This is a genomic window from Streptococcus toyakuensis, from assembly GCF_024346585.1.
Classification (GTDB): Bacteria; Bacillota; Bacilli; order Lactobacillales; family Streptococcaceae; genus Streptococcus; species Streptococcus toyakuensis.
Window position 1 is genome coordinate 57,672 of record NZ_AP024523.1, and the last position, 57,671, is coordinate 115,342.

General features: G+C 40.6%; 53 protein-coding genes and 2 pseudogenes (2 of these 55 cut by a window edge). 43 read left to right on the plus strand and 12 right to left on the minus strand.

The genetic code is table 11. From position 1 onward, the window contains the following. The 15 genes from STYK_RS00295 to purB all read left to right on the plus strand — a co-directional run. On the plus strand, positions 1 to 1,532 hold the 3' end of the coding sequence (locus STYK_RS00295; protein WP_261805018.1) for a phosphoribosylformylglycinamidine synthase. Its footprint begins 2,194 nt before the window's first position; only the last 1,532 of its 3,726 coding nucleotides appear in the window; its start codon lies off the left edge, out of view; it ends in the stop codon at positions 1,530 to 1,532. Between the two features lie 93 nt (positions 1,533 to 1,625). Further along, positions 1,626 to 3,068, plus strand: coding sequence for an amidophosphoribosyltransferase (purF, locus tag STYK_RS00300; protein ID WP_049544726.1), 1,443 nt, complete (start codon positions 1,626 to 1,628; stop codon positions 3,066 to 3,068). Between the two features lie 217 nt (positions 3,069 to 3,285). Next, complete coding sequence (gene purM, locus STYK_RS00305) at positions 3,286 to 4,308, plus strand: phosphoribosylformylglycinamidine cyclo-ligase (protein WP_261805019.1); 1,023 nt, start codon at positions 3,286 to 3,288, stop codon at positions 4,306 to 4,308. Continuing rightward, on the plus strand, positions 4,305 to 4,859 hold the full coding sequence (gene purN, locus STYK_RS00310; RefSeq protein ID WP_060627287.1) for a phosphoribosylglycinamide formyltransferase: 555 nt from the start codon (positions 4,305 to 4,307) through the stop codon (positions 4,857 to 4,859). The genes purM and purN overlap by 4 nt, the downstream gene beginning before the upstream one ends. Positions 4,860 to 4,861: 2 nt before the next feature. Next, the gene (locus STYK_RS00315; RefSeq protein WP_002224354.1) at positions 4,862 to 5,230 is read left to right on the plus strand and encodes a hypothetical protein; all 369 of its coding nucleotides are present in this window, start codon (positions 4,862 to 4,864) and stop codon (positions 5,228 to 5,230) included. A 43-nt stretch (positions 5,231 to 5,273) separates the two neighbouring features. Beyond that, positions 5,274 to 5,789, plus strand: coding sequence for a GNAT family N-acetyltransferase (locus STYK_RS00320; protein ID WP_261805020.1), 516 nt, complete (start codon positions 5,274 to 5,276; stop codon positions 5,787 to 5,789). Then, positions 5,740 to 7,287: a bifunctional phosphoribosylaminoimidazolecarboxamide formyltransferase/IMP cyclohydrolase gene (purH, locus tag STYK_RS00325; protein ID WP_261805021.1), complete on the plus strand. Its 1,548-nt coding sequence runs from the start codon at positions 5,740 to 5,742 to the stop codon at positions 7,285 to 7,287. The genes STYK_RS00320 and purH overlap by 50 nt, the downstream gene beginning before the upstream one ends. A 120-nt stretch (positions 7,288 to 7,407) precedes the next feature. Further along, complete coding sequence (purD, locus tag STYK_RS00330; RefSeq protein ID WP_261805022.1) at positions 7,408 to 8,670, plus strand: phosphoribosylamine--glycine ligase; 1,263 nt, start codon at positions 7,408 to 7,410, stop codon at positions 8,668 to 8,670. Positions 8,671 to 8,864: 194 nt separating this feature from the next. After that, positions 8,865 to 9,353: a 5-(carboxyamino)imidazole ribonucleotide mutase gene (purE, locus tag STYK_RS00335; RefSeq protein ID WP_192851955.1), complete on the plus strand. Its 489-nt coding sequence runs from the start codon at positions 8,865 to 8,867 to the stop codon at positions 9,351 to 9,353. Further along, positions 9,340 to 10,413: a 5-(carboxyamino)imidazole ribonucleotide synthase gene (purK, locus tag STYK_RS00340; protein WP_084923546.1), complete on the plus strand. Its 1,074-nt coding sequence runs from the start codon at positions 9,340 to 9,342 to the stop codon at positions 10,411 to 10,413. The genes purE and purK overlap by 14 nt, the downstream gene beginning before the upstream one ends. A 125-nt stretch (positions 10,414 to 10,538) precedes the next feature. After that, positions 10,539 to 11,453, plus strand: coding sequence for a hypothetical protein (locus STYK_RS00345; RefSeq protein ID WP_084923548.1), 915 nt, complete (start codon positions 10,539 to 10,541; stop codon positions 11,451 to 11,453). A 109-nt stretch (positions 11,454 to 11,562) separates the two neighbouring features. Then, the gene (locus STYK_RS00350; RefSeq protein WP_084923550.1) at positions 11,563 to 11,793 is read left to right on the plus strand and encodes a phosphoribosylaminoimidazole carboxylase; all 231 of its coding nucleotides are present in this window, start codon (positions 11,563 to 11,565) and stop codon (positions 11,791 to 11,793) included. Positions 11,794 to 11,990: 197 nt separating this feature from the next. Continuing rightward, positions 11,991 to 12,689: a hypothetical protein gene (locus tag STYK_RS00355; protein ID WP_084923551.1), complete on the plus strand. Its 699-nt coding sequence runs from the start codon at positions 11,991 to 11,993 to the stop codon at positions 12,687 to 12,689. Between the two features lie 553 nt (positions 12,690 to 13,242). Beyond that, positions 13,243 to 14,319, plus strand: coding sequence for a hypothetical protein (locus STYK_RS00360; protein ID WP_261805023.1), 1,077 nt, complete (start codon positions 13,243 to 13,245; stop codon positions 14,317 to 14,319). Between the two features lie 318 nt (positions 14,320 to 14,637). After that, positions 14,638 to 15,936, plus strand: a complete 1,299-nt coding sequence (gene purB, locus STYK_RS00365) for an adenylosuccinate lyase (RefSeq protein WP_261805024.1) — start codon at positions 14,638 to 14,640, stop codon at positions 15,934 to 15,936. A gap of 87 nt (positions 15,937 to 16,023) precedes the next feature. Here the strand turns inward: purB and STYK_RS00370 are convergent, their stop codons facing one another. Beyond that, a complete protein-coding gene (locus STYK_RS00370) occupies positions 16,024 to 20,010 on the minus strand; it encodes a family 20 glycosylhydrolase (RefSeq protein ID WP_261805025.1) in 3,987 nt (1,328 codons plus the stop codon). 314 nt (positions 20,011 to 20,324) lie between these two features. Next, entirely contained in the window at positions 20,325 to 21,041 is a 717-nt protein-coding gene (locus tag STYK_RS00375) for a GntR family transcriptional regulator (protein ID WP_031237756.1), read from the minus strand. A gap of 319 nt (positions 21,042 to 21,360) precedes the next feature. Here STYK_RS00375 and STYK_RS00380 point away from each other — a divergent pair, with 319 nt between their 5' ends. The 5 genes from STYK_RS00380 to STYK_RS00400 are packed head-to-tail and all read left to right on the plus strand — an operon-like array spanning position 21,361 to position 25,769. Continuing rightward, on the plus strand, positions 21,361 to 23,148 hold the full coding sequence (locus STYK_RS00380) for a glycoside hydrolase family 35 protein (RefSeq protein WP_261805026.1): 1,788 nt from the start codon (positions 21,361 to 21,363) through the stop codon (positions 23,146 to 23,148). Next, the gene (locus STYK_RS00385; RefSeq protein ID WP_084923560.1) at positions 23,145 to 23,621 is read left to right on the plus strand and encodes a PTS sugar transporter subunit IIB; all 477 of its coding nucleotides are present in this window, start codon (positions 23,145 to 23,147) and stop codon (positions 23,619 to 23,621) included. Before STYK_RS00380 ends, STYK_RS00385 begins: the two co-directional genes overlap by 4 nt. 26 nt (positions 23,622 to 23,647) lie before the next feature. Then, complete coding sequence (locus STYK_RS00390; protein WP_000617009.1) at positions 23,648 to 24,553, plus strand: PTS mannose/fructose/sorbose/N-acetylgalactosamine transporter subunit IIC; 906 nt, start codon at positions 23,648 to 23,650, stop codon at positions 24,551 to 24,553. After that, positions 24,540 to 25,361 (plus strand): PTS system mannose/fructose/sorbose family transporter subunit IID, encoded by an 822-nt coding sequence (locus STYK_RS00395; RefSeq protein ID WP_000185294.1) that lies wholly within the window; start codon positions 24,540 to 24,542, stop codon positions 25,359 to 25,361. Before STYK_RS00390 ends, STYK_RS00395 begins: the two co-directional genes overlap by 14 nt. A gap of 3 nt (positions 25,362 to 25,364) precedes the next feature. After that, positions 25,365 to 25,769 carry a PTS sugar transporter subunit IIA gene (locus tag STYK_RS00400; protein WP_080982531.1) on the plus strand — a complete coding sequence of 135 codons (405 nt, stop codon included), beginning with the start codon at positions 25,365 to 25,367 and terminating at the stop codon, positions 25,767 to 25,769. An 18-nt stretch (positions 25,770 to 25,787) separates the two neighbouring features. On the opposite strand, the gene STYK_RS00405 is transcribed toward STYK_RS00400, so the two are convergent. Beyond that, positions 25,788 to 25,958, minus strand: coding sequence for a hypothetical protein (locus tag STYK_RS00405; protein WP_049544561.1), 171 nt, complete (start codon positions 25,956 to 25,958; stop codon positions 25,788 to 25,790). A 108-nt stretch (positions 25,959 to 26,066) separates the two neighbouring features. Here STYK_RS00405 and STYK_RS00410 point away from each other — a divergent pair, with 108 nt between their 5' ends. The 3 genes from STYK_RS00410 (at position 26,067) to STYK_RS00420 (ending at position 29,718) form a co-directional block, all read left to right on the plus strand. Next, positions 26,067 to 27,233 (plus strand): SIS domain-containing protein, encoded by a 1,167-nt coding sequence (locus STYK_RS00410; protein ID WP_261805027.1) that lies wholly within the window; start codon positions 26,067 to 26,069, stop codon positions 27,231 to 27,233. A gap of 116 nt (positions 27,234 to 27,349) precedes the next feature. Then, on the plus strand, positions 27,350 to 28,387 hold the full coding sequence (locus tag STYK_RS00415) for an aldose epimerase family protein (protein WP_261805028.1): 1,038 nt from the start codon (positions 27,350 to 27,352) through the stop codon (positions 28,385 to 28,387). A 143-nt stretch (positions 28,388 to 28,530) separates the two neighbouring features. Then, positions 28,531 to 29,718, plus strand: coding sequence for a CAP domain-containing protein (locus STYK_RS00420; RefSeq protein WP_261805029.1), 1,188 nt, complete (start codon positions 28,531 to 28,533; stop codon positions 29,716 to 29,718). Between the two features lie 257 nt (positions 29,719 to 29,975). Here STYK_RS00420 and STYK_RS00425 read toward each other — a convergent pair whose 3' ends face one another. Then, entirely contained in the window at positions 29,976 to 30,101 is a 126-nt protein-coding gene (locus STYK_RS00425; RefSeq protein ID WP_261805030.1) for a hypothetical protein, read from the minus strand. A gap of 254 nt (positions 30,102 to 30,355) precedes the next feature. Here STYK_RS00425 and STYK_RS10315 point away from each other — a divergent pair, with 254 nt between their 5' ends. After that, complete coding sequence (locus STYK_RS10315) at positions 30,356 to 32,464, plus strand: hypothetical protein (protein ID WP_315972277.1); 2,109 nt, start codon at positions 30,356 to 30,358, stop codon at positions 32,462 to 32,464. 225 nt (positions 32,465 to 32,689) lie between these two features. Here the strand turns inward: STYK_RS10315 and STYK_RS00435 are convergent, their stop codons facing one another. The 3 genes from STYK_RS00435 to STYK_RS00445 form a co-directional block, all read right to left on the minus strand. Continuing rightward, a complete protein-coding gene (locus STYK_RS00435; RefSeq protein ID WP_261805031.1) occupies positions 32,690 to 33,373 on the minus strand; it encodes a DUF4956 domain-containing protein in 684 nt (227 codons plus the stop codon). Then, entirely contained in the window at positions 33,366 to 34,142 is a 777-nt protein-coding gene (locus STYK_RS00440; protein ID WP_261805032.1) for a polyphosphate polymerase domain-containing protein, read from the minus strand. Before STYK_RS00440 ends, STYK_RS00435 begins: the two co-directional genes overlap by 8 nt. Positions 34,143 to 34,249: 107 nt before the next feature. Continuing rightward, a complete protein-coding gene (locus tag STYK_RS00445; RefSeq protein WP_261805033.1) occupies positions 34,250 to 34,447 on the minus strand; it encodes a hypothetical protein in 198 nt (65 codons plus the stop codon). Between the two features lie 165 nt (positions 34,448 to 34,612). On the opposite strand from STYK_RS00445, the gene STYK_RS00450 reads away from it, so the two are divergent. Beyond that, positions 34,613 to 35,863: a carbohydrate-binding domain-containing protein gene (locus STYK_RS00450; protein WP_261805034.1), complete on the plus strand. Its 1,251-nt coding sequence runs from the start codon at positions 34,613 to 34,615 to the stop codon at positions 35,861 to 35,863. Between the two features lie 249 nt (positions 35,864 to 36,112). On the opposite strand, the gene STYK_RS00455 is transcribed toward STYK_RS00450, so the two are convergent. Both STYK_RS00455 and STYK_RS00460 read right to left on the minus strand, forming a co-directional pair. After that, positions 36,113 to 36,346 (minus strand): hypothetical protein, encoded by a 234-nt coding sequence (locus STYK_RS00455; RefSeq protein WP_004262832.1) that lies wholly within the window; start codon positions 36,344 to 36,346, stop codon positions 36,113 to 36,115. Beyond that, positions 36,343 to 36,540 carry a hypothetical protein gene (locus STYK_RS00460; protein WP_261805035.1) on the minus strand — a complete coding sequence of 66 codons (198 nt, stop codon included), beginning with the start codon at positions 36,538 to 36,540 and terminating at the stop codon, positions 36,343 to 36,345. Before STYK_RS00460 ends, STYK_RS00455 begins: the two co-directional genes overlap by 4 nt. Before the next feature lie 420 nt (positions 36,541 to 36,960). On the opposite strand from STYK_RS00460, the gene STYK_RS00465 reads away from it, so the two are divergent. The 6 genes and pseudogenes from STYK_RS00465 to STYK_RS00490 all read left to right on the plus strand — a co-directional run bounded on the left by STYK_RS00465 (position 36,961) and on the right by STYK_RS00490 (position 42,552). Further along, entirely contained in the window at positions 36,961 to 37,677 is a 717-nt protein-coding gene (locus STYK_RS00465) for an ABC transporter ATP-binding protein (RefSeq protein WP_261074068.1), read from the plus strand. A gap of 1 nt (position 37,678) precedes the next feature. Then, positions 37,679 to 38,761 carry an ABC transporter permease gene (locus STYK_RS00470; RefSeq protein WP_261805036.1) on the plus strand — a complete coding sequence of 361 codons (1,083 nt, stop codon included), beginning with the start codon at positions 37,679 to 37,681 and terminating at the stop codon, positions 38,759 to 38,761. Between the two features lie 39 nt (positions 38,762 to 38,800). Beyond that, positions 38,801 to 39,423, plus strand: a pseudogene (locus tag STYK_RS00475) (TetR/AcrR family transcriptional regulator). A 272-nt stretch (positions 39,424 to 39,695) separates the two neighbouring features. After that, complete coding sequence (locus tag STYK_RS00480; protein ID WP_261805037.1) at positions 39,696 to 40,460, plus strand: nucleoside phosphorylase; 765 nt, start codon at positions 39,696 to 39,698, stop codon at positions 40,458 to 40,460. Between the two features lie 33 nt (positions 40,461 to 40,493). Then, positions 40,494 to 41,873, plus strand: coding sequence for a TrkH family potassium uptake protein (locus tag STYK_RS00485; protein ID WP_261805038.1), 1,380 nt, complete (start codon positions 40,494 to 40,496; stop codon positions 41,871 to 41,873). A 13-nt stretch (positions 41,874 to 41,886) separates the two neighbouring features. Then, the gene (locus STYK_RS00490; protein WP_049510874.1) at positions 41,887 to 42,552 is read left to right on the plus strand and encodes a potassium channel family protein; all 666 of its coding nucleotides are present in this window, start codon (positions 41,887 to 41,889) and stop codon (positions 42,550 to 42,552) included. 90 nt (positions 42,553 to 42,642) lie between these two features. Here the strand turns inward: STYK_RS00490 and STYK_RS00495 are convergent, their stop codons facing one another. Beyond that, positions 42,643 to 42,867: a hypothetical protein gene (locus tag STYK_RS00495; protein WP_261805039.1), complete on the minus strand. Its 225-nt coding sequence runs from the start codon at positions 42,865 to 42,867 to the stop codon at positions 42,643 to 42,645. Positions 42,868 to 42,906: 39 nt separating this feature from the next. On the opposite strand from STYK_RS00495, the gene STYK_RS00500 reads away from it, so the two are divergent. From STYK_RS00500 to STYK_RS00515, 4 genes are all read left to right on the plus strand, one after another. Continuing rightward, a complete protein-coding gene (locus STYK_RS00500; RefSeq protein WP_261805040.1) occupies positions 42,907 to 43,923 on the plus strand; it encodes a glycosyltransferase family 2 protein in 1,017 nt (338 codons plus the stop codon). Positions 43,924 to 44,038: 115 nt separating this feature from the next. Beyond that, the gene (locus tag STYK_RS00505; RefSeq protein ID WP_261805041.1) at positions 44,039 to 46,282 is read left to right on the plus strand and encodes a PavB family fibronectin-binding SSURE repeat adhesin; all 2,244 of its coding nucleotides are present in this window, start codon (positions 44,039 to 44,041) and stop codon (positions 46,280 to 46,282) included. A 166-nt stretch (positions 46,283 to 46,448) separates the two neighbouring features. Then, positions 46,449 to 47,147 carry a response regulator transcription factor gene (locus tag STYK_RS00510; RefSeq protein ID WP_261805042.1) on the plus strand — a complete coding sequence of 233 codons (699 nt, stop codon included), beginning with the start codon at positions 46,449 to 46,451 and terminating at the stop codon, positions 47,145 to 47,147. After that, positions 47,144 to 48,208, plus strand: coding sequence for a HAMP domain-containing sensor histidine kinase (locus STYK_RS00515; protein ID WP_261805043.1), 1,065 nt, complete (start codon positions 47,144 to 47,146; stop codon positions 48,206 to 48,208). Before STYK_RS00510 ends, STYK_RS00515 begins: the two co-directional genes overlap by 4 nt. Positions 48,209 to 48,429: 221 nt before the next feature. On the opposite strand, the pseudogene STYK_RS00520 reads toward STYK_RS00515, so the two are convergent. After that, positions 48,430 to 49,597, minus strand: a pseudogene (locus STYK_RS00520) (IS30 family transposase). Positions 49,598 to 49,933: 336 nt separating this feature from the next. On the opposite strand from STYK_RS00520, the gene rpsD reads away from it, so the two are divergent. After that, the gene (gene rpsD / locus STYK_RS00525; protein WP_000092756.1) at positions 49,934 to 50,545 is read left to right on the plus strand and encodes a 30S ribosomal protein S4; all 612 of its coding nucleotides are present in this window, start codon (positions 49,934 to 49,936) and stop codon (positions 50,543 to 50,545) included. A 95-nt stretch (positions 50,546 to 50,640) separates the two neighbouring features. Here the strand turns inward: rpsD and STYK_RS00530 are convergent, their stop codons facing one another. Beyond that, positions 50,641 to 50,991, minus strand: a complete 351-nt coding sequence (locus tag STYK_RS00530) for a tyrosine-type recombinase/integrase (protein WP_390625147.1) — start codon at positions 50,989 to 50,991, stop codon at positions 50,641 to 50,643. Here STYK_RS00530 and STYK_RS00535 point away from each other — a divergent pair. The 7 genes from STYK_RS00535 to STYK_RS00565 all read left to right on the plus strand — a co-directional run. Then, a complete protein-coding gene (locus tag STYK_RS00535; RefSeq protein WP_173214599.1) occupies positions 50,972 to 51,505 on the plus strand; it encodes a Panacea domain-containing protein in 534 nt (177 codons plus the stop codon). The two genes, STYK_RS00530 and STYK_RS00535, sit on opposite strands and share 20 nt — an antisense overlap. Further along, complete coding sequence (locus tag STYK_RS00540) at positions 51,493 to 52,410, plus strand: hypothetical protein (protein ID WP_173214597.1); 918 nt, start codon at positions 51,493 to 51,495, stop codon at positions 52,408 to 52,410. Before STYK_RS00535 ends, STYK_RS00540 begins: the two co-directional genes overlap by 13 nt. A gap of 232 nt (positions 52,411 to 52,642) precedes the next feature. Beyond that, the gene (relB, locus tag STYK_RS00545) at positions 52,643 to 52,930 is read left to right on the plus strand and encodes a type II toxin-antitoxin system RelB/ParD family antitoxin (protein WP_261805044.1); all 288 of its coding nucleotides are present in this window, start codon (positions 52,643 to 52,645) and stop codon (positions 52,928 to 52,930) included. Next, positions 52,920 to 53,267 (plus strand): type II toxin-antitoxin system RelE/ParE family toxin, encoded by a 348-nt coding sequence (locus STYK_RS00550; RefSeq protein ID WP_061439908.1) that lies wholly within the window; start codon positions 52,920 to 52,922, stop codon positions 53,265 to 53,267. Before relB ends, STYK_RS00550 begins: the two co-directional genes overlap by 11 nt. A gap of 817 nt (positions 53,268 to 54,084) precedes the next feature. Continuing rightward, positions 54,085 to 54,891, plus strand: a complete 807-nt coding sequence (locus STYK_RS00555) for a hypothetical protein (RefSeq protein ID WP_261805045.1) — start codon at positions 54,085 to 54,087, stop codon at positions 54,889 to 54,891. 21 nt (positions 54,892 to 54,912) lie between these two features. Then, positions 54,913 to 56,160 (plus strand): toxic anion resistance protein, encoded by a 1,248-nt coding sequence (locus tag STYK_RS00560; protein ID WP_261805046.1) that lies wholly within the window; start codon positions 54,913 to 54,915, stop codon positions 56,158 to 56,160. Between the two features lie 330 nt (positions 56,161 to 56,490). Continuing rightward, positions 56,491 to 57,671: the 5' portion of a type I restriction endonuclease subunit R gene (locus tag STYK_RS00565; RefSeq protein WP_261805047.1), read on the plus strand. It continues 2,182 nt past the right edge of the window; 1,181 of the gene's 3,363 nt are visible here — the first part of the coding sequence; it begins with the start codon at positions 56,491 to 56,493; the stop codon falls past the right edge of the window.

The following is a 57,671-nucleotide window of genomic DNA, read 5'->3' on the forward strand; positions in this document are numbered from 1 at the left end:
GTGCCAACTGGTCTAAGGCTCGCTTCTCTTACCAAGAGTACTTCGAGCGTATGGACAAGCAAGCTGAGCGTTTTGGTCAGCCAGTAGCAGCTCTTCTAGGCTCTATCGAAGCTCAGATTCAGCTTGGCTTGCCATCTATCGGTGGTAAGGACTCTATGTCTGGTACTTTTGAAGAATTGACGGTGCCACCAACCTTGGTTGCTTTTGGAGTGACAACAGCAGATAGCCGTAAGGTGCTCTCTCCAGAATTTAAAGCTGTTGGGGAAAATATCTACTACATTCCAGGCCAAGCACTTTCAGCAGAGATTGATTTTGACTTGACTAAGAAAAATTTTGCTCAGTTTGAAGACATCCAGGCTGGCTACAAAGTGACATCTGCGTCAGCTGTTAAATACGGCGGTGTGCTTGAAAGTTTGGTCCTTGCTACCTTTGGAAATCATATCGGTGCAGAGGTAACCTTGCCTGAACTAGAAATGGCTTTGACAGCACAATTAGGTGGATTTGTCTTTACATCTCCTGAAGAAATTGCTGGAGTAGAGAAAATCGGTCAAACAAGTGCAGACTTTACACTAACTGTCAACGGTGTGAAGCTAGATGGACACAAACTTGACAGTGCCTTCCAAGGAAAACTGGAAGAAGTTTACCCAACAGAATTTGCCCAAGCCAAAGAACTAGCTGAAGTACCAGCTGTGGCATCAGATGTTGTGATTAAAGCAAAAGAAAAGGTTGAAAAACCTGTGGTTTATATCCCAGTCTTCCCGGGCACCAACTCGGAATATGACTCAGCCAAGGCCTTCGAAAAAGAAGGTGCAGAGGTCAACTTGGTGCCATTTGTGACCTTGAATGAAGAGGCTATTGTCAAGTCAGTTGAAACCATGGTTGACAACATCGGCAAGGCTAACATTCTCTTCTTTGCAGGTGGTTTCTCAGCTGCGGACGAGCCAGATGGTTCAGCTAAGTTTATCGTCAACATCCTTCTCAATGAAAAAGTCCGTGTGGCTATTGATAGCTTTATCGCCCGTGGTGGCTTGATTATCGGTATCTGTAATGGATTCCAGGCCTTGGTCAAATCAGGTCTTCTTCCCTACGGGAACTTTGAAGATGCCAAAAGTACGAGCCCAACCCTCTTCTACAATGATGCCAACCAACACGTGGCCAAGATGGTAGAAACTCGCATTGCCAATACCAACTCACCATGGTTAGCTGCGGTGCAAGTGGGCGATATCCACGCTATTCCTGTTTCACACGGTGAAGGGAAATTTGTCGTGACGGCTGAGGAATTTGCGGAACTCCGTGACAATGGACAAATTTTCAGCCAATACGTGGACTTCGAAGGCAAACCAAGTATGGATTCTAAGTACAATCCAAATGGTTCTATCCATGCCATCGAAGGAATTACCAGCAAGAACGGCCAAATCATTGGTAAAATGGGACACTCAGAACGTTATGAAGACGGTCTTTTCCAAAATATCCCAGGAAATAAAGACCAGCACCTGTTTGCGTCGGCGGTTAAATACTTTACTGGAAAATAAGACTTGCAGATGTTTTAATAGATAGTATCAGTAATGTAAAAGTCATGTAGATTTAGCTCTTGGTGCTACACAAATAAAAATTAGGTATATAAAATGACATACGAAGTAAAATCTCTTAATGAAGAATGCGGTGTTTTCGGTATCTGGGGACATCCAGATGCTGCTAAATTGACCTATTTTGGTCTCCATAGTCTTCAGCACCGTGGTCAAGAGGGGGCAGGAATCCTTTCCAATGACCAAGGGAAATTAAAGCGGCATCGCGATATGGGTCTTCTATCAGAAGTCTTCAGAAACCCTGCTAACTTAGATAAATTGACGGGGACTGGTGCGATTGGGCATGTGCGTTACGCGACTGCTGGCGAAGCTTCTGTAGATAATATCCAGCCTTTCCTTTTTCGTTTTCACGATATGCAGTTTGGTTTGGCTCATAATGGAAATCTGACCAATGCAGCCTCTCTCAAGAAAGAACTAGAACAAAGAGGAGCGATTTTCAGCGCGACTTCGGACTCGGAAATCTTGGCCCACCTCATTCGTCGCAGTCATAATCCTAGCCTGATGGGCAAAATCAAGGAGGCGCTCAGTCTAGTTAAAGGTGGCTTTGCCTATATCTTGCTGTTTGAAGATAAGTTAATTGCTGCTCTTGACCCCAATGGTTTCCGTCCGCTTTCTATCGGGAAAATGGCCAACGGAGCAGTGGTTGTTTCATCTGAAACCTGTGCTTTTGAGGTTATTGGTGCTGAATGGATTCGTGATTTGAAGCCAGGTGAGATTGTGATCATTGATGACAAGGGAATCCAGTATGATAGCTATACAGATGATACCCAGTTAGCAATCTGTTCTATGGAGTATATCTATTTTGCTCGCCCTGATTCTAACATTCATGGTGTCAATGTTCATACGGCACGTAAACGTATGGGTGCTCAATTGGCGCGTGAATTCAAGCATGAGGCGGATATCGTGGTCGGTGTGCCCAATTCTTCCCTCAGCGCGGCTATGGGATTTTCTGAAGAGTCCGGGCTACCAAATGAAATGGGCCTCATCAAGAACCAATACACCCAACGTACCTTTATCCAACCGACTCAAGAATTACGGGAGCAAGGGGTGCGGATGAAACTCTCTGCTGTTTCAGGCGTTGTAAAAGGCAAGCGTGTGGTTATGATTGATGACTCTATTGTACGTGGAACAACCTCTCGTCGGATCGTTCAACTCTTGAAAGAAGCGGGTGCGACTGAGGTTCACGTTGCCATTGGTAGTCCAGCGCTAGCTTATCCATGCTTCTACGGGATTGATATCCAGACCCGTCAGGAGCTGATTGCGGCCAATCATACGGTCGAAGAAACTCGTCAAATCATTGGAGCGGACAGTCTGACATACCTTTCTGTTGAAGGTTTGATTGAGTCGATTGGGATTGAAACAGATGCGCCAAATGGCGGTCTCTGTGTCGCTTACTTTGACGGTGACTACCCAACACCTCTCTATGACTATGAAGAAGATTATCGTAGAAGTTTGGAAGAAAAGACCAGTTTTTACAAATAGATGACAGATTTTCCATTAAAAAAAAGTAACAAATAGATGACAAATAAGAATGCTTATGCCCCACGTCTCACTACTGACTAAAAGCTAAAGCATTTGTCAGTAGACGCTTTCTCCTATGGGACCAAAGCTAGAGACCTGACTAGTATTTTTAGATAAAATAATTGTTTATCTAAAAATATGTCGCAGTCTTTCCCAAAAAAAGAAAAGGAAAAATAAAATGGCAAATAAAAATGCGTACGCTCAATCTGGTGTGGATGTTGAAGCGGGTTATGAAGTTGTTGAACGGATTAAAAAGCACGTGGCTCGTACGGAGCGTGCAGGTGTCATGGGAGCTCTGGGTGGCTTTGGTGGTATGTTTGACCTTTCAAAGACTGGGGTTAAAGAACCCGTCTTGATTTCAGGAACTGATGGTGTCGGAACCAAGCTCATGCTGGCTATCAAGTACGACAAGCACGATACCATCGGTCAGGACTGTGTGGCCATGTGTGTCAATGATATCATCGCTACAGGTGCGGAGCCCCTCTATTTCCTTGACTACGTCGCAACTGGCAAGAATGAACCAGCTAAGCTAGAACAAGTAGTCGCTGGTGTGGCAGAAGGTTGTGTAAAGGCAGGTGCCGCCCTCATTGGTGGAGAAACGGCTGAAATGCCTGGTATGTATGGTGCAGATGACTATGACTTGGCTGGTTTTGCAGTCGGTGTGGCTGAAAAATCTCAAATTATTGACGGCTCCAAGGTGGCAGAAGGAGATGTTCTTCTTGGACTTGCTTCAAGTGGGATTCACTCCAATGGTTACTCTCTGGTTCGTCGTGTCTTTGCAGACTACACAGGTGAGGAAGTTTTGCCAGAATTGGAAGGCAAGAAACTCAAGGAAGTTTTGCTTGAGCCGACTCGTATCTATGTCAAGGCTGTTTTGCCACTTATCAAGGAAGGCTTGGTCAACGGTATTGCCCACATCACAGGTGGTGGCTTCATTGAGAATGTCCCTCGTATGTTTGCAGCTGACCTAGCAGCTGAGATTGAAGAAAGCAAGGTACCAGTTTTGCCAATCTTCAAAGCCCTTGAAAAATACGGTGAAATCAAGCATGAAGAAATGTTTGAAATCTTCAATATGGGTGTGGGGCTCATGTTGGCTGTCAGCCCTGAAAATGTAGAGCGTGTCAAAGAATTATTGGATGAACCAGTCTATGAAATTGGTCGCATCGTCAAGAAAGAAAACGAAAGTGTCATCATCAAATGAAAAAAATAGCGGTTTTTGCCTCTGGTAATGGCTCAAATTTTCAGGTGATTGCTGAAGAGTTTCCGGTGGAGTTTGTCTTTTCAGACCATCGTGACGCTTATGTGCTCGAGCGGGCGGACAGGCTCGGCGTTCTGTCCTATGCTTTTGAACTCAAAGAGTTTGAGAGTAAGGCAGACTACGAAGCAGCCCTTGTCGAACTTTTGGAAGAACACCAGATTGACTTGGTTTGCCTAGCAGGCTACATGAAAATCGTTGGGCCAACCTTATTGGCGGCTTATGAAGGTCGGATTATCAACATTCATCCAGCCTACCTGCCAGAGTTTCCAGGAGCTCATGGGATTGAGGATGCTTGGAATGCTGGAGTTGCTGAGAGCGGCGTGACCATTCATTGGGTGGATTCAGGTGTGGATACAGGAAAGATTATCAAACAAGTGCGTGTGCCACGGCTTGAAGGGGATACCCTAGATACTTTCGAGACTCGCATACACGAAACAGAGTACAAACTGTATCCAGAATTGTTGGATATTTTGGGAGTGGAGAGGAAGAAATGATTATGGACCAATACTATATGGAGTTAAAGAATAAGTTATCTAACAGACCAATCCTACTGGATAATACTAATGATTTTCTTTTTGTTTTAGTAAATACAGTGAAAGCTATGATAGAAAATACTGACAAAAGTCAGCTTTCAGAGTTAGATAAAATTTTAGACGGTGTCACAAGTCAAGAATTGAAACTTGCCTATGATTTTTGTCAAGGGAAATTCGGTCAAGCAGGTTTTTCTTATCGTAGGCACCCGAATTATTTTTATTTGTCCAGTTTAATTGCGACTTTTCCAGAATTTGAGTTGTCTAAAGCAGACCGAGATTACCTCAAAGGAATCATAAATTTTGATAACTACCTTTTATATGAGTTAGATTAGTCTTTAATCACCTCAAAACCCTATTTATTCAAAAGGAGAAAAAATGATTGAACTGAAATTAGTAGATGAGAGCAGTTTTCAGGCAGTGCTGGATTTGAAAATATCTGAAGCTGATGAACGAGCACGTTTCGTGGCTCCAAATGTACGCTCTTTAGCTGACGCATGGCTCTACCGTAAAAATGAAGATGTGTTTCCGAGGGCAATCTATTGGGATAAGCAAGTGGTTGGCTTTCTCCTGCTGGAAATAGACGAGGATGAAGCGGAATACTTTATCTGGCGGATAATGATTGGTCAGCAGTACCAAGGAAGAGGTTATGGTCGAAAAGCCTTGGAAGTTCTAATCAAAGAGGCTCAGATGGATAGAGTTTGCAGTCATATTGTTGCAGATTATGTGGTTGGAAATGAAAAAATGAAGTACCTACTGACTAGTCTGGGTTTTCAGGAAACAGGATTTATAGAAGAAAATAACGAAGTCGCTATGCGCTTAGACCTAAAGAAAGAGGAATGGAATGACGAAAAAAGCCTTAATCAGCGTCTCAGACAAAGCGGGCATTGTTGAATTTGCCCAAGACCTTAAAAAACTTGGTTGGGAGATTATCTCGACAGGTGGGACAAAGGTTGCCCTTGACAATGCTGGAGTGGAGACCATTGCGATCGATGATGTGACTGGTTTTCCAGAAATGATGGATGGCCGTGTTAAGACCCTTCATCCAAATATCCACGGTGGACTTTTGGCTCGTCGTGACTTGGATAGTCACTTGGAAGCAGCTAAAGACAATCAAATCGAGCTCATTGACCTTGTTGTGGTCAATCTTTATCCATTTAAGGAGACCATTCTCAAGCCAGACGTAACTTACGCTGATGCGGTGGAGAATATCGATATCGGTGGTCCATCTATGCTTCGCTCAGCAGCGAAGAACCACGCTAGCGTAACAGTTGTGGTGGATCCTGCTGACTACGCTCTTGTTCTGGAAGAGTTGTCAGCAAATGGTGAGACTACTTATGAAATGCGTCAACGTTTGGCAGCCAAAGTTTTCCGTCATACAGCGGCTTATGATGCCTTGATTGCAGAGTATTTCACAGCTCAAGTCGGAGAAAGCAAACCTGAAAAGCTCACTTTGACCTATGACCTCAAACAAGCCATGCGTTACGGTGAGAACCCTCAACAAGACGCGGATTTCTACCAAAAAGCTTTGCCAACAGACTATTCGATTGCTTCAGCGAAACAGCTTAACGGTAAGGAATTGTCATTCAACAATATCCGTGATGCTGACGCTGCCATTCGTATCATCCGTGATTTCAAAGATCGTCCAACCGTTGTGGCTCTCAAACACATGAACCCATGTGGAATCGGTCAGGCTGATGACATCGAGACTGCTTGGGGCTACGCTTATGAGTCTGACCCAGTTTCTATCTTTGGTGGGATTGTCGTTCTTAACCGTGAGGTAGATGCTACGACAGCTGAGAAGATGCATGGTGTATTCCTTGAAATCATCATTGCACCAAGCTATACGGATGAAGCGCTAGCCATTTTGACCAACAAAAAGAAAAACTTGCGTATCCTTGCCTTGCCATTTGATGCTCAAGAGGCTAGCGAAGTGGAAGCAGAATACACAGGTGTAGTTGGTGGACTTCTGGTGCAAAACCAAGATGTGGTCAAGGAAAGCCCAGCCGATTGGCAAGTGGTGACCAAACGCCAACCAACTGAGACAGAAGCGACAGCTCTTGAGTTTGCTTGGAAGGCTATTAAATACGTCAAATCAAACGGAATCATTGTAACCAACGACCACATGACACTGGGTGTTGGTCCAGGTCAGACTAACCGTGTGGCTTCTGTTCGTATTGCCATTGACCAAGCCAAAGACCGCCTTGACGGTGCTGTACTTGCTTCGGATGCCTTCTTCCCATTTGCGGATAATGTGGAAGAAATTGCCAAAGTAGGAATTAAGGCTATCATTCAGCCGGGAGGCTCCGTCCGTGACAAAGAGTCTATCGAAGCTGCTGACAAGTATGGCTTGACCATGGTCTTCACAGGTGTGAGACATTTTAGACATTAAGAAGGTAAAGGGAAGAAAACAGTTTCTTTCCTTTTTCAGCTTAAAATACTAAGTGAAACAAGATTAAAACGAACGTTTGTGGTATAATATTAGTAAATAATTCGCAAAAGAGGTTGAGAAATGAAGCTGTTAGTTGTCGGTTCGGGTGGTCGTGAACATGCGATTGCTAAGAAGTTGCTTGAGTCAAAAGAGGTAGAAAAGGTTTTTGTTGCTCCTGGGAATGATGGGATGACTCTGGATGGTTTGGAATTGGTAAATATCCCTATTTCCGAACATTCTAAATTGATTGACTTCGCAAAGGCTAACGATATTGCTTGGACCTTTATCGGGCCAGATGATGCCCTTGCGACTGGTATCGTGGATGATTTCCATGCAGCTGGTCTCAAAGCCTTTGGTCCGACAAGATTGGCAGCTGAGCTGGAGTGGTCCAAGGATTTTGCTAAGGAAATCATGGTCAAATACGGCGTTCCGACAGCAGCCTATGGGACTTTTTCAGATTTCGAGGAAGCTAAGGCCTATATTGAAAAGCAGGGTGCGCCTATCGTAGTCAAGGCGGATGGCTTGGCGCTTGGGAAGGGTGTTGTCGTTGCTGAGACAGTCGAGCAAGCGGTCGAAGCCACTCATGAGATGCTTTTGGACAATAAATTCGGTGATTCAGGTGCGCGTGTAGTTATCGAGGAATTCCTTGAAGGAGAGGAATTTTCACTCTTTGCCTTTGTCAATGGCGACAAGTTCTATATCATGCCTACAGCGCAAGACCACAAACGTGCCTACGACGGGGACAAGGGCCCTAACACTGGTGGGATGGGTGCCTATGCACCAGTTCCTCACTTGCCACAGAGTGTAGTTGATACAGCGGTTAAGACTATTGTTAAGCCAGTTCTTGAAGGGATGATTCAGGAAGGTCGCCCTTATATGGGTGTCCTTTACGCAGGGCTTATCCTGACGGCAGAAGGTTCTAAAGTCATCGAGTTCAATGCTCGCTTTGGAGATCCTGAAACACAGATTATCTTGCCTCGTCTGACCTCTGATTTTGCGCAAAATATTACTGATATTTTGGAAGGTAAAGAACCAGCCATCACTTGGACGGACAAGGGTGTGACTCTGGGTGTGGTTGTCGCATCCAATGGTTACCCACTAGACTATGAAAAGGGTGTTGCATTGCCGGCAAAAACCGAGGGAGATATCATCACCTACTATGCAGGGGCTAAGTTTGTGGAAAATAGTAGAGCGCTGCTATCAAACGGCGGACGTGTCTATATGCTCGTCACCACAGCAGACACCGTCAAAGAAGCCCAAAACACCATCTACAGCGAACTTAACAAACAAAACACAGAAGGCCTCTTTTACCGAACAGATATCGGAAGTAAGGCGATTAAGTAAAGATATAAGAATAACGCGACGAAGTCGCCAAATACGATAATGGTCACCGTGGTGAAAAGACCAGAACAGTGAATGTTCTGGTCGGGGAAAACTTTGAGACCCTAGGCTCAAAGTTTAGGAATGAAACCGAAGGTTTGCTTCCGTCCCCACCACCTAAGACCATTATCAAAAAGAAGAAAAAAGGAAAAATTATGATTAAACCAATTATTTCCATAATCATGGGCTCAAAATCTGACTGGGCAACCATGCAAAAAACAGCAGAAGTCCTAGACCGCTTTGGTGTAGCCTATGAAAAGAAGGTTGTCTCTGCCCACCGTACACCAGACCTTATGTTCAGACATGCAGAAGAAGCCCGTAGCCGCGGCATCAAGGTTATCATCGCAGGTGCGGGAGGCGCAGCTCATTTGCCAGGAATGGTAGCTGCCAAAACAACCCTTCCAGTCATTGGTGTACCAGTCAAATCACGTGCTCTTAGTGGCGTGGACTCACTCTACTCTATCGTTCAGATGCCGGGTGGGGTGCCTGTTGCGACAATGGCTATCGGTGAAGCAGGTGCGACCAACGCTGCCCTCTTCGCTCTCCGTCTCCTCTCAGTAGAGGATCAGTCTATCGCGACAGCATTGGCAGATTTCGCAGAAGAACAAGGAAAAATCGCAGAGGAGTCGTCAAATGAGCTCATCTAAAACAATCGGAATTATCGGTGGTGGTCAACTGGGTCAGATGATGGCCATTTCTGCTATCTACATGGGGCACAAGGTTATCGCGCTGGATCCTGCGGCGGATTGCCCGGCCTCTCGCGTGGCGGAGATCATCGTGGCTCCTTATAACGATGTGGATGCGCTTCGTCAGTTGGCAGAGCGTTGCGATGTTCTGACTTATGAGTTTGAAAATGTCGATGCTGACGGTCTGGATGCGGTTGTCAAGGATGGGCAACTTCCACAAGGAACAGACCTACTCCGTATTTCTCAAAACCGTATCTTTGAAAAGGACTTTCTCTCAAACAAGGCACAAGTGACAGTTGCACCCTACAAGGTCGTGACTTCAAGCCGAGACTTGGCGGAGATTGACCTGTCCAAAAACTATGTCCTCAAGACTGCGACTGGTGGCTACGATGGGCATGGGCAAAAGGTCATTCGCTCAGAAGCAGACTTGGAAGAAGCCTATGCGTTAGCTGACTCAGCAGCCTGCGTTTTAGAGGAATTTGTCAACTTTGACCTTGAGATTTCTGTCATCGTGTCAGGCAACGGCAAGGAAGTGACAGTTTTCCCAGTTCAGGAAAATATCCACCGCAACAACATCTTGTCTAAGACTATCGTGCCTGCTCGCATTTCAGCAAGTTTAGCTGACAAGGCTAAAGCAATGGCAGTGCGAATCGCAGAACAACTGAATTTGTCTGGAACACTTTGTGTGGAAATGTTTGCGACAGCTGATGATATCATTGTTAACGAAATCGCCCCACGTCCACATAACTCTGGGCACTATTCAATCGAAGCCTGTGACTTCTCCCAGTTTGATACCCATATTCTAGGCGTTCTCGGAGCACCATTACCAGCCATCAAACTACATGCGCCTGCTGTTATGCTCAATGTCCTCGGCCAACACGTCGAGGTCGCTGAAAAATATGTGACAGAAAATCCAAGCGCCCACCTCCACATGTATGGTAAAATAGAAGCGAAGCGCAACCGCAAGATGGGACATGTCACTTTGTTTAGTGATGTGCCGGATGGTGTGGAAGAGTTTTAAAAATAGTTTATTTGAATAATATATAGGATAATTCTAAAAATAGAAAATCAGTAGTTTTTCGAGGCGACTATAGCTATTAATGTATTGTTGATATGCAGGGATTTAGAAAGGATATTTAATGCAGTATGGTTATAATCAAAGATTCAAAATTTAAAAAAGTAGACTTAGATATAGATTTTATTGATGTTGATTTTAGAACAATTGATCCAAAATGTATGTCAGGTTACCAATTGGAAGTCGTTAATGAAGAGATTATAAAAAAGTTTAAATTGTTTATTAGTAATGTTAATTTTAGCGATTCATTTTTTACTTATTATAGAGGCACTCGATTAAAGCATATAAATTCAGATATAAGCTATATTTTAAAACATGGATTAAATAAATTCTTTATTGTTGGGGACAAAGGAGTTGATTTTATTGAAAATAAACTTGAGGATAGTCAAAATCAAATACTCTCAGAACAATTTAATGATGAGGAGTGCTTATTGAATGAAATTAAAACAAAAATAAATATTGATGAGTTCTTTTTACCCTCAGATAAAAAGATGAGGTTGAGGTTATTGCAAGCAATTGTTCATAATTGTGGGAAAGAAACTTTCTATAATTTTAAATCTTATGTTTCCCATTATGTTTCAACTACAGTTGGAACTGGGAATTATAATATTGCAAAAAGCTTTATTGATAACGAAGGTTTTATTATTTTTGGATTTGAAAAAATCGGTAAATATTTTGTTAATTCGAAGGAATTGCAACTACTACTGAATAAGTCAGAAGAACATCAATATATCATTGATGTTGAACAAGAAATTATGATTGAGAATGTTTTGTGGCCTTCAAATATTTTTGGATTATTTTATATACATAATAATAAAAGGATGTTTATCATTAATCCTTGGTTGGTCGTGAAATTGCAACAAAGTGAAACTACGGAGATTGTTGCTAAAGATTCTTTTGATCCTTTTATTTATGTAGATCAAAGAGACTTTGACAACTTTTATAAGGAATTAGGATATGGAGAATATATATTTAGGCCATATTGAGAAATAGATAATCAACTGAACTGATGCTAATTTTATTTTGAAAAAGAAAGGAACATGGTTACTTGTGTTTTCTAAAAAGAAATACAGTATTCGGATTTAATCAATTACTATGATTCAACTTATTGTCAATGCATTTGTTGAAAAAGAGAAGACGGGGGCAGTTGTCGAAGTCTTGTATGCTAGTAGCAATCACGAAAAAGTGAAAGCTAAGTATGAAGAGTTGGTTGCTCAATATCCTGAAAACTATTTAGCTATTTATGATTTGCCGATGGATACTGATTTGAATACACTAGATCACTATCCATCAGTGTGTATTGGGAAAGAGGAGTTTGAAAAGTAATATGAGCTTTAGTGACAAAATCTGTTGATTTTGTACAATAGTTTAAAATAGGTGGTTAATATGCTTCAATATAAGAAGGAGACTAGGGATGCCAAGACATACTTGGGGTATTCTTGGGAATGTAATTTAGAAACTATCCTAAAGAAATTTGGAAAGAGTTTTTTGAAAAAGAGAAAGAATACATAGAGAAACCGTTTGTGGTTGCCACATTACCAGATTATTCAGGAGAATTCACTTATAGAATCTGTATTAATAATTATAGTTCGGATATTGATTCTTCTAAATATGAATTTATTGAATTGCCAAAGGGTGAGTATATCAGGTTACTGCTAAAAGGAGATAAACAAAAGGCCGTAAGAGAAGGAGTAGAGTTTGTATTAGCTAATTTTAACCTTTCATCGAATGAATATATTGAAGTATTTGATTATCGTGAAATAGAGAATCAAGATTTTTCAATGAATATGATTTTTCCAATTGAAAACGAAAAATCTAAATCTGATAAATTAATTTGGAAAGTCAAAAAGCTATGGGAAAAGTCATGGATTAAATTTATATTTATTTCTGTTGGGGTAACTATTACAGGTATTGCTGCTTATAAATTTTATCAGGGTACTTCAGATATAGAAGTGGATGATAGATTACTAAATACGACTGATGATAGATTTGAAAAATCATCAACAGCTAGTAATGGTACATTAGATTCGGAACACAGTGATGGAGAGCAATTAAGCGCTTCAGTAACTAGAGATTACACACCGAATACAGTCCCTGCTCATTCACAAAGATACCATACAAAGCAAGGGATGAAAACCATAATGAAAGAACCATATAGCCGTGGTCAATCAGAAGAAATTGAATATGATGATTGTCACAAAACTGATGATAGCGAAGTATAGATGTATATGATGCAGCCGAGATATGGATTTCTAATGGAATGGACCCAGATTACACATTTGGATTTACGGAATAAGAATTAAAGAGAGCTCTTTAATAGTAAGATATTAGGATGATGTGGATATATGAGGGATGTTAATTGTACTCGTATGATACTTCATGAAATTGATGAAGACAATTATGTTGAGTGTAAAACTTAAAATGTGCAAGAAAAACATTAAAGATTAGTTGTTTAATTTCATAGTTATTCTTTCGCTTCCTATGATTTATTAGGGAGAATGATTGAACTATTAAGTTCAGTAGCAGTAGTAATAAAAAAGACAATATGAAAGGTAATACAATTCATGTGTATGTATTATTTATATTATGATGAATCGTTTCATGATCACCATGTCTCTATAAAAGAGGGAATATTAAATACGGAAGTCTCGGATTCTAGAGGATTTATTAGGGGATCAGACTTTTTTTGTAACAGCAGTAGTAGGAGGAAATCGAAAATATATTGATAAATGGGAAAATAAATACTCTATCTTTGAAAGATTTTCTAAAAATAAATTGAAAACAGAGTACAAAGATGACTTCGATGAAACTGTGGAATTTAAGGGAACATCAATAAGATATTCCCAGTATAAGCATGGAATAGCAAGTTTTGATAATGTAACAAGTAGTATATATAAAAAGTTATTTAAATCTTTTTTGAATGAAAAAGACTTAATTTTCCAAACAACTTTGGAAAGTAAGATAGAGTTTTTAATCAGTTATTTATTTCAATATGGAACAGTCGATCTTATCTCATCTGATATGTATCCGAAACATAGGAAATTCCAAGGTACTTTGTTGGAAATTTTCTATAGGTATAAAACACAAGAATTATTATCTAATATTGAAAATGGGGAAAGGGATAGAATTATCCATGGGCTAAAGCAATTGATTTTAGATAATACAGTAAACAATAAAATTGACGGTTTAATTGATGATGTTGAAACATATTTAGAGTACTTTGACCAAATAACTCAGGTTAATGCTGAATCTCATTATGATTGGGATTATAAGTATGCAATCTTAGGGGTGGAATCTATACTTACTGAGGATTATAATATCCCACTTTCATCAGTTGTCCTTAATATTGATGAAGAAGATAAAACTGTCAAAGCGGCGAAAGAATTTGGCTTCAAAGAAGTATTACCATTTGATTCTGAAAAATGTACTTTAGGAAGAATGGCTGATTTTTTCTCTAATTTTTTTGGTAGGATGTTGAAATCAATTTATGATGAAATGATTCTAAAGGGCAATGAGGAATTAAATAAATCGTGGTTTGATTTGAATATTGATCAATTTATTATTTATAAAGAGTTGGGGAATTTTTTTATTGATCGGAAAAACATATATTATGTAACTCAGATACAAGCTAATCCATATATTCCTATGACTTTGTTCAATTTATTTTCTTATATATCTGAATTTCAAACAATTGAAAACTATAAAAAAATTAGTCCATCAGAACACAGCATGAGCTTTAACAGCTTGAACAAAGAAGTTGTTCAAGCTAAGTTTGTTACCAATGATCCTAGAGATAGAATGATAATTAAGCAGGAAGATAGCTATCAATCTATTCCTTTATCAAAATTATAGATATATGTAAATATTTATTCCCATATAAAATAATAAGAAAGGATGTCAGGTTTCATTATTGGAGTTCTAACATCCCATCTTTAATAAATAGAAAAGAAAGGAAAATGAGTACTCGTATTCACAAAAACTGAATTGGGCTACGGACTTCCTTAAAATTTAAACTAGAAAAATGAAAACAAGAAAGGGAAGGACTCCAGGTTCCGTAAATTTGAACCCGGACGGAAAGCTTGGAATTTAGATACCCCGCCTTGGATGTAAACATCCTGCGTTGGGTTCCTAAAATTCAGTCGCTTTCTGGTCGTCCTTGGTATCATAAACATGATCGACCGTTACTCTCGCCCTGAGATGGCGAACATTTGGAGTGAAGAAAATAAATACCGTGCTTGGCTTGAGGTGGAAATCTTGGCTGACGAGGCATGGGCTGAGTTGGGGGAAATCCCTAAGGAAGATGTGGCTTTGATCCGCGAGAAGGCGGACTTTGACATCGACCGTATTTTGGAAATCGAGCAGGAGACGCGTCATGATGTGGTTGCTTTCACGCGTGCGGTTTCTGAGACTCTTGGTGAAGAGCGTAAGTGGGTTCACTATGGCTTGACATCAACTGATGTGGTGGATACGGCTTACGGTTACCTCTACAAGCAGGCCAACGACATCATTCGTCGTGACCTTGAAAATTTCACCAACATCATCGCTGATAAGGCTAAGGAGCACAAGTTTACTATCATGATGGGTCGTACCCACGGTGTGCACGCTGAACCTACAACCTTTGGTCTGAAATTGGCGACTTGGTATAGCGAAATGAAGCGCAACATCGAGCGTTTCGAGCATGCGGCTGCTGGTGTGGAAGCTGGTAAGATTTCTGGTGCGGTTGGTAACTTTGCCAACATCCCACCATTCGTAGAGCAATACGTCTGCGATAAATTGGGTATCCGTGCCCAAGAAATCTCTACACAGGTCCTTCCTCGTGACCTTCACGCCGAGTACTTTGCGGTTCTTGCTAGCATCGCAACTTCTATCGAGCGTATGGCGACTGAAATCCGTGGTCTGCAAAAATCAGAACAACGAGAAGTAGAAGAATTCTTTGCCAAAGGGCAAAAAGGGTCTTCAGCAATGCCTCACAAACGCAATCCTATCGGTTCTGAGAACATGACAGGTCTTGCGCGTGTTATCCGTGGTCATATGATTACAGCCTATGAAAACGTCGCTCTCTGGCACGAACGTGATATCTCTCACTCATCAGCTGAGCGCATTATCACACCAGATACGACTATCTTGATTGACTACATGCTCAACCGTTTTGGAAATATTGTCAAGAATTTGACAGTCTTCCCAGAAAATATGATCCGCAACATGAACTCAACTTTCGGTTTGATTTTCAGCCAACGTGCTATGTTGACCTTGATTGAAAAAGGAATGACCCGTGAGCAAGCCTATGACTTGGTGCAACCAAAAACGGCCTACTCTTGGGACAACCAAGTAGATTTTAAACCGCTTCTTGAGGCAGATCCAGAGGTGACATCACGACTCACACAAGAAGAAATCGATGAAATATTCAACCCTTTTTATTACACTAAACGAGTGGACGATATCTTTGAACGTCTTGGACTAGGTTACTAATTCACAAATATTGAATATAAAAAGCGAGATTTTCATCTCGCTTTTTTGACTCCTTTTCTATCAGAATCTTCTTTATGAGTATTGATATTAGACCCATTCACCATTGGCATTTACAGCGTAGCCATCAATTGTTGTGTTGACAGCTAAGGCTCCTGAAGGGTATGAATAATACCATTTATCTCCAACTTGGAACCAACCGGTTTTCATTGTACCTGAATTGTCAAGATAATACCATGTATCTCCTTGGTTGACCCAGCCGGTTTGCATGGCACCTGAGTCGTTGAGATAGTACCATGATCCACCTTGATCGATCCAACCAGTTTGCATAGCACCTGAGTTATCAAGATAATACCATGTACCATTCACTTTCTGCCAACCAGTTTGCATAACACCAGTTTCATCTAAGTAGTACCATGCTCCGTCTTTAACCCAACCGGTCTTCACTTTATCTGCATGATCATAGTAATACCATTTGCTTTCAATTAATTTCCATCCAGGTTTACTATTTTTGCCATCTGCTAATTGATGAGTGATTCCGTTAGCAGAGTTAGATTCAGCCTTAGGCCCGCTTTCAACAACTACTTTGAAAGGAGTTTCTGTTCGGCTAGGCTCTTCCTTAGGAATGTCTAGTCTAGGTTTTTCTTCTGCGATTGGAGCAAGGCCATTCTCATCGCCGACATGTGTAATTGGTGCTCCGAATTCCACAATTTGATCGACAGGTTCTTTGGTTACTTGACTATCTAGAACGGTTTCACTAGCCTTTCCATTTTCAGTAAGAACAGATACGTAAGAAGTGCGTTCACCTAGAACTCCAGCTTTGACAACTTTTTCTTGGCCTGCTGGGAGATTCGGATTCTCTTTTCGAATGATTTTAAACGGAATACTTTCTGTCTTCACAACTAGTTCAGGCTTGGTTTCAACGTTAGCAGCTAGTTCATTTTCATCTAGGCTTCCTGAATGAGTTGCAGCTGGTTTGAGACCTTGAAGAGCGGCCTTGAGCTTACCTACTAGTGCGTCTAATTCAGCTTGTTTGCTGCGGTTGAGGTTAAGGTTCAGTCCATCTTTTGCTGCCTTGAGTGCAGCTAGGCTCTCTGTGCTGTATCCGTCTAAGTTTGTAGGAATTTTAGCTAATTCTTCGCGGAGAGCATTATAATTAGCACGGAAGTAGTCTTTGTTGTGGTCTGCAAAGGCAGTCATGAGTTCAAAGATTTCCTCTTCCTTGTACTCAGCACTTGGTCTATCTGCCCAGATTGAAAGCATACTTCCAACTGTTGGAAGGTCTACTTCAGGATATTTGGTAGAAGCTAGTTGATTGAATGGTGTTTTTCCAGTATTCTCAATAGCTTTTTTGAGGAAACCACCACCATCTTCTGGTTTTTGGCCGAGAATGTAGTACCAGTCACCGTTGGTATTCAAGAACTTATAACCCTTGCTTGCTAGATATTGAGGTGAAGCAAGGTTGTAGCCCCACCAGCCTTTAGACCAGTAAGAAATCAAGACATCTTTATCAAATTCAGCATCGTCCTTGTCTTCATAATAGAAACCATCGTTGAAGGCCATTGGTTGTAGCCCTCTTTCCTTGGCTATAGCAGCTAGGCTGTTAGAATAGTCTGCGAACTTGTTATAGAGTCCATACCATTTGAGGTAGTACCAACCTTGGGCGTTGGTCGCATCATTGGCATACTCATCTGTACCATAGTTGAAAATCTTTGATTTATCAGCAAAGTAATCCATATACTTACCGATAAGGGCTTTGGTAAAGTTAAGGGCTTCTTGATTTTCAAGGTCCATGGTTGTTTTTGAGACCTTATCAAAGTTGGCTTGAGGATTCGCGATGCCAAGTTTTTCCATGGCGACCAGCATAGCATCCATATGTCCTGGGCTATTAATAGCTGGAATCAGACCAATACCTTTTTCCTTAGCGTATTTGGCAAGTTCTGTCACTTCTGCCTGTGTCAGTGCAGTACCGTTTGGATCGTCGTAGTAAGCTTTAGTTCCTTCGATAATAGCTTTTTTAACGTCATCACTAGCATAGGTTTTTCCGTTTGCAGTAATGGTCATATCATCGAGTAGGAAGCGAAGGCCATCATTTCCTAGAAGGAGGTGGGCATCAGAGTAGCCGAGCTCGCTCGCCTTGTCTACGATGCGTTTGAGTTGATCTAGAGAGAAGTATTTGCGACCTGCATCGATGGAAATGACTTTATTCTTATTAAGTTTTTCAAGTTCGCGTTTAGCATCCTCTTCTTTTTGTGCTTCTGGAGTTAAAGCCAAGTTTTTAATAGCATCTTGAAGGTTTGCGATTGCTTGTTCAATCGTGTCTTGTTGAGCACGGCTGAGATTGCTATCGAGCGAACGGATGGCTTTTTCAGCTTCTTTGACAGCAGCAAAACTTTCAGCTGTATAACGGTTAGAGTCTTTTGGAATAGTTTCTAGTGCTTTTTCTGCAGGTTCATAGTTGGCTGCGAAGTATTCAGCGTTGGCATTTGCAAAATGACGCATAAGTTTGAAGAGGCGAGATGGTGAATAACGTGCAGATGGGGTATCGGCCCAAGCAGCTACCATACCACCGATGATTGGCACATCAGCTCCTTCTGTTTTTGGTACAGAAGTGATTGGTGTGTTTTTAATACCATTGAGCCCCTGATCGAGATTGTACCAACCTTGGCCGTCAGCGTTTCGTCCAAGAACGTAGTACCAAGCATCATTGGTATTAAGGATTTGGTGACCTTTTTCAGCTAGTAGTTTAGAAGAAGCAACGTCGTAGCCCCCCCAACCACCAGTCCACATAGAAACGATGATGTCTTTGTCAAAACTACCAAAGCTTGTGTCGCTATTGTAGTAGATACCGTCGTTAAAGGCCATTGGTTTGAGACCGTGAGATTTTACAATACGAGCGAGGTCATTAGCGTAAGAGATGAATTTTTCATATCCTTTTTCAGGGTAACCTTCATTTGGATAATATTTATCAGCTTGAAGCACACTCCAACCTTTAGCATCTGTCGCATCATTAGCATATTCATCTAGTCCAATATTGAAAATTTCAGATTTGTTAGAGAAGTAGTTAGCGTATTTGTCAATCAGAGTTTTTGTAAAATCGACTGCTTGTTTATTATTTAAGTCAACAGTTCGTTCCGATTTTTTACCAAAATAATCAAAGTTAGGATTCTCAATGCCAAGTTCTTTCATAGCATGGAGCATAGCATCCATATGTCCAGGACTATTGACAGTTGGAATTACTCCAATTCCTTTATCTTTGGCATAATTAATCAAATCTGTCATCTGACTTTCAGTGAGATGGTTACCATTTGGATCATTGTAATAAGCATTTGTTCCATTTTCAATGGCGCGTTTGACATCATCACTAGAGTAGGTTTTATCGCCCACTTTCATAGACATATCATCCAACATGAAACGGAGTCCATCGTTACCTACCAAGAGATGAAGATCTGTGTAACCATATTCTTTAGCTTTGTCGATAATTTCTTTGAGCTGCTCAGGTGAGAAATATTTACGTCCGGCATCAATTGAAACGATTTTTCGTTTAGCTAATTTTTCATTTTCAGTTGCAGCGCGTTCCTTTTCTGCCTCTGTTGCTGGTTTATCCTTGTCAGCTTCTGACTTATCAGTCTTGTCTGTATCCGACTCTTTAGAATTAGACTCTTTCTGCTCTTCCTTTTTAGGGCTAGCTTCTTCTGCCTTTTTATCGGCAGCTTCTTTTTCAACAGAAGTTGGAGTTACCACTTCTTCTTCTTCATCACTAGGAGTTGAACTAACTTCCTCTTGTGGTTTTTCCTCTGTTTTTGGAAGACTAGCTACCTTATCAGTAGCTGGAGCTTCTGTTTCTACAGTTTTTGGAGCTTCTGGTTGAAGCTCTGCTTTAGGTGTTTCCTCAGTCCGATTTTCGGATGGTTGAGGGGAATCGGAAACCGTATGGATGGTCGGTTGGTTTTCTGTAGTAGGAGTAACTCCATCGGCTGCAACAGCCTGTGCTTGGAAGGCAAATCCAATTAGAACAGAAGCTGCTCCTACAGCATATTTACGAATGGAAAAACGTTGTTGTTTTTCTTGTTTCATTGCAAAACCTCCTGATTGTATTTTATATTGATAGCGTTTACATAAAACAACACCCTTATTTTATTTCTTATATTAATAAGAGTCAAGAGGAGATGATAAAAAACTATAATAAGTATAAAAAAATATAAAATTTAAACTTAAGATTTTAGATTGGTCGGAAAAGATACATATATATCTAGTAGAATCTTTTTGGTTCTATTTCTATAAAATATTCCACAAATTATAGAATCTTCCAAAAATAGGTAAGCGCTACCTTTTTGGTGTGGTATAATAAGCATAGAAAAAGCCCAAGCGTTTAGGCTCAGGTTTTCTTCTTAGTGATCACGGTCACATGAAATGAATTTGATTTTGTAGTAATCTGCTCGTTTATATGTTTCGCTGTATGCGAGAACTTGACCAGTAGACTCTAGTTTAGTAGTCTTGGTTTGTAAAACGGTTGGGAATTGTTCATCGACTCCGAGGACCGAAGCCGCATGTTCTGGAGTTGGAAATGCTATTTCATTGATTTCTTCAAAATGTTCATCATTCATGTGGATGTGATAATCCAATTTGAAACGGTTATAGATAGAGCTATAATATTCAAGATTTGGATAATTTGCGTTGATGTATTGTTCTGGAATGTAAGATGTATGGTAGATGTACACAACACCACCTGTTTCGCGTACGCGTTCAATCTTGTAGTAGAACTGATCTCCACGTAGTCCAAGTTTTTCTAAGTAGCTTAGTTTATTTCCACGCTCAATAGAAAGGACGGTAACTTTATCATCTTTAGTTTCAAAAACTTCTACATCTGAAAACTCTACGAGTTTGTGTTTGCGTGCGCGTGAAACGAATGTACCCTTTCCTTGTTGACGGACAATATAGCCATCCTTGGCAAGGTCGTTTAAGGCGCGGACAACTGTGATAGAACTCACATCATACATTGCAATCAATTCAGCTTCAGTGTAGAATTTATCTCCACTGGCAAATTGACCAGAAATGATTTTGTTCTTTAACTCATCTTTAATATATTGATACTTTGGAATTGCCATGTTTTCACCTCGATTTTCCTTCTCAGTTAAAGATTTTACCATAAAACTGGAAAGAATAGTAGCCTTTTGAATAAAAAAATTAGAATAATAGGCTATAAGGTTAATTTACATAGGAATAAATAGAAAAACCTACATTTTTATACATGGTGCTAAAATGTTGTTATGACTATAGATTACAAGATTTTTATAAGTTTTTTGTGTAAAATTTAGTGAAAAATGAAAAAAATTGTGAAAACCTATTGACAAATGTAAGATATTGAGATATATTTACTATATCAACAAATGAAAGCGTAAACTTTAGTTGTCAGAAGGTAAGAATATGACACGATTTGAGATACGGGATGATGTTTATCTCGATGGAAAATCATTTAAGATTTTATCTGGCGCCATTCATTATTTTAGGGTTCCTCCAGAAGATTGGTATCATTCGCTCTATAACTTGAAGGCTCTTGGTTTTAATACAGTAGAGACTTATGTGGCCTGGAATTTACACGAGCCTCGTGAGGGTGAGTTTCACTTTGAAGGAGCTCTGGATTTGGAGCGATTTCTCCAAACGGCACAAGATTTGGGTCTCTACGCTATCGTTCGTCCGTCTCCCTTTATCTGTGCGGAATGGGAATTCGGTGGCTTACCAGCTTGGCTCTTAACCAAAGATATGAGAATCCGCTCATCCGATCCAGCCTATATTGAAGCTGTGGGTCGCTATTATGACCAACTCTTGTCACGATTGGTTCCACATTTGTTGGACAATGGTGGCAATATCCTCATGATGCAGGTTGAAAATGAGTATGGTTCTTATGGAGAAGATAAGGCTTATCTGAGAGCAATTCGACAGTTGATGGAAGAGCGTGGCGTAACCTGTCCTCTCTTTACATCAGATGGTCCATGGAGAGCTACTCTGAAAGCTGGAACCTTAATCGAAGATGACCTCTTTGTAACAGGAAACTTTGGTTCTAAAGCTCCGTACAACTTTTCACAGATGCAGGAATTCTTTGATGAATATGGCAAGAAATGGCCGCTCATGTGTATGGAGTTCTGGGATGGCTGGTTCAATCGTTGGAAAGAGCCGATTATCACACGGGATCCGAAAGAGTTGGCAGATGCAGTTCGAGAGGTTTTGGAACAAGGCTCTATCAATCTCTACATGTTCCATGGTGGTACAAACTTTGGCTTCATGAATGGTTGCTCAGCTCGAGGGACTTTGGACCTGCCACAAGTTACATCTTATGATTACGATGCCCTTCTAGATGAGGAAGGAAATCCAACTGCCAAATATCTGGCAGTCAAGAAGATGATGGCAACACATTTTCCAGAGTATTCGCAGTTGGAACCACTCTACAAAGAGAGTATGGAGTTGGATGCTATTCCACTAGTTGAAAAAGTTTCCTTGTTTGAAACCTTGGATAGTTTGTCTAGTCCTGTAGAAAGCCTTTATCCTAAAAAGATGGAGGAGTTGGGACAAAGTTATGGCTACCTACTCTATCGAACAGAAATAAACTGGGATGCAGAAGAAGAAAGACTTCGTATCATTGATGGTCGAGATAGGGCTCAGCTTTATGTCGATGGTCAGTGGGTCGAAACCCAATATCAGACAGAGATTGGGGAAGATATTTTTTATCAAGGCGAAAAGAAAGCGCTATCTAGACTAGATATCTTGGTAGAAAATATGGGGCGTGTCAACTATGGACACAAGTTCTTAGCAGATACGCAACGTAAGGGAATTCGGACAGGGGTTTGTAAGGATTTGCACTTCTTACTAAACTGGAAACACTATCCACTTCCTCTAGACAATCCTGAGAAAATTGATTTTTCAAAAGGATGGACAGAAGGACAACCAGCCTTTTACGCTTATGATTTTACAATCGAAGCGCCAAAAGATACTTACCTAGACTTGTCTGAGTTTGGTAAGGGAGTTGCCTTTGTCAATGGGCAGAATCTAGGACGTTTTTGGAACGTCGGCCCGACCCTCTCGCTTTATATCCCTCATAGCTATCTCAAGGAAGGTGATAACCGCATCATTATCTTTGAGACAGAGGGTGAATATAAAGAAGAGATTCATTTAACTCGTAAACCTACACTAAAACATATAAAGGGGGAAAATTTATGACAATTGTAGGATGCCGTATCGATGGACGTTTGATCCACGGACAAGTAGCCAATCTTTGGGCAGGGAAACTAAATGTTTCACGTATTATGGTTGTAGACGACGAAGTTGTCAACAATGACGTTGAAAAGAGTGGTTTGAAACTTGCGACACCACCAGGTGTGAAATTGAGTATTTTGCCAATTGAAAAAGCGGCAGCCAATATTCTTGCTGGAAAATATGATAGCCAACGTCTCTTTATCGTGGCTCGTAAACCAGACCGCTTCCTTGGTTTGGTTGAAGCAGGTGTACCAATTGAAACCCTTAATGTTGGGAATATGTCTCAAACACCAGAAACTCGCCCCGTCACACGTTCTATCAACGTAGTAGACAAGGATGTGGAAGACTTCCACAAATTGGCAGAAAAAGGTGTTAAACTTACTGCTCAAATGGTTCCAAATGATCCAATTTCAGACTTTTTGAGCTTATTAAAATAGGAAAAAATTTTTAGGAGGTCATTGTTATGATACAATGGTGGCAAATTTTACTTCTCACTTTGTACTCAGCTTATCAAATCTGTGATGAGTTGACGATCGTTTCATCTGCAGGTTCCCCTGTATTTGCTGGTTTCATTACTGGTTTAATCATGGGAGATGTGACTACTGGTCTGCTTATCGGTGGTAACTTGCAACTGTTCGTTCTTGGGGTTGGTACCTTCGGTGGTGCTTCTCGTATCGACGCAACTTCTGGTGCGGTTCTTGCGACAGCCTTCTCTGTTTCACAAGGAATTGATGCATCACTGGCGATTACAACAATCGCTGTGCCAGTAGCAGCTCTCTTGACTTACTTCGACGTTCTTGGACGTATGACAACTACTTTCTTCGCTCACCGTGTGGATGCTGCAATCGAACGCTTTGACTATAAAGGTATTGAACGCAACTACTTGCTTGGTGCGATTCCTTGGGCTCTATCTCGTGCCCTTCCAGTCTTCTTTGCCCTTGCTTTTGGTGGTGCCTTCGTACAATCAGTGGTAGACTTCGTTGAAGCCTACAAATGGGTTGCAGATGGCTTGACACTTGCAGGACGTATGCTTCCAGGTCTTGGATTTGCAATCTTGCTTCGTTACCTTCCAGTTAAACGTAACCTTCACTACCTTGCTATGGGATTTGGTTTGACAGCTATGTTGACTGTTCTTTACTCATATGTAACAGGTCTTGGTGGCGCTGTTGCAGGTATTATCGGTACTCTACCTAAAGATGTTGCTGAAAAAATTGGTTTCGTGAACAACTTCAAAGGATTGTCTATGATTGGTATCTCTATCGTAGGTATCTTCCTTGCAGTGCTTCACTTCAAAAATAGCCAAAAAGTAGCTGTAGCAGCACCTTCTACACCATCAGAAAGTGGGGAAATCGAAGATGACGAATTCTAATTACAAACTTACAAAAGAAGATTTTAACCAAATCAACAAACGTAGCTTGTTTACTTTCCAATTAGGTTGGAACTACGAACGTATGCAAGCTTCTGGTTACCTTTACATGATCTTGCCTCAATTGCGTAAAATGTATGGGGATGGAACTCCTGAATTGAAAGAAATGATGAAAGTTCATACTCAATTCTTCAATACTTCACCATTCTTCCACACCATTATCGCTGGTTTTGACCTTGCCATGGAAGAAAAAGATGGTGTAGGTTCAAAAGATGCCGTTAATGGTATCAAGACAGGTTTGATGGGACCATTCGCTCCTCTTGGAGATACAATCTTTGGTTCACTTGTACCTGCTATCATGGGATCTATCGCAGCAACTATGGCTATCGGTGGTCAACCTTGGGGTATCTTCCTTTGGATTGCAGTTGCAGTAGCGTATGATATCTTCCGTTGGAAACAGTTGGAATTTGCCTACAAAGAAGGGGTTAACCTTATCAACAACATGCAAAGTACCTTGACAGCTTTGATTGACGCTGCATCTGTACTTGGTGTCTTCATGATGGGTGCTCTTGTAGCAACAATGATCAACTTTGAAATTTCTTACAAATGGGCAATCGGTGAGAAGATGATTGACTTCCAAGACATCTTGAACCAAATCTTCCCACGCTTGCTTCCAGCAATCTTTACTGCCTTTATCTTCTGGTTGCTTGGTAAGAAAGGTATGAACTCTACTAAAGCTATCGGTATTATTATCGTACTTGCTTTGGCTCTTTCTGCCTTTGGTAAATTTGTACTTGGAATGGGCGCATAATTTATGACGCAATCATTAATTTTGGTGAGCCATGGTCGCTTCTGTGAGGAGCTTAAAGGTAGCACAGAAATGATCATGGGCCCACAAGACAACATTTACACAGTAGCTCTTCTTCCAGAAGATGGCCCAGAAGACTTTACTGCAAAATTTGAAGCTGCTATTGAAGGATTAGATGATTTCCTAGTCTTTGCGGATCTTCTCGGTGGGACACCATGTAATGTGGTAAGCCGTTTGATCATGGAAGGTCGTGACATCGAACTTTATGCTGGGATGAATCTTCCAATGGTGATTGAATTTATCAATGCGAGCCTTACAGGCGCAGATGCGGATTATAAGAACCGTGCTGCAGAAAGCATTGTGAAAGTCAATGACCTGTTAGCGGGCTTCGATGATGACGAAGATGAATAATACTCTTCGAAAATCTCTTTAAACCATACTAGTGTCGCCTTGCCGTAGGTATATGTTACTGACTTCGTCAGTTCTATCTGAAACCTCAAAACAGTGTTTTGAGCTGACTTCGTCAGTTCTATCTACAACCTCAAAGCAGTGCTTTGAGCAGCCTGCGGCTAGTTTCCTAGTTTGCTCTTTGATTTTCATTGAGTATACGATGTGACAACGTGAAAATCGTTAGAGCATTTTATATAGAATATACATGGGAATGGGGCTTACTCCCATTCCCATGTTTAATAGAAAAAGAGGAATTCAATGCTACATTATACAAAAGAAGACTTGCTCGAATTGGGTGCAGAAATCACTACACGTGAAATTTACCAACAGCCTGATGTATGGAAAGAAGCTTTTGAATCTTATCAAGCAAAACGTGAAGAAATTGCAGCCTTCCTGCAAGGGATTGCGGATAAACATGACTATATCAAGGTTATCTTGACAGGTGCGGGGACTTCTGCTTATGTGGGAGATACCTTGGTACCTTACTTTAAGGAAGTCTATGACGAACGTAAATGGAATTTCAATGCTATTGCGACAACAGATATCGTTGCCAATCCAGAAACCTATTTGAAAAAAGATGTGGCGACTGTCCTTGTATCTTTTGCTCGTAGTGGGAACTCGCCTGAAAGTGTGGCGACTGTTGATTTGGCCAAAGCCTTGGTGAATGAGCTTTATCAAGTGACGATTACTTGCGCAGCAGATGGTAAATTGGCTCTTCAAGCCCATGGCGATGACCGCAATCTTTTGCTTTTGCAACCAGCTGCCTCTAATGACGCTGGATTTGCCATGACTTCTAGCTTTACGTCTATGATGTTGACAGCTCTCTTGGTCTTTGATCCTACAGAATTTGCTGTTAAAGCTGAACGTTTTGAAGTTGTATCTAGTCTTGCCCGTAAAGTTCTAGACAATGCAGAAGATGTCAAAGAACTTGTTGATTTAGACTTTAACCGTGTCATCTATCTAGGTGCTGGTCCTTTCTTTGGTCTTGCTCATGAAGCTCAGCTCAAGATTTTGGAACTAACTGCTGGTCAAGTTGCGACTATGTATGAAAGCCCAGTCGGCTTCCGTCACGGTCCAAAATCTCTTATCAACGAAGATACAGTTGTTTTGGTCTTTGGTACAACAACAGACTACACTCGCAAGTACGACTTGGACTTGGTTCGTGAAGTTGCTGGTGATCACATTGCTCGCCGTGTTGTGCTTTTGAGTGATCAAGCCTTTGGTCTTGAAAATGTCAAAGAAGTGGCCCTTGGTTGTGGCGGTGTCTTGAATGATATTTACCGTGTCTTCCCTTACATCGTTTATGCCCAACTCTTTGCCCTATTGACTTCACTCAAGGTAGAAAATAAACCAGATACACCGTCTCCTACAGGTACCGTAAACCGTGTGGTACAAGGTGTTATCATCCACGAATATCAAAAGTGATACTGCGTTTATAGATTCTTGATAAAGGGGTTTGTAAATCATACAAGTAAACCATAGATTGTCAATTCGCTTTCTATGGTTTGTTTGATTGAGAGAAATAGTAAAAGGAGAACAGAATGAAAGCATACACAGAGCGTGTGTTTGGAAATGTTGAGGGACAAGATGCTTTGGCCTATCGATTTGAGACGAACGGTGGCTACCAACTTGAGGTCATGACTTATGGTGCGACCATCTTGCGCTACGTCACACCTGATAAGGCTGGAAATTTTGCAAATATTATCTTGGGATTTGATGATTTTGAAAGCTATGTGGGAAATAGTCCCAAGCATGGAGCTAGCGTAGGCCCTGTTGCAGGTCGTATTGCTGGTGCGACATTTGAGCTTAATGGCAAGACCTATGACCTTGAAGTTAACAATGCTAGCAACTGTAACCACAGTGGTTCAACAGGTTGGGATTCGAGCTTGTTTGAACTAGTTGAAGTGAGCGACCATGGCTTGACCCTCTATACAGAGCGTACAGATGGGACAGGAGGATTTCCTGGGAATCTCAAGATTTGGATCAGTTACCACTTGGAAGAAACTGGTGCCTATGAAATCAGCTACAAGGTAACGACAGATCAAGATACGCTGGTCAATCCAACCAACCACAGCTATTTCAACTTGTCTGGTGATTTCACGCAGACAATTGACCGCCATGTCTTCCAACTAAACACAGAGGGTATTTACCCAATCGCTCCTGATGGGGTTCCTGCCAAAACTCCAGATGCCAATCGCGATGTAGTGAAACACATCTACAATGGAGCCTTGTTGAAGGACATCTTTGCAGAAGAAGATGAGCAAATCCAACTGGTATCTGGTTTGGATCATCCATTTGCCCTTCCTGCAGGTCATGACAATGCTGGATTCCTTTATGACCAAAACTCAGGTCGCTTCCTGCTTTTCAAGACAGAAGCCCCATGCTTTGTGGTCTACACAGCAAACTTTGTGGATGAGAGTGTCATCATAGGGGGTCAGCCAATGGTACAGCACAATGGGATTGCCCTTGAAGCGCAAGCTTTACCAGATGCCATTCACAGTGACCTCAGAGACCAAGTCATCCTTAAAGCCGGTCAAACCTTCACAAGTAAGACACGTTATGAACTTGTTGTGAAGTAAAGAATGAAGTTTCTACTTTGCGGGGTGAATAGCATTTGCCTTATAACACTAGTAGAAACAGGCAAAGAATAGGAAAATATGATATAATTATGTGTCGAGAAGTATTTATCAAGATACGATTCAAAAGATATAAGGAGTAAACAATGAAGAAAATTGTATTTGCTAGTGCTTTGGCTTTGACCTTGGCAGGAGCAGTTTTGACAAATGATGTTTTTGCCAATGACAGATTGGTGGCAACGCAATCTGCTGATGGTAATGTATTGACCTCAGAGGTGCTAAAACCTTCTAGTGGCAATGTTTTGGTTGGAATCAAAGGAGAATTTGTAGCTCCTCATCAACAATCTATTTTGGATGCCATTAATGCTATTCGTAAAGAAGCAGCTGACGAAGGTTTGGTAGATAAGTATGTCCCTATCAAATGGTCAACTGACCTAGAAAAGGCAGCTTTTGTTAGAGCTACAGAAGCATCTGTGACTATGAAACATGAGCGTCTTTCTAATAAAGAAATCTGGAGCGCCTTTCCAACTGGTAACAGCATGATGGGAGAAAATTTGGCATGGAATCATGACGGTTTTCTAAAAGCTATTGAACAATGGCGTTCTGAAAAAGCAGATTATGTGCAGAAAAAAAATAGTGGTTCAGACAACGGGAAATCTGGTCACTATGAGTCGCTAATTAACCCTAAATTTACACACATGGGAATGGCAGTTTTTAAAAATCCTAACAATCAATACAAAGCTATTACAATTGCTCAAACTCTAGGTGATGATGCTTCTTCAGAGGAATTGGCTGGTGGATATGGTTCTGCTGTTCAGTATACAGAAGTGACTGCCTCAAACCTTTCAACAGTTAAAACTAAAGCTACGGTTGTAGAAAAACCACTGAAAGATTTTAGAGCGTCTACGTCTGATCAGTCTGGTTGGGTGCAATCTAATGGCAAATGGTATTTTTATGAGTCTGGTGATGTGAAGACAGGCTGGGTGAAAACAGATGGTAAATGGTACTATTTGAATGACTTAGGTATCATGCAGACTGGATTTGTAAAAGTTTCTGGTAGCTGGTATTACTTGAGCAATTCAGGTGCTATGTTTACAGGCTGGGGAACAGATGGTAGCAGATGGTTCTACTTTGACGGCTCAGGAGCTATGAAGACAGGCTGGTACAAGGAAAATGGCACTTGGTATTACCTTGACGAAGCAGGTATCATGAAGACAGGTTGGTTTAAAGTTGGACCACACTGGTACTATGCCTACGGTTCTGGAGCTTTGGCTGTGAGCACAACAACACCAGATGGTTACCGTGTAAATGGTAATGGTGAATGGGTAAACTAGGCTGAAAATGTCAGGCCATAGGTAAAGTATTCATCTTACTTAGCAAAAAGAATGAACGATAAGAAAGAGGTTGATGGCGAACATTGGCCTCTTTTTTGGAGTGTCTCGGGTCAGTTGCTACTCACTGAAAATAAGAACGAGTCATCATCTATCGCAAATATGCTAGACTATTCCTAATTCAAAAATCAACCTTGGACATTTGCTTTTGGTATCTGTTTATTTCTGGAATGTAAGCTTTATACTCTCCGAAAATCTCTTCAAACCACGTCAGCTTCGCCTTGGTGTAGGTATATGTTACTGACTTCGCCAGTTCTATCTGCAACCTCAAAACAGTGTTTTGAGCAACCTACGATTCGCTTCCTAGTTTGCTTTTTGATTTTCATTGAGTCTCATCTGCAATAGAAAAGCAGTGTGAGAAGCAAATACACACCAGAATAAAAGAGAAACTCTAGGAAAGAAAATGTAAAGAAATATCAAAGTTTTCAAAACGATTTTCACAAAAACTTTGATAAAACAAATAAAATTCCGAACAAAAATGTAACAAAAATTTAATATAAAACACTTGACAAAGATTTGTGGGGGGGGGTATACTTAATATAGTATAGTCTGAAAACGATTATCAGAAAAGAGGTAAATGATGAATAAGAAAAAAATGATTTTAACAAGTCTAGCCAGCGTCGCTATCTTAGGGGCTGGTTTTGTTGCGTCTCAGCCTACTTTTGTAAGAGCAGAAGACGCTCCACAAGCTGTCGAAAATTCTTTATCAGAGAAGCAAAAAGAATTCTTATCTAATTTTGATAAAGCTGCAGAAGCTACAGTTAAAGAATTAGAAGAATATTTAGAGAATGCAAAAGGAGATCCAGAATTAGAAAAACAAATTCAAGGGTTTATTGATGAATTTAAAAAACGAACTAAAGCTCAGAAAGCTGACTATGAAGAACGCTTCAAAAAAGGTCTAACTGCAGAAGATGCTGAAGAAGAAATAGAAAAAACAGCTAAAGAAGAGGAAGTTGCAGAGGAAAAAGAAGCTAAGGAAGAAGCAGCTGCTCAAAAAGAATTTTTAGATAATTTTGATAAAGCTGCAGAAGCTACAGTTAAAGAATTAGAAGAATATTTAGAGAATGCAAAAGGAGATCCAGAATTAGAAAAACAAATTCAAGGGTTTATTGATGAATTTAAAAAACGAACTAAAGCTCAGAAAGCTGACTATGAAGAACGCTTCAAAAAAGGTCTAACTGCAGAAGATGCTGAAGAAGAAATAGAATCAAAAGCTAAAGAAGAGGAAGTTGCAGAAGAAAAAGAAGCTAAGGAAGAAGAAGCTGCTCAACAAGAATTTTTAGCTAATTTTGACAAGGCATTAAAGGATACGGTTTCAAAATTAGAAGAAGATGCAAAAAATAATCCTGAAATAGAAGAACAAATTCAAGATACGATTGCAAAATTAAAAGCAGAAGCAGATAAAACAAAAGCTAAAATCGTAGAAGGTTTCAAACAAGGCTTAACTGCAGAAGACGCTGAAAAAGCAATCGATGATGCAAATAAAAAGTCAGCAGAAGAAGAGAAAGCAGCTCAGGAAGAATTTTTAGCAAACTATGATGCAGCATTGAAAGCAGCAATCGCAGAATTAGAAAAAGCTGAAACTAATAGTCCAGAAGAAGCAAAAGCAAAAGCTGATACAATTGCAGCATTAAAAGCAGCATCAGATGAAACAAGAAAACAAATTGTAGAAGGCTTCAAAAAAGGCTTAACTGCAAAACAAGCTGAAAAATTTATCGATGAATTAAATAAGAAAGCTGCAGAAGAAGATAAAGCTAAAGAAAAACCAGCGGAAAAACCAGCGGAAAAACCGGCGGAGAAACCAGCGGAAAAACCGGCAGAGAAACCAGCGGAAAAACCAGCGGAAAAACCGGCGGAGAAACCAGCGGAAAAACCGGCGGAGAAACCAGCGGAGAAACCAGCGGAAAAACCAGCGGAAAAACCAGCGGAAAAACCGGCGGAGAAACCAGCGGAAAAACCGGCAGAGAAACCAGCGGAAAAACCGGCGGAGAAACCAGCGGAAAAACCAGCGGAAAAACCGGCGGAGAAACCAGCGGAAAAACCGGCAGAAAAACCGGCAGAGAAACCAGCAGAAAAACCAGCTGAAGAGCCATCTCAACCAGCTCCAGAAACTCCAGCCCCAGCTCCAAAACCAGCTGGAGACACTCCAGCACAACCTTCTGTTCCTGCAAGACCATCTAATCCGACATATGTCCCTTCATACCCTTCATATGTTCCATCATACAGCTCATATTCTGTAGTAGAACCAGCTAAACCAGCCGCTCCAAAAACAGGTTGGAAACAAGAAAATGGTATGTGGTACTTCTACAAGACTGATGGTTCAATGGCTACAGGATGGCTCCAAGACAACGGTTCATGGTACTACCTAAACGCTAATGGCGCTATGGCGACAGGATGGCTCCAATACAATGGTTCATGGTACTACCTAAACGCTAACGGCGCTATGGCAACAGGTTGGGCTAAAGTCAATGGTTCATGGTACTACCTAAATGCTAACGGTTCAATGGCAACAGGTTGGCTTAAAGATGGAGGTACTTGGTACTATCTTGAAGCATCAGGTGCTATGAAAGCAAGCCAATGGTTCAAAGTATCAGACAAATGGTACTATGTTGACGGTTCAGGTGCCCTTGCAGTCAATACAACTGTAGATGGCTATAGAGTCAATGCCAATGGTGAATGGGTAAACTAAACCTAATATAACTAGTTAATACTTACTTCCTATGAGTATCCTTTAAAGTATTCCCTACAAATACCATATCCTTTCAGTAGATACTATACTCTTGTAGGAAGTTTAGATTAAAAAATAACTCTGTAATCTCTAGCCGGATTTATGGCGCTAGAGACTACGGAGTTTTTTGATTGGTAAAGAATGGTGGTACTCAAGAGATTCTTAGTTTGCTATTTGATTTGAAAATTACAAATTCTTTCTCTTCTTAGCATTTTTGGTCAGGGAAACCTGGTAAGTATCCTGTTCTCTAGTGAGGTAATTGATGATTTGAAAGTCGTTGGTTTGAGCCTTGAAATCCACTTCATAGACAGTGGTGACCTGTTCCCCATCATTGCTGGTATCAATGGAGATGAGGTCTAACTCGGTACAGAATTGTGCCAGTCCAGATTGGATAGTTTGAAGTTGATTTTCTTGGTTGGCGATTGTGATGGTTAATAGTCTGCGACGTTGGTGGTTGCTCTTGCTTTGTTGTTTTTCCAAAAGAAGCCATACCGCTAAGATAAAGACGGTGAAGAGAAACGCTAGGGCTAGGTAGCCGGTACCTGCTGCCAGCCCGATAATCATGGCAAGGAAGATAGCAATTAGTTCCCGTGAGCCACTGGTAGCTGAACGGAAACGAATGAGGCTAAAGGTTCCTGCAACAGCGATAGAGGTTCCTAAGCTGCCATTTACCAGAAATATGACCAAGGTCATCAAGCAGGGGAGTAGGGTCAAACTAACAGCAAATTCCCGTGTATAGAGGGTACGGTGTTTGTAAGCCCAGGTCAGCGCCAAACCTAAAATCAGGCTGACCAAGAGAGCCAGAAAGAGCTGGCTAGGATTGGCAGTGGCAGTTGTGTCGTTGAAAATAGAGTTGAAAAGATTAGACATAAGTAGTACCTACACTTTCTGTGCTTGGTCGTGGGCTATAGTCCAGCCCTTGAGACTTGTGGTAGGCGCAGCTGTATTTTGAAAATTTCTGCTCTACCAGTCCATATTGGTCGAGAATATCTTGTAGCCATTGGGGTTTTCTACCAGGTGCTTTAATTTCCATGATGACAATGTCCTCGTTTAGTAGAGGAAAACCGTCCTTTCCTGAAAATAAACTGACATTCTCATCACGATAGGTTAGATTTTGGTCAATGGTGACACGAATTTTATTGTAGGGAAATCCACTAATTTCTTTCTTTTCCTTGAGAGAAAAGCGGTCGTAGTAAATATACATACGAGGGATGATAGATTGCTGATATTCCTCTTGGAGTTGCTGGATTTTTTCAATCATCATTTGGTCCTTGATGCTGCTATCCAGCTGTCCTTTGGTCATAAACTGGGTGATAGACTGGAGAGTCGACAAGAGACGATATTTTCGCCCGACACCAGTCCTGTCCTTGGATTTGATTTCTAAAAATACCTGACTATCTGGCTGGACTTGACTGAGATAGGTTCGCATCCGAATCTTTTCTTTACGCTTAGTACCTTGGCTATCATCCTGAATCATATCAAATTGCTCTGTATCAAAGTAGATATTAGAAATGGTAGATGTTGGATAGTCATCCTCGACGAGGTATGTTTTTAAGTCTTCTATTAAATTAGCCAAGTCAGTCTTGGTAACGACATATTTGGTTTCAATTCGTTTAAAGCTTGTTTCAATTGGTTTCATAAATCCTGTCTCCTTTATTAAACTGTTTCAGCACTCTATCTTATTAGAAGATATATGTGTCTGGGCAAGTTGATACTCTTCGAAAATCTCTTCAAACCACGTCAGCTTCACTTTGCCGTATATATGTGACTGACTTCGTCAGTTCTATCTGCAACCTCAAAACAGTGTTTTGAGCTGACTTCGTCAGTCTTATCTACAACCTTAAAACAGTGTTTTGAGCTGACTTCGTCAGTCTTATCTACAACCTCAAAACAGTGTTTTGAGTAGCCTGCAGCTAGCTTCCTAGTTTGCTCTTTGATTTTCATTGAGTATGAACTTGCTTGTGACTAGTCTAGGGAACTTTCCTAAAACTTTTGTTAAAGATAACTCAACTGAAACTGAACTTAAGAAAACTTTCAGAAAAAGTTTAGATTTTTTTCAGACTTCCCCTGTAAACTAAGCTCAAGCTAAATGAAGGCGAGGAAAAAAGTATGAAATCAAAAAAATGGACTCTAATCTTAACCAGTTTAACAGCTTTGACCTTGCTGACAGCTTGTGGGCAGTCAACGACCAAGTCAAGTACAACTGCAGCGGCAGATACCACTGCCATCACAACTTCAGCTAAAAACAGTCAATCTTCTTACTTTACAGAAAAGGACTACGACACTTCTTATGATGAAAATACAGCCTCTAAGATTGAATTGTCAGGCTCATCTGCAAGTGTCTCTGGAGACGGTGTGACAGTTTCTGGCTCAACAGTGACTATCTCAAAAGCAGGTACCTATGTCATTTCTGGTCAGTCTGACGGAGTGCAAATTAAAATTGCAGCTGATAAGTCTGATGATGTGAAACTTGTTCTAAAAGGTGCAAGTATGACCAATACAGATGTGGCTATTTCAGCGACATCAGCCGATCATGTCTACCTCACTTTAGCAGAAGGGACGACAAACAGTCTCTCTGACTCAAGCTCTAACAGTGATGAAAAGGCAAATGCCGCTCTCTTTTCTAAGATTGATTTGACCATCAATGGTTCAGGAACTCTCAATGTAGATGGCAAGAAAAGCAATGCTATCAAGGCTAACGACACCCTTCACATCACGGGTGGAACCATTAACATCACATCGGTAGGCGATGCTTTTAATGTCAATGATGAACTTAACATCACTGGTGCGACCATGACAATCGATGCCAAGGAAGATGGTGTCAAAGTTGACAATGATGACGATATGACTGTCGGAAATATGTATTTGGCGAACAATACCATAACAGTCACAGCAGGCGATGACGGCATTCACGCTTCTGGCAACCTAGTGATTGATAGTGGTACTTACACAGTCAAGAATGCGACTGAAGGAATTGAAGGGAAATCCATTACGATCAATGGTGGCGATATCAATGTCTACTCGACAGATGATGGAGTCAATGCAGCCAATAAAAATGCCCAGCAAAGTGATATTTACTTTACTATGACAGGTGGAAATCTAACTGTAGAAGTCGGTCAAGGTGACACAGATCCAGTTGACTCAAACGGGAATATCACGGTTACCGGTGGAACCATTAAATTGATAGGACAATCAGGCTTTGACTTTGATGGAACAGCAACTTACACAGGTGGGGATATTTACATTAACGGCGAAAAACAAACTGATATTGTCAATTCTATGCCTGGAGGCGGTGGACCAAATGGAGGACCTCAAGGAAATGGTGGTCCTGGCGGTCCAGCCCCTGGTGGACAAGGATAAACAAAAAAGGATAGCATTCAATTAGAATGGCTATCTTTTTATATGGGTGATAAATTGATATGTTACGAGGGATTTTATAATCGTAGCTTTCAAAGGCTAAATTGTTCAGTCATCCGTTTTTGTTTACTTAAATTTCTTGAATTTTAAGAAGGTATTGAGTAGTTTTCCCTTAAATGTTTTGTTTTGGTAGGCGATTGTGAGGGAATTGAAAAATTCAACTGCTAGGTGTTCTTGGTGACCGAGCTCCATCTAGCTTGGGGTTGCTTCTGGGGAAAAGACGCCTAATTTGATGCGGAGTCCACCTTTTTTCATCTTGAACTGATGCATACCATACATCTTGATATCAAGGCTTGTATCGGACATGAGAGTAGCAGTATCACCTGCCATAGAAATTTTTGTATCGGCATCCGGAACGCCTGTTTTTTCAGTATCTAGACTGATAAAGATTTTTTGATAAGTTGGTTGACCGTACTCTTCAATCAACTCCTCACTTCCTGTCCACCGTGAACTCCAGCAAATACAAAATGTTCAGGGTGAATTTTAAAAGGAAGTGCTTGGTCACCCATTTTATTTAGTCCTTGGTTGAAGGCGAAGAAATCTCTCAAAGTAAATCCATCCACGTAAGCAGCTTGTAGGTTACGTCCCTTAACCGAATTCTTAGAAATGTCATGCCGCATTTGGTCTGATTCTGCTAGACGGTCAGCGTAGAGTTCGAGGATTTTTTGACTTCCAAGGGCTAATTTGGTTTCAATTAGGTCTTGAAAATTTCTTAGTCTGTTTCATATAAAAATGAGTAAAATGAATTCCCATTACCAAGGTCATTAGAGTTGCGATAGCAATGACGATGGTTGGATTAGCCGAGAAAAGTAGAGGGAAAATAGGCCTTTAAAAAGTGGACAGAAAAGACCATTTCGGAGTATAGAGAGGAAGTTCAAAAACATTTTTAGAAATAAGACATGTGCATTATAAACATCAGATACGAATATGGTGCTTTATTTTTTAAAGAATTTCAACTTTTTTCTTGACAAGTGAGTAAACACTCACTATAATAGGTCTATATTCAGTAAGTGAGTAAACACTCACCTAGGAGGAAGCATATGAAAAAATTGCTACATTTACAAGATTTGGATAAGTCTTTTTGTCGTCAAATGGTTTTGAATCATGTCAGCTTTGAATTGCAGCCGGGAGAAATTATAGGCTTAATAGGTCCATCTGGTGCTGGTAAATCAACTATGATTAAGACTATGTTAGGGATGGAAAAAGCTGACGGAGGGGTTGCTTTGGTATTGGATCATACTATGCCCAATCGTCATATTTTAGGAGATATTGGTTATATGGCCCAGTCAGATGCCTTATATGAGGCTTTGTCAGGTCAAGAAAATCTGGAATTTTTTGGTCAGCTAAAAGGGCTATCCAAAAGAGATCTGACAGCTGAAATTGCCCATGTGGCTCAAGTTGTGGATCTGACAGATCATTTGAATAAAACGGTATCCGGTTATTCTGGAGGAATGAAGCGACGCTTGTCTTTAGCCATCGCGCTTCTGGGGAATCCTCAGCTCTTGATTTTAGACGAACCGACAGTTGGAATCGACCCTTCTCTTCGGAAGAAAATCTGGAAAGAATTATTCGCGCTTAGAGACAATGGGGTTGGGATATTAGTTACTACCCATGTTATGGATGAAGCAGAGTTAACGGATAAGGTCGGCTTATTATTAGGTGGAAAAATCATTGCTTTTGATACACCGCAACACTTAAAAGAAAGTTATCAAGTTTCAAGTATTGAAGAAGTATTTTTGAAAGCAGAAGGAGAGTAAGATGAGAACCATTGCTATTGCTAAAAAAGTTATCAAAGAATTGATTCGTGACAAACGAACCTTGGCTATGATGTTTGTAGCGCCGGTATTTATTATGTGGCTGATGAACCTCATGTTTTCAGCTAGTACAACCGTGAATGTCAAGTTAGCGACACAAGATCTACCAACTGGTTTGATAACGAAAATGGATGAGCTTGATCATGTGGACATCGAGACTTATCAAGACTTAGATCAGGCCAAAGAAGCGCTAGCAAATGAAAAAGTCGATGCTGTGATTTCTTATAAAGACGGTGAGTATCAGGTCGACTACGCAAATACAGATGCCTCCAAGACATCTATGATACGACAAGTGTTACGAACAAGTATCGCCAGTGAAGGCACCGATCAGTTACTATCTCGTATCAAACAAGCTCTTCCACAATTGAAATTAGATGCAAAGGCGCCTGAAATCAAAGAATCTTACCAATATGGAGATAAAAATACTGGATTCTTTGCACGTATGATTCCAATTTTAATTGGCTTTGTGGTCTTCTTCTTTGTCTTTTTGATTTCTGGTATGGCACTTTTGAAAGAGCGCACAAGTGGAACCTTGGATCGCTTGTTAGCAACCCCAGTGAAACGTTCTGAAATTGTCTATGGCTATATGTTGTCTTACGGTATTATTGCGATTTTTCAAACGGCAGTTGTCGTCTTAGCAGCAATTTGGCTACTAGATGTAGAAGTTGTAGGAAATATTTTAAATGTTATAATAGTTAATGTGGTACTGGCTCTTGTAGCACTAGCTTTTGGAATTCTCTTGTCTACTCTAGCAAAATCAGAATTCCAAATGATGCAATTTATTCCTCTCGTGATTATGCCTCAACTCTTTTTCTCAGGGATTATTCCATTGTCATCCATGGGAGCATGGGCTCCAACTGTGGGGAAATTTTTGCCATTAACCTATTCTGGTGATGCAATAAGCCAGATTATTCTTTACGGACACAATCTTGGTGATATTTTGCCAAATCTTGGTGTTTTAATGATTTTCTTGATCATTTTAACAATTCTCAATATTGTTGGATTGCGTCGTTATCGTAAAGTTTAGAAATCAACATAAATAATGCTAAAAAGGTGTGAAGATTAGATGGATAAGACTGTTTTTGAATCGTTTGAAGATTACTTAGAAGAAGCGAATTACCCTCAAGGAAAGAAAAAAATCATGCAGGCAGCAGTGGATCTCATATCAACTAGGAGTTACCATGGGACCTCAACTCTTCACATAGCTGAGCGTGCTGGACTAAGCCAGGCAACTTTGTTTAAGTATTTTAAGACGAAGGATGATCTACTGACGGCTATTTTACATCCTGTAGTCCCAGGCATTTTCGGTAGTTTTGTTGAGGAACTCTTAGCTTTTGAAACGACAGAAGAGAGGGTTCGTTATCTCGTCCACGATCGTATGAGCTATCTCAAAAAAATCGTGCTTTGATGAAAATCATTCTGCAGGAGAGTTTTTCAAATAAGAAACTAAAAAATGAACAGATTTTTATCTGGAATGCTATTCAAGATAAACTTCGAGTGCTTCATAAAGAATTGCTAGCAGATCCACGTGTAAATCCAGAGTTAACGATTCCTCAAATGGTTCGTATTTGTGTTGGTCCATTGTTGGCTTACTTCGCTCAACTTTATATCGTTAGCGACAACGGAGAAATAAAGGAAGAGGACCTAGACTTATTAGAAAAACAGATTTTAGGTGGTTTGTGGAAATAAGGGAGTTCTAGAAGAGCTAAGATTTATTTACTTGACTTTCAAACAAGCTAAAAAAGACATGTTCTGCTTATTTCAGATTCATGTCTTTTTTGTTGTTGGATTTTGTATTCTTCATAAGTCCTCAATCGCTTTGCCAAAACAGAAACCGACTTCTCCAGCGGTGCAACGATTTCTCAAGTGTATGGAAGAGGAGATTTCTGGCTTGCTAAAGAGAATTCCTTGACACTCTGTCAGCTTTTGATACAATAGTACAAAATTAGAGGAGGTAGGTTATGATTCAGAAACACGCGATTCCTATTTTAGAGTTTGATGATAATCCTCAGGCGGTTATCATGCCCAATCACGAGGGGCTGGATTTGAAATTGCCAAAGAAGTGTGTCTATGCTTTTTTAGGTGAGGAGATTGACCGTTATGCGAGGGAAGTAGGGGCGGACTGTGTCGGCGAATTTGTTTCTGCCACCAAGACCTATCCAGTTTATGTCATCAATTACAAGGGCGAGGAACTTTGTTTGGCTCAGGCTCCTGTTGGTTCAGCTCCAGCAGCCCAGTTTATGGATTGGTTGATTGGCTATGGTGTGGAGCAGATTATTTCCGCTGGAACCTGTGGTGTGCTGACTGATATAGAAGAAAATGCCTTTCTAGTCCCTGTTCGGACTCTGCGAGATGAAGGAGCCAGTTATCACTATGTGGCCCCTTCTCGTTATATGGAAATGCAGCCAGAGGCTATTGCTGCTATTGAGCAAGTTTTGGAGGCCAGAGGGATTCCCTATGAAGAAGTCATGACCTGGACCACAGATGGTTTTTACCGAGAAACGGCTGAAAAGGTGGTTTATCGCAAGGAGGAAGGCTGTGCTGTTGTGGAGATGGAGTGTTCTGCGCTTGCGGCAGTAGCCCAACTGCGAGGGGTTCTCTGGGGTGAATTGTTGTTCACAGCTGATTCCTTAGCAGACTTGGACCAGTACGATAGTCGTGACTGGGGTTCAGAAGCTTTTGAGAAGGCTTTGGAACTCTGCCTTGAGATTGCCTTTCAGATCTAGCTACTCTTCTTCTTTTTATGGTACAATGGATGTATGTTATTCAAATTATTTGTGAAAAAACTTGAAAGGGTCTTTGGCGGACTTTCGTCTGCTCGTCGCATTTTTTTAAGTTTCGCTGGAGTTATTTTTATAGGCTCTCTTCTTTTGAGTTTGCCTTTTGTTCAGGCAAGTGGTTCTCAGGCCACTTATTTTGACCATCTCTTTACGACGGTGTCCATGGTCTGTGTAACCGGCCTTTTTACGCAACCGGTGGCTACCACCTATAATATTTGGGGTCAGTTGATTTGTATGCTCTTGATACAGATTGGTGGTCTGGGGCTCATGACCTTTATCGGGATTTTTTATATCCAAGGTAAGCAAAAGCTTAGTCTGCGTAGTCGTGAAACCATTCAGGAGAGTTTTAGTTATGGGGAAAGTAAGTCTTTGAAGTCTTTTATGCGTTCCATCTTTTTGACGACTTTTCTGGTGGAGGGCTTTGGTGCCTTTCTACTAAGTTTCCGTTTTATTCCTGAGTTCGGCTGGGGACGAGGCATTTTTACCTCTATCTTTTTAGCCATTTCAGCCTTTTGTAATGCTGGTTTTGATAATTTCGGCAGTAGCAGTTTAGTGGCTTTTCAGACGGATCCCTTGATCAATCTGGTCATTGCCGGCTTGATTATCACGGGTGGTCTCGGCTTTATGGTCTGGTTTGACTTGGCAACCCAGTTTGACAAGAAGAAAAAACGCCGTCTACGTTTCCACACCAAGCTGGTTCTCTTCTTAACTGCAGGGATTTTGCTGTTTGGGACAGTATCTACACTCTTTACGGAGTGGCACAATCCTGGAACCATTGGCAATCTCAGTGTCCCAGAGAAAGTGCTGGTTAGCTTTTTCCAAACCGTCAGCATGAGAACAGCTGGCTTTGCCTCTATTGACTACACCCAAGCTCGGCCTGTGACTTTATTTATCTATATCCTACAGATGTTTCTCGGCGGTGCGCCTGGAGGGACGGCTGGGGGGCTCAAGATTACGACCTTCTTTGTCTTGTTGGTCTTTGCTCGTAGTGAGTTGCTGGGCTTGCCTCATGCCAATGTTGCGCAGAGAACCATTGAAACCCGAACAGTCCAAAAATCCTTTAGTGTCTTCATTATCTTTTTGATGACCTTCTTGTTGGGCTTGATGTTGCTGGGAATTACGGCAGAAGGAACCCCGCGATTTATCTACCTCATGTTTGAGACCATTTCAGCCCTTGCGACAGTTGGGGTAACGGCAAATTTGACACCAGAATTGGGCAAGCTAGCCCTCAGCATTGTCATGTTGCTTATGTTTATCGGCCGTATCGGTCCCTTGACCTTGCTGGTTAGTCTAGCGGATTACCAGCCGGATAAGAAAGATTTGATTCAGTATATGAAAGCAGATATTAGTATTGGATAAGAAAGGAAGAACGATGTCAGATCGTACGATTGGAATTTTAGGCTTGGGGATTTTTGGGAGTAGTGTCCTGACGGCTCTAGCCAAGCAAGATATGAATATCATTGCCATTGACGACCACGCCGAGCGCATCAATCAATTTGAGCCTGTTTTGGCGCGTGGAGTTGTGGGCGATATTACAGATGAGGAACTCCTCAGAACCGCTGGAATTGATACCTGTGATACGGTTGTCGTCGCAACAGGGGAAAATCTAGAGTCGAGTGTGCTTGCAGTTATGCATTGTAAGAGTCTAGGGGTACCAAGGGTTATTGCCAAGGTCAAAAGCCAGACAGCTAAGAAGGTGCTAGAAAAAATCGGTGCTGACTCGGTGATTTCACCTGAGTATGAAATGGGCCAGTCTCTAGCGCAGACCATTCTCTTTCATAACAATGTTGATGTCTTTCAGCTGGACAAAAATGTGTCTATCGTAGAGATGAAAATTCCTAGTGTTTGGGCAGGTCAAAGCCTGAGCCAGCTGGATCTACGTGGGAAATACAATCTCAATGTCCTAGGATTTCGTGAACAGGAAAATTCACAACTGGATGTCCAGTTTGGACCCAATGACCTCTTGAAAGCAGATGCCTATATCTTGGCAGTCATTAACAACCAGTATCTAGACGACTTGGCAGAATTGAATTCGTAAGGAGGGGAATCCCCTCTTTTTTGATGTCCAAGATAGCAAATAGAGACAGCAACCCTTGTATTCTAGTAAAAGTCCTTCAGAAGCTGGACTTTATGGTAAAATAGAAAGAAGTGACAAGAGAGAGTAATACTCTTCGAAAATCTCTTCAAACCACGTCAACGTCGCCTTGCCGTAGGTATGGCTACTGACTTCGTCAGTTCTATCCACAACCTCAAAACAGTGTTTTGAGCTGACTTCGTCAGTTCTATCTGCAACCTCAAAGCAGTGCTTTGAGCAACCTGCGGCTAGTTTCCTAGTTTGCTCTTTGATTTTCATTGAGTATAAGAAAAAATCAGTCCCCTAAAGGAGTAGATTATGAAGTTATTGTCTATCGCCATTCCTAGCTATAATGCAGCAGTCTATCTTCATTACTGTGTGGAGTCGTTAGTGATTGGTGGTGAGCAAGTTGAGATTTTGATTATCAATGACGGGTCTCAGGACCAGACTCAGGAAATCGCTGAGCGTTTAGCTAGCAAGTATCCTAACCTCGTTAGAGCCATCTATCAGGAAAATAAAGGCCATGGAGGTGCTGTCAATCGCGGCTTGGCGGAGGCTTCTGGGCGCTATTTTAAAGTAGTTGATAGTGATGACTGGGTGGATCCTCGTGCTTATTTGAAAATTCTTGAAACCTTGCAGGAACTAGAGAGTGAGGGGCAGGAAGTTGATGCCTTTGTGACTAATTTTGTCTATGAAAAGGAAGGTCAGTCTCGTAAGAAGAGTATGAGTTACGAGTCAGTCTTGCCTGTCCAGCAGATTTTTGGCTGGGATCAGGTCGGAAATTTCTCAAAAGGCCAGTATATCATGATGCACTCGCTGATTTACCGGACAGATTTGTTGCGAGCGAGCCAGTTCCAATTGCCTGAGCATACTTTTTATGTCGATAATCTTTTTGTCTTTACACCCCTTCAGCAGGTCAAAACCATGTACTATCTACCTGTCGATTTCTATCGTTATTTGATTGGGCGTGAGGACCAGTCTGTCAATGAGCAAGTGATGATTAAGCGCATTGATCAGCAACTGAAAGTCAATCGACTCTTGGTAGACCAGCTTGATTTATCCCAAGTGAGTCACCCCAAAATGCGAGAATATTTGCTGAATCATATTGAGATTACGACGGTGATTTCCAGTGCCCTGCTCAACCGAGCAGGCACAGCAGAGCATCTTGCTAAAAAACGGGAGCTGTGGACCTATATTCAGCAGGAAAATCCAGAGGTTTTTCAGGCTATCCGCAAGACCATGCTCAGCCGTTTGACCAAACATTCTGTCTTGCCAGCTCGCAAACTGTCCAATGTTGTCTATCAAATCACCAAATCTGTTTATGGATTTAATTGATATAAGTATTTTATAAGAGGGATTTAAGAAAAATTTTAACTTTTTCTTAATCCTTTTTAATTTTAGGAGATTATACTAGAGTCATCAAATAAAGAAAAACTCTAAGGAGAATCCTATGAAATTCAATCCAAATCAAAGATATACTCGTTGGTCTATTCGCCGTCTTAGTGTCGGTGTTGCCTCAGTTGTTGTGGCAAGTGGCTTTTTTGTCCTAGTTGGTCAGCCAAGTTCTGTACGTGCCGATGTGGTCAATCCAACCCCTGCTCAAGTCTTACCTGAAGGGGAATCGGTAACGAAAGAGGGTGACTTAGCAGAAACTCAGGGAGACACCGTTCTTGCTGAAGCGAAACCTGAGGCCGTTGCTGGAAATACGAATTCACTTCCGACAACTACAGAAGGAACTGAAGTGAGCGAGGAAACAAGCCCTTCTCGTCTGGATACACTTTTTGAAAAAGGTGAAGAAGCTCAAGAAAATCCAGAGCTAACAGATGTCTTAAAAGACGCTGTAGATACAGATGATGTGGCAGGGACACAAGCAACTCCAGAAGATATTGAAAAAGCTGTCGATAAGGATGTTAAAGACAGTATTGATGTCCCAGCGGGCTACCTAGAACAAGCCAAAGTTCCCGGTCCTTTCTTGGCTGGTGTAAACAAACCACTTAAATATGAACTTTTCGCAGGCGATGGTATGTTGACTCGTCTCTTGCTCAAAGCATCTGACAAGGCTCCATGGTCAGATAACGGTGTCGCTCAAAACGAGAAAATTCCACCAGTGAAAAATTTACCTGATGACAAGTATTACTATCAAGTATCTTTGAATGGTAACACCACAGGTAAGCAGGGTCAGGATTTATTAGATACACTTCGTACTAATGGTACAAATACCTATGTAGCTACCCTAACTGTCTATGAAGCAGCCGGAGATAAACCTGATTTGACTAAGGTTGTCAAGGAACGTAAAGTAAATATTACCTTGAACGGTCTTGTAACAAGAAGCGATGTTAACTCTGCAGTTGAAAACAACGTTAAAGACAGTATTGATGTTCCTGCTGCTTATCTTGAAAAAGCTGAAGGAAAAGGTCCTTTCACAGCCGGTGTAAACCAAGTAATTCCTTATGAACTATTCGCTGGTGATGGTATGTTGACTCGTCTCTTGCTCAAAGCTTCTGATAAGGCTCCTTGGTCTGATAATGGTGTAGCTAAAAATCCTGCTTTATCTCCATTAGGAGAAAACGTGAAAACCAAAGGTCAATACTTCTATGAAGTAGACTTAAATGGCAATACTGTTGGTAAACAAGGTCAAGCTTTAATTGATCAGCTTCGTGCTAATGGTACTCAAACTTATAAAGCTACTGTTAAAGTTTACGGAAATAAAGACGGTAAAGCTGACTTGACTAATCTAGTTGCTACTAAAAATGTAGACATCAACATCAATGGATTAGTTGCTAAAGAAACTGTCGAAAAAGCTGTTAAAGATAACATTAAAGACAGTATCGATGTTCCTGCTGCTTATCTTGAAAAAGCTGAAGGAAAAGGTCCATTCACAGCCGGTGTAAACCAAGTAATTCCTTATGAACTATTCGCTGGTGATGGTATGTTGACTCGTCTATTACTAAAAGCTTCTGACAAGGCTCCATGGTCTGATAATGGTGTAGCTAAAAATCCTGCTTTATCTCCATTAGGAGAAAATGTGAAAACAAAAGGTCAATATTTCTATGAAGTAGACTTAAATGGCAATACTGTTGGTAAACAAGGTCAAGCTTTAATCGATCAGCTTCGTGCTAATGGTACTCAGACTTACAATGCTACTGTTAAAGTTTACGGTAACAAAGATGGTAAAGCTGACTTGACAAATGTCGTAGCAACTAAACAAGTTACTATTAAGATAAATGTTAAAGAAACATCAGACACAGCGAATGGTTCTTTCTCACCTTCTAACTCTGGCTCTGGCGTGACTCCGATGAATCACAGTCATGCTACAGGTGCGACTCATCAAACAGCTACTGACCATAAGGACATGATGGCACCAGCCAAAGAGACTGATAAAGCAATGCCAGCAAATGACCAAATGGAAAAATCAGGTATGAAGACTGAGACTCCAGCTCCAGGTACTACAGATAGCATGCCTGCTGACACTATGACAAGCTCTACCAATACGATGGCAGGTGAAAACATGGCTGCTTCTGCTAACAAGATGTCTGATACGATGATGTCAGACAAGATGATGTCAGATGATAAAGCTATGCTACCAAATACTGGTGAAGCTCAAACATCAATGGCAAGTATTGGTTTCCTTGGGCTTGCACTTGCAGGTTTACTCGGTGGTCTAGGTTTGAAAAACAAAAAAGAAGAAAACTAATCAGCTAAGGAAATAAATGATGGATAGTGGGCTGACTAAGGCTAGTTTACCAACTCAATCAGCAATCAGGACTTTCTTTCAATAGCAGATTAAAATCATCGTAAAACAATAGAAATAGTGTTATACTTAAAGCAGTATAGCACTGTTTTTATCAAAGGAGAGACAGATGGGAAAGACAATTTTACTCGTTGACGACGAGGTAGAAATCACCAATATTCATCAGAGATACTTAATTCAGGCAGGTTATCAGGTCTTGGTAGCCCATGATGGACTGGAAGCGCTAGAGCTGTTCAAGAAAAAACCGATTGATTTGATTATCACAGATGTCATGATGCCTCGGATGGATGGTTATGATTTAATCAGTGAAGTTCAATACTTATCACCAGAGCAGCCTTTCCTATTTATTACTGCTAAGACCAGTGAACAGGACAAGATTTACGGTCTGAGCTTGGGAGCAGATGATTTTATTGCTAAGCCCTTTAGCCCTCGTGAGCTGGTTTTGCGGGTCCATAATATTTTGCGCCGCCTTCATCGTGGGGGCGAAACAGAGCTGATTTCCCTTGGTAATCTGAAAATGAATCATAGTAGTCATGAAGTTCAAATAGAAGAAGAAATGCTGGATTTGACTGTTAAATCATTTGAATTGCTGTGGATTTTAGCTAGCAATCCAGAGCGAGTTTTCTCCAAGACAGACCTCTATGAAAAGGTCTGGCAAGAAGACTATGTGGATGATACCAATACCTTGAATGTGCATATCCATGCTCTTCGACAGGAGTTGGCAAAATATAGTAGTGACCAAACGCCCACTATTAAGACCGTTTGGGGGTTGGGATATAAGATAGAGAAACCGAGAGGACAAACATGAAACTAAAAAGTTATATTTTGGTTGGATATATTATTTCAACCCTCTTAACCATTTTGGTTGTTTTTTGGGCTGTTCAAAAAATGCTGATTGAGAAAAGCGAGATTTACTTTTTGCTTGGGATGACCATCGTTGCCAGCCTTGTCGGTGCTGGGATTAGTCTCTTTCTCCTATCACCGGTCTTTACGTCGTTGGGCAAACTCAAGGAACATGCCAAGCGGGTAGCGGACAAGGATTTTCCTTCAAATCTGGAGGTTCAAGGCCCTTTAGAATTTCAACAATTAGGGCAAGCTTTTAATGAAATGTCCCATGATTTGCAGGCAAGCTTTGATTCCTTGGAAGAAAGCGAACGAGAAAAGGGCTTGATGATTGCTCAACTTTCGCATGATATTAAGACTCCCATCACTTCAATCCAAGCGACGGTAGAAGGGATTTTGGATGGGGTTATCAAGGAAGGAGAACAGGACCATTATCTAGCAACTATTGGGCGCCAGACGGAAAGACTCAATAAACTGGTTGAAGAGTTGAATTTTTTGACTCTAAATACAGCTAGAAATCAGGTAGAAACTACCAGCAAGGACAGTATTTTTCTGGACCAGCTCTTGATTGAGTGCATGAGTGAATTTCAGTTCTTGATTGAGCAAGAAAGAAGAGATGTCCACTTGCAGGTAATCCCAGAGTCTGCCCGGATTGAGGGAGATTATGCTAAGCTTTCTCGTATCTTGGTGAATCTGGTCAATAACGCTTTTAAATACTCTGCTCCAGGAACCAAGCTGGAAGTGGTGGCTAAGCTGGAGAAGAACCAGCTTTCAATCAGTGTGACGGATGAGGGACAGGGCATTGCCCCAGAGGATTTGGAGAATATTTTCAAACGCCTTTATCGTGTAGAGACTTCGCGTAATATGAAAACAGGTGGTCATGGCTTAGGTCTTGCGATTGCGCGTGAATTGGCCCATCAATTGGGTGGAGAAATCACAGTTACTAGCCAGTACGGCCTCGGAAGCACCTTTACCCTCCTTCTTAACCTCTCTGGGGTAAATTCCCAAACTAAGTTCCACCGCTAGTAGAAGTGGAAGTTAATCTGATAAAAATTGTAAAAACCAGTGGAAATCCATGTCAGGGTAAGTTCCACTGGTTTTACTAATGCTTGATTTTATTGCTTTTGTAGCCAAAATGAATCGAAAAAAAGAGCGCACAAAATCCTCTTATCTGAAAGCGTTTCAGATTAAGTTCCGCTATGGTGGAAGTTAGTGTGAGACGTTTGAATAGGGTTTTAGGTTAGTTTTTAGAACTTATGTTGGAGTAATTTAGAAGACTGACAGACGTCTTCTGCAGGTATTTTAGAAATGCCGAGAAGCTTAGGAATTTCTTCTCCATAAGTAAAGGCAAAGAGTTCATAAGCTGACTTTCCATTCAAAGCAGCACGTTTGACGCTGTTGACATGAGAGCAGACGAGATTGATGTCCTCTTGAGTTAAATTGTCAAAAGAAGTTCCTTTAGGTAGAATGTCGCGAATCAGCGTGTGATTTTTCTCAATTCTCCCTTTCTGGTCAGAGCGATTAGGGTCACAAAAGAAGAGTTTACTCTCTCCTCGCACATCCATTTCGATGTCATCAACCCTGGCAAACTCTCCACCATTATCGGTAAGAATGACAGGGAAGAGTTGGAAGAAATCTTTGTCCGCTTGGTGAAGAGTGTTCTTGATGTCATAGAGATGTTTGGTAACCTCAAGGGCAGTTTTATTATCCAGAAGTCTAGCGAAGATAAAGTTACAGAAAGATAGATTGAAGGTGAGTAGGACTTTACCTCCCATTCTCCCCATAACTGTGTCCATTTCCAGCCAAGAGTCTAGTTGATTCAGTGCTAAATAGTTTTGGAAATCCTCATAGGAACGGCCTTTTTTAGCTTCTTTAGGGATGGAAGGTAGCTTACTTTTTCGTCTTTCTTTGAATTTAACGGCTCTGGCAAGATCAATCGGAGCGATAGATAGGTACCCTTTTCGGATGTGTCGATAGACAGTTGAGGAGCTGACATCAAGGTTATGAGTTTTGAGAATATGATAGATGTGTTGTCCTTTTTTAACCCCATCAGAAATGACTTTGTCCATGTCCCAGAAGGTCTTGGAATTGAGGGGGAGTTCCTTCACGAGCTTCGCCAAGAGTTTGTTCGTATTGTTTTTGAGCTTGCTTAGCGAGGTAGAAGATCTTCTTATAGCCACAATTCTGTCTTCTTTTAGGGCAGCCGTTACAGACAAAGGGAACTTTGTCGAGTAGAGGGCAAGGAAGGTTATGGCATGTAGACTCTCGGACTTGTCTGTTTCGTTTGACTTCTTTAGAAACAGTAGTCGGGTCTTTTAGAATGGATTGTCCAATAGCTTTGAAGGTTTCACTGCGCTCTAAACCTAATTGGATATCATTACGGTCTGAAAGGGTAAGGTGTTTATGTTTTGTCATAGTAGACCTCGTTTCTAACTCAAACGTCTCACACTTAATTCCACCATAAAAATCCGTTTTAGACTAATTTCCACTTTGGTCAGGCAAGTGGAAGTTACTTTGAGAAGTTACAAACCTCTCTGGCAGTGAAAATAAAGCTTAAGACCCCTTTACAAATCTAGCCATTCATGGTAAAATGGATTTTGTGTGAAATATCAGCAGGAAAGCATGAAGCTCGTCAACAGGTGTCTTATGATAAGTAACCTTGGCTGTTTAGGCGAAGGGCATCTGCACGAATCAGGGCTTTCTAAGTGACTATTTCCACCGAAATATTATTTATATCAGGAGGACATTCACATGTCACGTTATACAGGACCATCTTGGAAACAAGCTCGTCGCCTTGGCCTTTCACTTACAGGTACAGGTAAAGAATTGGCACGTCGTAACTACGTACCAGGACAACACGGACCAAACAACCGTTCTAAATTATCAGAATACGGTTTGCAATTGGCTGAAAAACAAAAACTTCGTTTCACTTACGGTGTAGGTGAAAAACAATTCCGTAACTTGTTCGTACAAGCTACAAAAATCAAAGGCGGCATCCTAGGTTTCAACTTCATGCTTCTTTTGGAACGTCGTTTGGATAACGTTGTTTACCGTCTTGGTCTTGCGACTACTCGTCGTCAAGCTCGTCAATTCGTAAACCACGGTCACATCCTTGTTGACGGAAAACGCGTTGATATCCCATCATACCGCGTAACTCCAGGTCAAGTGATCTCAGTTCGTGAAAAATCATTGAAAGTTCCAGCAATCCTTGAAGCAGTAGAAGCTACTCTTGGACGCCCAGCATTCGTATCATTCGACGCTGAAAAATTGGAAGGTTCATTGACTCGTTTGCCAGAACGCGACGAAATCAACCCAGAAATCAACGAAGCACTTGTCGTTGAATTCTACAACAAAATGCTTTAAGATAAGACTTTATATTGTAAGAAGCCTACAACAGTGGGCTTTTTGCTTTATCTTAAAATGTTGATTTCTGGGTTTGTCATCATTTTTGTCATCACTTATAACGAACTCACAGCTTTCTCATAAAATGAGACGGCTGTTTTTGCTTTTTCTTTGGAGAGATGACTGTAAGTGTCCATAGTCATAGCTAGTGTAGAATGACCTAGACGGTGTTGTAATTCTTTATATGGTATACCAGAGTTTAGCAAGAGACTAGCGTGTGTGTGTCTAAAACCATGGAATCCAATATTAGGTACACCAGCATGTTTGAAACGTGTGTTTAAACGAGTTGCTAGTGTTTTATTGTTTGGGTATTGAGAAAGAAAAATACTAAAATGTTTTGTAGTCCTTAAACTACGTGATATAATAAGAGTAAAAGGAGATTCAGTAATGCAACCACCATTATTTATTGCGAACTATATAATTGAATATTCTAACGATAAGAGCTATTCAATTAACAACCTCATATTACAAAAAATATTATATTTTGCCAATGTAATTAAAATTGTTGACACTAAAAATCCTCTTTTTGAGGAACAAATGGAGAAATGGAAATATGGTCCCGTTGTACCAAGTGTATATCATGAATATAAAAGATTCGGAGCTTTTCAAATAACAAAACAGGATATTGTTAAAGAATATTTTCATTTTGAGAATATAGAAAATAATTCATTAGGAAACATAAAAATATTTAAGTATCAACCACAAGATATTCCAGAACTTGATGCTAATTTGTTAAAGAAAGTTATTGATAGATTTTCTGATGTAGATATTTTTGATATAGTGGAGAAAACTCATAAACAGGAACCATGGAAAAAGTACGAAAAGTTAATTAGTGATGGTGTTCAAGGGATAAAATACACAAATGAAGAGATATTGAATTATTTTAACAACCATCCAGAGGAGTTAGAATGGCTCAGATAAGTACAAGTTTTATCCAACTTCTTTTAGTTGGTGATATCTCTAATCATGATGATGGTATTGTAAAATCGCTTCAAGATAATTTAACTGAGGAAAATTTAGTAATTCCATACGATTATATTGCTGAATTTGTATACCAGAATGAAAATAGCAATGAGCTCAATGAAACGTTAAATAGGAACATCGATTATTTATCTTCAACTATAGAAGCAGATGATAACGCTAAGAAATTAATACTAGATAAGAACCTTAAGAAAATAAGTTCTAATTATAGCTTATCTCAAATTCAGAAATCTTATATATCAAGGGTTGCTAAGGAAGTGGAGCAGGGGTTAAAAGATGTCAATAGCCAACTAAACCAAGCTAGATTAATTCTTCAAGATGTAAAGAAAAAATCAGACGCCTCTAATAATACTCTTACAGAAGCTAAAAGCCAACTAAGTCAAGCTAAATATTTTATTAAATATATACAGGGGCAATCAGCCAACTCTAATAAACTTCTTAAAACTGTACAGGAACAATCTGACGATATTGAACAAACAAAATCATCTATCTACACGGATTTCATAGCAATTTTAGGGATTTTTTCAGCATTTGTTTTTGTAATGTTTGGAGGCATTGAAGTAGCAAGAGCTGTTTTTGATATCGGAGATGATTTATTAAATATGAATCTTTCTAAGATGATAATAATTTCATGTCTGATGTTAATTGGTGTAATAACATTGATGTATTCATTGTTATTATGGATTGCTAGAATCACCAATAAGGAAATTGGAAACTGCATGAGCAGTAAATGCAAAGAGGGTTGTTCGCACAAGTGGAAGCATTTTTATTTACGTCATTCATTTTATTTTTCATTGATTATTTTATTAGTGATAATTACTTACATTTCATTTAAATATTCCTAGATTGGCTCCTGAAAACTATAATTGTAATAGAAAAAACACCGCTTGGCTGTGCTAGTTTTTTGCCTGCTGAACTCATCATTTTTAAGTTCCTGATATTAAGCATTTTTGGGCGCTTCCCCTTAGTGCTTTTTTTGTTTTTAAAATAGCTTTTTAATGTACAGTTATAGGTAGCTATACGGAACTAGACCTGTATAGTTTAAAGTGATATAATAGTCTAAAAGGAGGTACTACTATGAATGTTTTAGAAAAAAACACACAGGTAAATTTTAAGACTAACAGAGACTTGTTAGAAAAGGCTAAAGCTATTATCACAGCGCAAAATCTTGATATGACAGCCAGTTTTAACTTGTTTTTAGAACACATTGTAGAAAATAAAGCCTTGCCATTTGAAACTCAAGTAGACAAAGAAAGAGAAGAACTTCTATTAGGATTGCGTGCCGAAATTGCCTGTAGCTTTGAGGATTTAGAACATGGAAAGACTTACAGCCTTGATGAAGTGAGGGCTAACCTTGGAATTTAACGAGAACGCATATAGCCTTATTATCTCCGAAACGGTACAAGAACAGCTAAGAGGTATTAAAGATTATATCTCAGCTAACTACTTTTCAGAACAGGCAGGAGCAAACACAGTTAAGAATATTCTTTATGGTTTGGAGCGTCTTGAAGTCTTCCCAGAAGCGGGATTTGATGCTGACGAAAGAGTAGGAAGTATTATATACCCACCCCACAAAACTCGATGCATCATTTTAGGCGATTACCTAGCCTTCTATCATATTTTAGAGGATAGAAAAGCTGTCTTTATATCAGATATTATTCATAGCAAACAGGACTACATCCGCTTGTTCAAGAAAAAATAGCACCTACATGAAGGCGTTTTTGTTTGGGAATGCCACGATGTTGATGATATAAATCTGGTATGATATAATGTTTTGGCCCCCTCAGTTTAATGAAGGGAGGTGTTGCCGATGTTAGAAATTATCATCACAATTTTTCTAGCACCCTTAGTAGTCAATATTTTGACAACCTTGTTTGAGAAATGGCTTAACTCACGCAAGAAATAACCTTTAAGGGGCAATAAGCCAAAAAAACCTCAACGCTGGAACGTTGGGGCTTTTTGTTGCCTTGTTAGACAATTATCATCACTATAGACTAATTCTAACACAACTCCCCCGATATTTCAAGTTTTTATTTTTTATACGCGATGTTGATGATATAAATCTGGTGTGATATAATATTTTGGCCTCCTCAGTTTAATGAAGGGAGGTGTTATGTATGCTAGAGTTACTTTCCCTTTTTCTAGCTCCGTTACTTGTTAACGTACTATCTGAGCTTTTCAAGCTATGGATAAAGAGACGTAGCAAGTAGCATTTAACCCTTTTAGAGGGTAGCAAAAACCCCCATCGGTGGCACGGTGGGGGTTTTTAGTTATATATGCTAGAAGCATTATTTTCCCTTTATGCTCTCATTCTAACACAACCCTTTCGATATTTCAAGCTTTTGTTTTGATATTCCTCAGAGTGTGTTTATGATTTGAGTCCGCTTTACTGAAATTAGCCCACGCGCTACTAGCTTCCATTCTACAGCAAAGAAATCAACTCTTTTCTAGGGGATTTCCGCCCTCATTTTTGTCTTTTGTGCTAAAATAGACTTATAAATTGAAAATAAGGAATGTTTATGAAATCGGGTAATGGTTTTTGGAAAGGCTGTCTCTATTTTTGGGGCTTCTTGTTCTTGTTGGGCCTTTTGGTTCAATATGTTCTTCCACTTGAGGCTTGTGTCCTGCTAGGATATGGTGGTTATCGTCTTTACAAACGCTTACGCTATCCTCTTTTGCAGGATCGTTCTCTAGATGATCGGATTGAGCTTTTAAAAGCTCGGATTCGTCAGGCGGACAAGGATATTCAGCAATTAGAGGAAACTTTAGTAGAAAAAGGCTCGGATTCATATAAAAGTCTGGCCAATCAAGTATTAATCGAACTGCGAGAAATCCATCAGGAGGCGGATCGTCTCAAGTCCTATATCGATGATGATGTCTATAATCGTATTGATAAAAAGGTTCGTACAGTACGGGCAACTATCGATGTTCAGCTAGAACGTTTGGATAGAGAAAGTCAGGTAGATATTGAAAATGCGGAGCCAGAGGAATTAGCTCCAGAATTATCCCAGACCTTGGCCAATATTGCCATTGACCATCAGGCAATTTTAGACAAGATTGCCACCTCTGCTGAGGGGGATAAGGAAGAATTGACTGCCATTCATAGTTTGAAGATGGAGAAATTCCAAACGATTTTAGAAGGCTATTTAAAGATTAAGGCCAATCCTAAAAACTATAATCGAGCCGAAGAACGTTTGCAACAAGCTAAAGCAGCTATCGAACAATTTGACCTTGAGCTGGACCAAGTCCTGAGAGAACTCAATGAAACAGATATGCGTGATTTTGATATCAGTCTGCGTATCCTAGAAAAAGATCGTAAAGAATAGGTTAGAAACAAAGGAGTAACCATGACAGAATTTAATTTTGATATTGACCAGATTGCCAATAATACGGTAGCTAAGGTGGATAAAACAACCCAAATCATCGAGACAAATACTGGCTCAGACAAGACCTTGACCTTCCTTGAAAAGTTGAGCCCTGAGCAGCAAGAAGGAATCAAGGCGCACGTGCCCCAGTTAGTAGACCAGTTTGTCACAAATCAAAATGCTCTTTTAGATTTTGGCCAATCTGCTGTAGAAGGTGTGAATAATACGGTCAATCGTATCTTGTCAGAGCAAAAGAAACTGCAGATTCCCCAAGTGGATGACTTACTCAAGAATACCAACCGTGAGTTGCAAGGCTTTGTAGTCAAATACAAGAACGCTGAAATTGCTGAGTTAGAAGAAAAACCAAACTTTTTGCAACGCTTGTTTAACAAGAGCAAGAATACCCTACAAGAATTTTACTTTGATTCAAAAACAGTGGAGCAAAAGCTCGATGGTATGGCTGCCGCAGTGGTCAAGCAAGAAGATGTCTTAGCTCGAAATATCGTTTCAGCTGAGATGTTGATTGAGGACAATACTAAATCCATTGAAAATCTAGTGGGAGTGATTTCCTTTATCGAAGCTAGTCAGACAGAAGCTGGCAAACGCGCTGCCGAACTGAAGGCCCAAGCTGACCAACTTGATACAAGTACGGTAGAATACCAAACCAAGTCACAAGAATTGGCCCGTATGGCTGAAGTGGTCAATACTCTTGAACAACAACATACTGAGTATGTCAGCCGTCTCTATGTTGCCTGGGCAACAACACCTCAGATGCGCAATCTTGTGAAGGTGTCATCTGATATGCGCCAAAAATTGGGCATGCTTCGTCGTAATACGATTCCGACAATGAAGCTTTCTATTGCCCAACTTGGTATTTTGCAACAATCAATGAAATCAGGTGTCGTGGCAGATGCCATTGTCAATGCCAATAATGCTGCCCTTCAGATGCTAGCTGAAACCAGCAAGGAAGTGATTCCGCAGATGGAGAGAATTGCACAAAGCCCGACAGTCGCTGTCGAATCGGTTACTAAACTGGCTGAAAGTCTGGTCGCTCAAAACCAAGGTATCGTCGCAGCTATTGAATTGGGTCGTCAGAAACGTGCCCAACTAGAAACAACCATTGTCAAGTCCGCAGAAATGATCAACGATTCTGTCAAACTACGCGATGAGAAAATGGTCCAAGCTCTTCTAGAACAAGGCAAGGCCGCCCAGAAAGAAGTACAAGAATAATACACAAGTCCCTTGTAAGTATAGCTTGCAAGGGACTTGTGTATTATTTTAGTAGAAGTTTGAAGGTCAGGGAATTCTGGCTAGATTTAGAGAGAATACCTTAGAAAACCTTTTCACTACTAGTCTTTTATGGTACAATGGAAGGAAGTAAAGGCGCTGTTTGTTCGATGTCGCAACGCCTTGGATGAATGAAAAGGAAGAGTCCCTATGGTTGTCAGATTTAAGCAAATAAGTCCCTTGCAGAGAGCTACATTCGAGTCCTTATACCCATTTTCAAAACCTACCAATGTTTTTGGTGGGCTTTTTGCCTGATAGAAGTGGAGGATATAAATGATTTACACCTTATCAAAAGAATTAGAACAAGAACTCATCGTTTCAGCACCTGAGTTGCAGGCTAGTTATACTGCCATCGTAGAATACCTAGAGGCTATCAACCAGAAAGAAGCATCTGGAAGCAATTCTCAGGAACTCCAGAACCAGCTTGCTATTCAGCTGAGACGTTTAGAAGATTTGGTGCAGGGCTATATCCAAATAAAGAAGAACCCGCATCACTACCTAGATGCAGATAAAGAATTGACAGCAGGCTATCAAGCCATAAAAGGGACGGAGCAAGATCTTCTCAAAAAATTGCAACATCTCAATCAAGCAGCCTTGCAGGATTTCCATATCAGTCAGAGACTCTCTCCCAAAGACGAGACTGCTATTCCTGTGGCAGGTAAAGTCAAAACCAAACAGGAATTGGCTATCGAGCGGGATTTGATTAACCAGCTGACAAAGGGAGAAAGTCAATGGGTGTATCGACCTGAGTTAAATACAGAAGACCTCCTATGGGGAAACTTTTTTGCCAAGCTGGAAGCCAATAATGTCCGCATTTTGCAAGACCATCCCCTTACAAATTCAGAGAAAAATCAAATCAAAAACCAGCTCAATTTCGTCAACTTCTACGAAGCAGCCAAGTGGATAGCAGGGGAAAATGGCATTGCCAAGGTGCAGGTTCAACGTGAAGATGCTAGTTTAGGCACCATTCGCTTGGAAGTCTTGTGGAGAAACAATGTCGCTGGTGGCAAATCCAGCTATGAGGTTGTCAACCAAGTCATCACAGGCGGAGAAGGGATTCGCCAGCGTCGTGGGGATGTGACTTTGCTAATCAATGGTCTGCCCATGATTCAAATCGAACTAAAAAGTCGTTCTCATCCTTACATGGATGCCTTCCGTCAGATTAAGAAATACGACCAAGAAGGACAGTTCAGAGGTATTTTTTCAAGTCTTCAGATGTTTGTCGTCTCTAATGTCACAGACACTCGCTACATCGCAGCTGCCAAAGCCAACAAGCTAAATGAACGCTTCTTGACCAAGTGGGTGGATAGTGAAAATAGACCCCAACCTCAACTATTTGACTTTGCAGAGTCTGTCTTGTCGATACCGAGAGCTCATGAGATGGTCATGCAGTATTCTGTCATCGATGATGACAAGAAGGCCTTGATTTTATTGCGCCCCTATCAGGTTCATGC

Coding starts and splice junctions, on each gene's coding strand:
- STYK_RS00385 (WP_084923560.1), top strand. CDS start 23,145: ATGACAATTGTAGGATGCCGTATCGATGGACGTTTGATCCACGGACAA.
- STYK_RS00465 (WP_261074068.1), top strand. CDS start 36,961: ATGAAAAAATTGCTACATTTACAAGATTTGGATAAGTCTTTTTGTCGT.
- STYK_RS00425 (WP_261805030.1), bottom strand. CDS start 30,101: ATGAAAATCAAAAAGCAAACTAGGAAGCGAATCGTAGGTTGCTCAAAA.
- STYK_RS00485 (WP_261805038.1), top strand. CDS start 40,494: ATGTTATTCAAATTATTTGTGAAAAAACTTGAAAGGGTCTTTGGCGGA.
- STYK_RS00495 (WP_261805039.1), bottom strand. CDS start 42,867: ATGAAAATCAAAGAGCAAACTAGGAAACTAGCCGCAGGTTGCTCAAAG.
- STYK_RS00535 (WP_173214599.1), top strand. CDS start 50,972: ATGCAACCACCATTATTTATTGCGAACTATATAATTGAATATTCTAAC.
- STYK_RS00380 (WP_261805026.1), top strand. CDS start 21,361: ATGACACGATTTGAGATACGGGATGATGTTTATCTCGATGGAAAATCA.
- STYK_RS00415 (WP_261805028.1), top strand. CDS start 27,350: ATGAAAGCATACACAGAGCGTGTGTTTGGAAATGTTGAGGGACAAGAT.
- STYK_RS00345 (WP_084923548.1), top strand. CDS start 10,539: ATGGTTATAATCAAAGATTCAAAATTTAAAAAAGTAGACTTAGATATA.
- STYK_RS00450 (WP_261805034.1), top strand. CDS start 34,613: ATGAAATCAAAAAAATGGACTCTAATCTTAACCAGTTTAACAGCTTTG.
- STYK_RS00370 (WP_261805025.1), bottom strand. CDS start 20,010: ATGAAACAAGAAAAACAACAACGTTTTTCCATTCGTAAATATGCTGTA.
- STYK_RS00400 (WP_080982531.1), top strand. CDS start 25,365: ATGACGCAATCATTAATTTTGGTGAGCCATGGTCGCTTCTGTGAGGAG.
- STYK_RS00390 (WP_000617009.1), top strand. CDS start 23,648: ATGATACAATGGTGGCAAATTTTACTTCTCACTTTGTACTCAGCTTAT.
- STYK_RS00490 (WP_049510874.1), top strand. CDS start 41,887: ATGTCAGATCGTACGATTGGAATTTTAGGCTTGGGGATTTTTGGGAGT.
- STYK_RS00445 (WP_261805033.1), bottom strand. CDS start 34,447: ATGAAAATCAAAGAGCAAACTAGGAAGCTAGCTGCAGGCTACTCAAAA.
- STYK_RS00505 (WP_261805041.1), top strand. CDS start 44,039: ATGAAATTCAATCCAAATCAAAGATATACTCGTTGGTCTATTCGCCGT.
- purD (WP_261805022.1), top strand. CDS start 7,408: ATGAAGCTGTTAGTTGTCGGTTCGGGTGGTCGTGAACATGCGATTGCT.
- STYK_RS00555 (WP_261805045.1), top strand. CDS start 54,085: ATGAAATCGGGTAATGGTTTTTGGAAAGGCTGTCTCTATTTTTGGGGC.
- purF (WP_049544726.1), top strand. CDS start 1,626: ATGACATACGAAGTAAAATCTCTTAATGAAGAATGCGGTGTTTTCGGT.
- STYK_RS00395 (WP_000185294.1), top strand. CDS start 24,540: ATGACGAATTCTAATTACAAACTTACAAAAGAAGATTTTAACCAAATC.
- STYK_RS00460 (WP_261805035.1), bottom strand. CDS start 36,540: ATGCGGCATGACATTTCTAAGAATTCGGTTAAGGGACGTAACCTACAA.
- purN (WP_060627287.1), top strand. CDS start 4,305: ATGAAAAAAATAGCGGTTTTTGCCTCTGGTAATGGCTCAAATTTTCAG.
- rpsD (WP_000092756.1), top strand. CDS start 49,934: ATGTCACGTTATACAGGACCATCTTGGAAACAAGCTCGTCGCCTTGGC.
- STYK_RS00440 (WP_261805032.1), bottom strand. CDS start 34,142: ATGAAACCAATTGAAACAAGCTTTAAACGAATTGAAACCAAATATGTC.
- STYK_RS00350 (WP_084923550.1), top strand. CDS start 11,563: ATGATTCAACTTATTGTCAATGCATTTGTTGAAAAAGAGAAGACGGGG.
- STYK_RS00560 (WP_261805046.1), top strand. CDS start 54,913: ATGACAGAATTTAATTTTGATATTGACCAGATTGCCAATAATACGGTA.
- STYK_RS10315 (WP_315972277.1), top strand. CDS start 30,356: ATGAATAAGAAAAAAATGATTTTAACAAGTCTAGCCAGCGTCGCTATC.
- STYK_RS00375 (WP_031237756.1), bottom strand. CDS start 21,041: ATGGCAATTCCAAAGTATCAATATATTAAAGATGAGTTAAAGAACAAA.
- STYK_RS00470 (WP_261805036.1), top strand. CDS start 37,679: ATGAGAACCATTGCTATTGCTAAAAAAGTTATCAAAGAATTGATTCGT.
- purK (WP_084923546.1), top strand. CDS start 9,340: ATGAGCTCATCTAAAACAATCGGAATTATCGGTGGTGGTCAACTGGGT.
- STYK_RS00315 (WP_002224354.1), top strand. CDS start 4,862: ATGGACCAATACTATATGGAGTTAAAGAATAAGTTATCTAACAGACCA.
- STYK_RS00320 (WP_261805020.1), top strand. CDS start 5,274: ATGATTGAACTGAAATTAGTAGATGAGAGCAGTTTTCAGGCAGTGCTG.
- STYK_RS00420 (WP_261805029.1), top strand. CDS start 28,531: ATGAAGAAAATTGTATTTGCTAGTGCTTTGGCTTTGACCTTGGCAGGA.
- STYK_RS00500 (WP_261805040.1), top strand. CDS start 42,907: ATGAAGTTATTGTCTATCGCCATTCCTAGCTATAATGCAGCAGTCTAT.
- STYK_RS00410 (WP_261805027.1), top strand. CDS start 26,067: ATGCTACATTATACAAAAGAAGACTTGCTCGAATTGGGTGCAGAAATC.
- STYK_RS00480 (WP_261805037.1), top strand. CDS start 39,696: ATGATTCAGAAACACGCGATTCCTATTTTAGAGTTTGATGATAATCCT.
- purB (WP_261805024.1), top strand. CDS start 14,638: ATGATCGACCGTTACTCTCGCCCTGAGATGGCGAACATTTGGAGTGAA.
- STYK_RS00515 (WP_261805043.1), top strand. CDS start 47,144: ATGAAACTAAAAAGTTATATTTTGGTTGGATATATTATTTCAACCCTC.
- STYK_RS00510 (WP_261805042.1), top strand. CDS start 46,449: ATGGGAAAGACAATTTTACTCGTTGACGACGAGGTAGAAATCACCAAT.
- STYK_RS00540 (WP_173214597.1), top strand. CDS start 51,493: ATGGCTCAGATAAGTACAAGTTTTATCCAACTTCTTTTAGTTGGTGAT.
- purM (WP_261805019.1), top strand. CDS start 3,286: ATGGCAAATAAAAATGCGTACGCTCAATCTGGTGTGGATGTTGAAGCG.
- relB (WP_261805044.1), top strand. CDS start 52,643: ATGAATGTTTTAGAAAAAAACACACAGGTAAATTTTAAGACTAACAGA.
- STYK_RS00435 (WP_261805031.1), bottom strand. CDS start 33,373: ATGTCTAATCTTTTCAACTCTATTTTCAACGACACAACTGCCACTGCC.
- purH (WP_261805021.1), top strand. CDS start 5,740: ATGACGAAAAAAGCCTTAATCAGCGTCTCAGACAAAGCGGGCATTGTT.
- STYK_RS00405 (WP_049544561.1), bottom strand. CDS start 25,958: ATGAAAATCAAAGAGCAAACTAGGAAACTAGCCGCAGGCTGCTCAAAG.